This is a genomic window from Aliicoccus persicus (genome assembly GCF_900110815.1).
GTDB lineage: Bacteria > Bacillota > Bacilli > Staphylococcales > Salinicoccaceae > Aliicoccus > Aliicoccus persicus.
On sequence record NZ_FOIT01000002.1, the window covers coordinates 99,496 to 157,166 of the forward strand.

General features: G+C 37.4%; 60 protein-coding genes, 2 pseudogenes and 1 riboswitch (2 of these 63 only partly in view). Of the genes and pseudogenes, 43 read left to right on the forward strand and 19 right to left on the reverse strand.

The window, feature by feature from the left end; translation table 11 throughout:
* From BMW30_RS04115 to BMW30_RS04145, 7 genes are all read left to right on the forward strand, one after another.
* On the forward strand, positions 1 to 1,350 hold the 3' portion of the coding sequence (locus BMW30_RS04115; RefSeq protein WP_180366207.1) for a sensor histidine kinase. Its footprint begins 12 nt before the window's first position; only the last 1,350 of its 1,362 coding nucleotides appear in the window; the start codon falls outside the window, past its left edge; the stop codon is at positions 1,348 to 1,350.
* A 279-nt stretch (positions 1,351 to 1,629) separates the two neighbouring features.
* Positions 1,630 to 2,013, forward strand: coding sequence for a hypothetical protein (locus tag BMW30_RS04120; protein WP_091474184.1), 384 nt, complete (start codon positions 1,630 to 1,632; stop codon positions 2,011 to 2,013).
* 13 nt (positions 2,014 to 2,026) lie between these two features.
* A complete protein-coding gene (locus BMW30_RS04125) occupies positions 2,027 to 3,055 on the forward strand; it encodes an ABC transporter permease (RefSeq protein ID WP_091474185.1) in 1,029 nt (342 codons plus the stop codon).
* Entirely contained in the window at positions 3,056 to 3,730 is a 675-nt protein-coding gene (locus tag BMW30_RS04130; RefSeq protein WP_091474187.1) for an ABC transporter ATP-binding protein, read from the forward strand.
* A gap of 86 nt (positions 3,731 to 3,816) precedes the next feature.
* Positions 3,817 to 5,043 carry a 3-phosphoshikimate 1-carboxyvinyltransferase gene (gene aroA / locus BMW30_RS04135; RefSeq protein ID WP_219314694.1) on the forward strand — a complete coding sequence of 409 codons (1,227 nt, stop codon included), beginning with the start codon at positions 3,817 to 3,819 and terminating at the stop codon, positions 5,041 to 5,043.
* A 254-nt stretch (positions 5,044 to 5,297) separates the two neighbouring features.
* Positions 5,298 to 5,777: a 23S rRNA (pseudouridine(1915)-N(3))-methyltransferase RlmH gene (gene rlmH / locus BMW30_RS04140; protein WP_091474190.1), complete on the forward strand. Its 480-nt coding sequence runs from the start codon at positions 5,298 to 5,300 to the stop codon at positions 5,775 to 5,777.
* A gap of 178 nt (positions 5,778 to 5,955) precedes the next feature.
* A complete protein-coding gene (locus BMW30_RS04145; protein WP_091474192.1) occupies positions 5,956 to 6,483 on the forward strand; it encodes a nucleoside deaminase in 528 nt (175 codons plus the stop codon).
* 45 nt (positions 6,484 to 6,528) lie between these two features.
* Here BMW30_RS04145 and BMW30_RS04150 read toward each other — a convergent pair whose 3' ends face one another.
* Positions 6,529 to 7,776, reverse strand: coding sequence for a helix-turn-helix domain-containing protein (locus tag BMW30_RS04150; protein WP_180366208.1), 1,248 nt, complete (start codon positions 7,774 to 7,776; stop codon positions 6,529 to 6,531).
* Between the two features lie 113 nt (positions 7,777 to 7,889).
* Between BMW30_RS04150 and BMW30_RS04155 the strand changes: the two genes are divergently transcribed.
* From BMW30_RS04155 to BMW30_RS10720, 7 genes are all read left to right on the forward strand, one after another.
* Positions 7,890 to 9,461: an ATP-binding cassette domain-containing protein gene (locus BMW30_RS04155; protein WP_091474204.1), complete on the forward strand. Its 1,572-nt coding sequence runs from the start codon at positions 7,890 to 7,892 to the stop codon at positions 9,459 to 9,461.
* Positions 9,462 to 9,592: 131 nt separating this feature from the next.
* Positions 9,593 to 10,813, forward strand: coding sequence for a S41 family peptidase (locus BMW30_RS04160; protein ID WP_180366209.1), 1,221 nt, complete (start codon positions 9,593 to 9,595; stop codon positions 10,811 to 10,813).
* 97 nt (positions 10,814 to 10,910) lie between these two features.
* Positions 10,911 to 11,135, forward strand: coding sequence for a hypothetical protein (locus tag BMW30_RS04165; protein WP_091474206.1), 225 nt, complete (start codon positions 10,911 to 10,913; stop codon positions 11,133 to 11,135).
* A gap of 5 nt (positions 11,136 to 11,140) precedes the next feature.
* Positions 11,141 to 11,380 carry an ATP-binding cassette domain-containing protein gene (locus BMW30_RS10785; RefSeq protein ID WP_091474207.1) on the forward strand — a complete coding sequence of 80 codons (240 nt, stop codon included), beginning with the start codon at positions 11,141 to 11,143 and terminating at the stop codon, positions 11,378 to 11,380.
* 82 nt (positions 11,381 to 11,462) lie between these two features.
* Positions 11,463 to 11,849: a VOC family protein gene (locus BMW30_RS04175; protein ID WP_091474209.1), complete on the forward strand. Its 387-nt coding sequence runs from the start codon at positions 11,463 to 11,465 to the stop codon at positions 11,847 to 11,849.
* 27 nt (positions 11,850 to 11,876) lie between these two features.
* Positions 11,877 to 12,260, forward strand: coding sequence for a hypothetical protein (locus BMW30_RS10715; protein ID WP_245705627.1), 384 nt, complete (start codon positions 11,877 to 11,879; stop codon positions 12,258 to 12,260).
* 96 nt (positions 12,261 to 12,356) lie between these two features.
* Positions 12,357 to 12,731 (forward strand): GIY-YIG nuclease family protein, encoded by a 375-nt coding sequence (locus tag BMW30_RS10720; protein WP_245705628.1) that lies wholly within the window; start codon positions 12,357 to 12,359, stop codon positions 12,729 to 12,731.
* 121 nt (positions 12,732 to 12,852) lie between these two features.
* Here the strand turns inward: BMW30_RS10720 and BMW30_RS10840 are convergent, their stop codons facing one another.
* The 4 genes from BMW30_RS10840 to BMW30_RS04200 form a co-directional block, all read right to left on the reverse strand.
* A complete protein-coding gene (locus BMW30_RS10840) occupies positions 12,853 to 13,011 on the reverse strand; it encodes an ASCH domain-containing protein (protein WP_091474210.1) in 159 nt (52 codons plus the stop codon).
* 383 nt (positions 13,012 to 13,394) lie between these two features.
* Positions 13,395 to 15,200, reverse strand: a complete 1,806-nt coding sequence (locus BMW30_RS04190) for a M3 family oligoendopeptidase (RefSeq protein WP_091474212.1) — start codon at positions 15,198 to 15,200, stop codon at positions 13,395 to 13,397.
* A gap of 923 nt (positions 15,201 to 16,123) precedes the next feature.
* On the reverse strand, positions 16,124 to 17,431 hold the full coding sequence (locus BMW30_RS04195; RefSeq protein ID WP_091474214.1) for an NtaA/DmoA family FMN-dependent monooxygenase: 1,308 nt from the start codon (positions 17,429 to 17,431) through the stop codon (positions 16,124 to 16,126).
* A 12-nt stretch (positions 17,432 to 17,443) separates the two neighbouring features.
* Positions 17,444 to 18,193, reverse strand: a complete 750-nt coding sequence (locus tag BMW30_RS04200) for a 3-oxoacyl-ACP reductase (RefSeq protein ID WP_091474215.1) — start codon at positions 18,191 to 18,193, stop codon at positions 17,444 to 17,446.
* 105 nt (positions 18,194 to 18,298) lie between these two features.
* Positions 18,299 to 18,401: riboswitch (TPP riboswitch) on the reverse strand.
* A 347-nt stretch (positions 18,402 to 18,748) separates the two neighbouring features.
* On the opposite strand from BMW30_RS04200, the gene BMW30_RS04205 reads away from it, so the two are divergent.
* On the forward strand, positions 18,749 to 19,891 hold the full coding sequence (locus BMW30_RS04205; protein WP_180366211.1) for an MrcB family domain-containing protein: 1,143 nt from the start codon (positions 18,749 to 18,751) through the stop codon (positions 19,889 to 19,891).
* A gap of 84 nt (positions 19,892 to 19,975) precedes the next feature.
* Here BMW30_RS04205 and BMW30_RS04210 read toward each other — a convergent pair whose 3' ends face one another.
* Entirely contained in the window at positions 19,976 to 20,455 is a 480-nt protein-coding gene (locus tag BMW30_RS04210) for an immunoglobulin-like domain-containing protein (protein ID WP_091474218.1), read from the reverse strand.
* 116 nt (positions 20,456 to 20,571) lie between these two features.
* Positions 20,572 to 22,350: a cation:proton antiporter gene (locus tag BMW30_RS04215; RefSeq protein WP_091474220.1), complete on the reverse strand. Its 1,779-nt coding sequence runs from the start codon at positions 22,348 to 22,350 to the stop codon at positions 20,572 to 20,574.
* 147 nt (positions 22,351 to 22,497) lie between these two features.
* Between BMW30_RS04215 and BMW30_RS10845 the strand changes: the two are divergent.
* A pseudogene (locus tag BMW30_RS10845) lies at positions 22,498 to 22,581 on the forward strand (TetR/AcrR family transcriptional regulator); the annotation flags it as partial.
* Positions 22,582 to 22,628: 47 nt separating this feature from the next.
* Here BMW30_RS10845 and BMW30_RS10730 read toward each other — a convergent pair.
* The 3 genes and pseudogenes from BMW30_RS10730 to BMW30_RS10850 all read right to left on the reverse strand — a co-directional run.
* A complete protein-coding gene (locus BMW30_RS10730; protein ID WP_245705629.1) occupies positions 22,629 to 22,940 on the reverse strand; it encodes a hypothetical protein in 312 nt (103 codons plus the stop codon).
* 31 nt (positions 22,941 to 22,971) lie between these two features.
* Positions 22,972 to 23,478, reverse strand: a complete 507-nt coding sequence (locus tag BMW30_RS04225; RefSeq protein ID WP_091474224.1) for a GNAT family N-acetyltransferase — start codon at positions 23,476 to 23,478, stop codon at positions 22,972 to 22,974.
* A gap of 29 nt (positions 23,479 to 23,507) precedes the next feature.
* A pseudogene (locus BMW30_RS10850) lies at positions 23,508 to 23,657 on the reverse strand (TetR-like C-terminal domain-containing protein); the annotation flags it as partial.
* A 167-nt stretch (positions 23,658 to 23,824) separates the two neighbouring features.
* On the opposite strand from BMW30_RS10850, the gene BMW30_RS04230 reads away from it, so the two are divergent.
* Complete coding sequence (locus BMW30_RS04230; RefSeq protein ID WP_091474226.1) at positions 23,825 to 24,166, forward strand: DUF6176 family protein; 342 nt, start codon at positions 23,825 to 23,827, stop codon at positions 24,164 to 24,166.
* 112 nt (positions 24,167 to 24,278) lie between these two features.
* Here BMW30_RS04230 and BMW30_RS04235 read toward each other — a convergent pair whose 3' ends face one another.
* Positions 24,279 to 24,959: a TVP38/TMEM64 family protein gene (locus BMW30_RS04235; RefSeq protein WP_091474228.1), complete on the reverse strand. Its 681-nt coding sequence runs from the start codon at positions 24,957 to 24,959 to the stop codon at positions 24,279 to 24,281.
* 178 nt (positions 24,960 to 25,137) lie between these two features.
* Here BMW30_RS04235 and BMW30_RS04240 point away from each other — a divergent pair, with 178 nt between their 5' ends.
* The gene (locus BMW30_RS04240; RefSeq protein ID WP_091474230.1) at positions 25,138 to 27,192 is read left to right on the forward strand and encodes a S9 family peptidase; all 2,055 of its coding nucleotides are present in this window, start codon (positions 25,138 to 25,140) and stop codon (positions 27,190 to 27,192) included.
* Positions 27,193 to 27,345: 153 nt separating this feature from the next.
* Entirely contained in the window at positions 27,346 to 28,329 is a 984-nt protein-coding gene (locus BMW30_RS04245; protein WP_091474232.1) for an NAD(P)/FAD-dependent oxidoreductase, read from the forward strand.
* Between the two features lie 603 nt (positions 28,330 to 28,932).
* On the opposite strand, the gene BMW30_RS04250 is transcribed toward BMW30_RS04245, so the two are convergent.
* The gene (locus BMW30_RS04250; RefSeq protein ID WP_091474234.1) at positions 28,933 to 29,724 is read right to left on the reverse strand and encodes a VLRF1 family aeRF1-type release factor; all 792 of its coding nucleotides are present in this window, start codon (positions 29,722 to 29,724) and stop codon (positions 28,933 to 28,935) included.
* Between the two features lie 247 nt (positions 29,725 to 29,971).
* On the opposite strand from BMW30_RS04250, the gene BMW30_RS04255 reads away from it, so the two are divergent.
* The 7 genes from BMW30_RS04255 to BMW30_RS04285 all read left to right on the forward strand — a co-directional run bounded on the left by BMW30_RS04255 (position 29,972) and on the right by BMW30_RS04285 (position 34,645).
* Positions 29,972 to 30,391: a hypothetical protein gene (locus BMW30_RS04255; protein ID WP_091474236.1), complete on the forward strand. Its 420-nt coding sequence runs from the start codon at positions 29,972 to 29,974 to the stop codon at positions 30,389 to 30,391.
* A 50-nt stretch (positions 30,392 to 30,441) separates the two neighbouring features.
* The gene (locus tag BMW30_RS04260; RefSeq protein ID WP_091474238.1) at positions 30,442 to 31,089 is read left to right on the forward strand and encodes an HD domain-containing protein; all 648 of its coding nucleotides are present in this window, start codon (positions 30,442 to 30,444) and stop codon (positions 31,087 to 31,089) included.
* Positions 31,090 to 31,145: 56 nt separating this feature from the next.
* Positions 31,146 to 32,042, forward strand: coding sequence for an RluA family pseudouridine synthase (locus tag BMW30_RS04265; RefSeq protein ID WP_091474240.1), 897 nt, complete (start codon positions 31,146 to 31,148; stop codon positions 32,040 to 32,042).
* Positions 32,043 to 32,143: 101 nt separating this feature from the next.
* Complete coding sequence (locus tag BMW30_RS04270; protein WP_091474242.1) at positions 32,144 to 33,019, forward strand: EamA family transporter; 876 nt, start codon at positions 32,144 to 32,146, stop codon at positions 33,017 to 33,019.
* A 96-nt stretch (positions 33,020 to 33,115) separates the two neighbouring features.
* A complete protein-coding gene (locus BMW30_RS04275; protein WP_091474243.1) occupies positions 33,116 to 33,823 on the forward strand; it encodes an AzlC family ABC transporter permease in 708 nt (235 codons plus the stop codon).
* Positions 33,823 to 34,152, forward strand: a complete 330-nt coding sequence (locus BMW30_RS04280; RefSeq protein ID WP_091474245.1) for a branched-chain amino acid transporter permease — start codon at positions 33,823 to 33,825, stop codon at positions 34,150 to 34,152. Before BMW30_RS04275 ends, BMW30_RS04280 begins: the two co-directional genes overlap by 1 nt.
* A 151-nt stretch (positions 34,153 to 34,303) precedes the next feature.
* Entirely contained in the window at positions 34,304 to 34,645 is a 342-nt protein-coding gene (locus tag BMW30_RS04285; RefSeq protein ID WP_091474247.1) for a DUF488 domain-containing protein, read from the forward strand.
* Here the strand turns inward: BMW30_RS04285 and ftcD are convergent.
* Positions 34,642 to 35,538, reverse strand: a complete 897-nt coding sequence (ftcD, locus tag BMW30_RS04290; protein ID WP_180366212.1) for a glutamate formimidoyltransferase — start codon at positions 35,536 to 35,538, stop codon at positions 34,642 to 34,644. The two genes, BMW30_RS04285 and ftcD, sit on opposite strands and share 4 nt — an antisense overlap.
* Positions 35,539 to 35,648: 110 nt before the next feature.
* Between ftcD and BMW30_RS04295 the strand changes: the two genes are divergently transcribed.
* The 11 genes from BMW30_RS04295 to BMW30_RS04350 all read left to right on the forward strand — a co-directional run bounded on the left by BMW30_RS04295 (position 35,649) and on the right by BMW30_RS04350 (position 43,822).
* Positions 35,649 to 36,104 carry a GNAT family N-acetyltransferase gene (locus BMW30_RS04295; protein ID WP_091474251.1) on the forward strand — a complete coding sequence of 152 codons (456 nt, stop codon included), beginning with the start codon at positions 35,649 to 35,651 and terminating at the stop codon, positions 36,102 to 36,104.
* 35 nt (positions 36,105 to 36,139) lie between these two features.
* A complete protein-coding gene (locus tag BMW30_RS04300; RefSeq protein ID WP_245705630.1) occupies positions 36,140 to 36,640 on the forward strand; it encodes a dihydrofolate reductase in 501 nt (166 codons plus the stop codon).
* Positions 36,641 to 37,307: 667 nt separating this feature from the next.
* Positions 37,308 to 38,018 carry a DsbA family oxidoreductase gene (locus BMW30_RS04305; protein ID WP_091474255.1) on the forward strand — a complete coding sequence of 237 codons (711 nt, stop codon included), beginning with the start codon at positions 37,308 to 37,310 and terminating at the stop codon, positions 38,016 to 38,018.
* An 85-nt stretch (positions 38,019 to 38,103) separates the two neighbouring features.
* Positions 38,104 to 38,913, forward strand: coding sequence for a hypothetical protein (locus BMW30_RS10735; protein WP_245705631.1), 810 nt, complete (start codon positions 38,104 to 38,106; stop codon positions 38,911 to 38,913).
* A 132-nt stretch (positions 38,914 to 39,045) separates the two neighbouring features.
* Positions 39,046 to 39,426, forward strand: a complete 381-nt coding sequence (locus BMW30_RS04320; protein WP_342707585.1) for a GntR family transcriptional regulator — start codon at positions 39,046 to 39,048, stop codon at positions 39,424 to 39,426.
* Entirely contained in the window at positions 39,407 to 40,273 is an 867-nt protein-coding gene (locus BMW30_RS04325) for an ATP-binding cassette domain-containing protein (protein WP_180366213.1), read from the forward strand. The genes BMW30_RS04320 and BMW30_RS04325 overlap by 20 nt, the downstream gene beginning before the upstream one ends.
* 13 nt (positions 40,274 to 40,286) lie before the next feature.
* Entirely contained in the window at positions 40,287 to 40,952 is a 666-nt protein-coding gene (locus BMW30_RS04330; protein WP_091474261.1) for a hypothetical protein, read from the forward strand.
* Positions 40,953 to 41,084: 132 nt separating this feature from the next.
* The gene (locus BMW30_RS04335) at positions 41,085 to 41,597 is read left to right on the forward strand and encodes a YfiT family bacillithiol transferase (RefSeq protein WP_091474263.1); all 513 of its coding nucleotides are present in this window, start codon (positions 41,085 to 41,087) and stop codon (positions 41,595 to 41,597) included.
* A 16-nt stretch (positions 41,598 to 41,613) separates the two neighbouring features.
* Positions 41,614 to 42,180, forward strand: a complete 567-nt coding sequence (locus BMW30_RS04340) for a hypothetical protein (RefSeq protein ID WP_091474265.1) — start codon at positions 41,614 to 41,616, stop codon at positions 42,178 to 42,180.
* A 125-nt stretch (positions 42,181 to 42,305) separates the two neighbouring features.
* A complete protein-coding gene (locus BMW30_RS04345) occupies positions 42,306 to 42,866 on the forward strand; it encodes an NADPH-dependent FMN reductase (protein WP_091474267.1) in 561 nt (186 codons plus the stop codon).
* 41 nt (positions 42,867 to 42,907) lie between these two features.
* Positions 42,908 to 43,822, forward strand: a complete 915-nt coding sequence (locus BMW30_RS04350; RefSeq protein ID WP_180366214.1) for a phosphotransferase family protein — start codon at positions 42,908 to 42,910, stop codon at positions 43,820 to 43,822.
* A 25-nt stretch (positions 43,823 to 43,847) separates the two neighbouring features.
* Here the strand turns inward: BMW30_RS04350 and BMW30_RS04355 are convergent, their stop codons facing one another.
* Both BMW30_RS04355 and BMW30_RS04360 read right to left on the reverse strand, forming a co-directional pair.
* Positions 43,848 to 44,747 carry an acetamidase/formamidase family protein gene (locus BMW30_RS04355; RefSeq protein ID WP_091474271.1) on the reverse strand — a complete coding sequence of 300 codons (900 nt, stop codon included), beginning with the start codon at positions 44,745 to 44,747 and terminating at the stop codon, positions 43,848 to 43,850.
* Positions 44,748 to 44,854: 107 nt separating this feature from the next.
* A complete protein-coding gene (locus BMW30_RS04360; RefSeq protein ID WP_091474274.1) occupies positions 44,855 to 45,832 on the reverse strand; it encodes a LolA-like protein in 978 nt (325 codons plus the stop codon).
* A 265-nt stretch (positions 45,833 to 46,097) separates the two neighbouring features.
* On the opposite strand from BMW30_RS04360, the gene BMW30_RS04365 reads away from it, so the two are divergent.
* Positions 46,098 to 47,525: a YfcC family protein gene (locus BMW30_RS04365; protein ID WP_091474276.1), complete on the forward strand. Its 1,428-nt coding sequence runs from the start codon at positions 46,098 to 46,100 to the stop codon at positions 47,523 to 47,525.
* Positions 47,526 to 47,579: 54 nt separating this feature from the next.
* Here BMW30_RS04365 and BMW30_RS04370 read toward each other — a convergent pair whose 3' ends face one another.
* On the reverse strand, positions 47,580 to 48,737 hold the full coding sequence (locus BMW30_RS04370; protein WP_091474282.1) for a M20 metallopeptidase family protein: 1,158 nt from the start codon (positions 48,735 to 48,737) through the stop codon (positions 47,580 to 47,582).
* A 77-nt stretch (positions 48,738 to 48,814) separates the two neighbouring features.
* Positions 48,815 to 50,059, reverse strand: a complete 1,245-nt coding sequence (locus tag BMW30_RS04375) for a helix-turn-helix domain-containing protein (RefSeq protein WP_091474284.1) — start codon at positions 50,057 to 50,059, stop codon at positions 48,815 to 48,817.
* A gap of 118 nt (positions 50,060 to 50,177) precedes the next feature.
* On the opposite strand from BMW30_RS04375, the gene BMW30_RS04380 reads away from it, so the two are divergent.
* Positions 50,178 to 51,494 carry an MFS transporter gene (locus BMW30_RS04380; protein ID WP_091474286.1) on the forward strand — a complete coding sequence of 439 codons (1,317 nt, stop codon included), beginning with the start codon at positions 50,178 to 50,180 and terminating at the stop codon, positions 51,492 to 51,494.
* 143 nt (positions 51,495 to 51,637) lie between these two features.
* Here the strand turns inward: BMW30_RS04380 and BMW30_RS10550 are convergent, their stop codons facing one another.
* Entirely contained in the window at positions 51,638 to 51,778 is a 141-nt protein-coding gene (locus BMW30_RS10550) for a hypothetical protein (RefSeq protein WP_180366215.1), read from the reverse strand.
* Between the two features lie 314 nt (positions 51,779 to 52,092).
* Between BMW30_RS10550 and abc-f (BMW30_RS04385) the strand changes: the two genes are divergently transcribed.
* From abc-f (BMW30_RS04385) to BMW30_RS04400, 4 genes are all read left to right on the forward strand, one after another.
* Positions 52,093 to 53,547 (forward strand): ribosomal protection-like ABC-F family protein, encoded by a 1,455-nt coding sequence (gene abc-f, locus BMW30_RS04385; protein WP_091474288.1) that lies wholly within the window; start codon positions 52,093 to 52,095, stop codon positions 53,545 to 53,547.
* Between the two features lie 24 nt (positions 53,548 to 53,571).
* The gene (locus tag BMW30_RS04390; RefSeq protein ID WP_180366216.1) at positions 53,572 to 54,432 is read left to right on the forward strand and encodes a GNAT family N-acetyltransferase; all 861 of its coding nucleotides are present in this window, start codon (positions 53,572 to 53,574) and stop codon (positions 54,430 to 54,432) included.
* 314 nt (positions 54,433 to 54,746) lie between these two features.
* Positions 54,747 to 56,237 (forward strand): ribosomal protection-like ABC-F family protein, encoded by a 1,491-nt coding sequence (gene abc-f, locus BMW30_RS04395; protein WP_091474292.1) that lies wholly within the window; start codon positions 54,747 to 54,749, stop codon positions 56,235 to 56,237.
* 77 nt (positions 56,238 to 56,314) lie between these two features.
* Entirely contained in the window at positions 56,315 to 57,277 is a 963-nt protein-coding gene (locus tag BMW30_RS04400) for a hypothetical protein (protein ID WP_091474294.1), read from the forward strand.
* 60 nt (positions 57,278 to 57,337) lie between these two features.
* Here BMW30_RS04400 and BMW30_RS04405 read toward each other — a convergent pair whose 3' ends face one another.
* On the reverse strand, positions 57,338 to 57,671 hold the final stretch of the coding sequence (locus BMW30_RS04405) for a 2-hydroxyacid dehydrogenase (RefSeq protein ID WP_091474296.1). Its footprint extends 614 nt past the window's final position; 334 of the gene's 948 nt are visible here — the last part of the coding sequence; the start codon falls outside the window, past its right edge; the stop codon is at positions 57,338 to 57,340.

A 57,671-nucleotide genomic window follows, 5' to 3' on the forward strand; every position in this document is an offset into this window, starting at 1 on the left:
TACAGCAAGTTTGCGATAACGACACTTGGCATAATGGCACTGAGTTTTTTGATTTCCTTTTTACTATCAAATGCTTACTATCAACACTTCTTAAAAGATGAAAACGATGCGAAGAATGTTGAAGTGAGTGAGAGTATTAAAGAATATATTGAGTCAGATCCGAACATTGATGTGTCGGCCTATTTAAAATCCGTTGCAGATGTCGGTTATCAGATAATCGTCGTGAATGAAGACTATGAAATGACCCACTATGGCAGCAACTTTAGAGAAGAGAACTTACCAATTGATGCAGTCGATCAAGTACTGGCTGGCGATACATTCCACGGCATTATGGAGTTTCCAAGTGAAACATTCGTTACCGGATTTTTTTCAAATGAATCGATCAATACGATTGGCGTACCCGTGGGTGACTATGCAATCTTTGTGCGACCGGATGTGTCCATGCTGTTCCATGAACTGCAGTTACTGTTCGCATGGTTACTCGGCATCATGGTTGTGTTGAGTGTAATCTTAGTATTAGTAGGAACGAAAATTTTAGTCCAACCGATTACACAACTGCAGTTGGCAACGCAGAGACTCGCATCTGGTGACTATGATACGTCCAATGTAAATACAGAACGACGCGATGAAATTGGACAACTCTCTCGAAACTTCGTTGCGATGACAAAGAAAATTGAAACCCAGCAATCGATGCAAAAGGCGTTTATCTCAAATATTTCGCATGATATACAGTCCCCGCTTGCGAACATTAAGGGTTATAGTGAGTTGCTTGCGATTGAGAATGCAAGCCCAGAGCACGTTGCTTATTTAAATGTGATCAATCAAGAAGTATTGCGAATCAGTACATTGACAGATCAACTGCTCGTCTTGACGAAGCTCGACTATGAGGAAGACTTTATGACAATCAGTGAAATCGATGTGAAGACACAGCTTGAGACCTTGATTGAAAGTTTTACATGGAGAATTGAAGAAAAAGGACTCATGATTACGTATGACTTGGAAGAAAGTGTTGTGCGTGGGGACTCCGCATTGTTGAATATGGTGTGGGATAATCTACTGTCTAATGCCATTAAATATAATGTAGATGGTGGAAGTATTGATGTGACACTGAAGAATACAGGAGAAGATGTATCGGTAACTGTGAAAGATACCGGCATCGGAATTCCGCAAGACCAACTGAATACGATATTCGCTCGCTTTTACCGCGCAGATGAATCGCGCAGCCCAGGTATAAAAGGTTCAGGACTTGGTCTAGCCATCGTCAAACAAATCGTCGACTTGCATGATGGCTCGGTTGAGGTGAGTAGCTCGGATTCGGGTGCGGAGTTTAGAGTGAGATTGAAAAAATAGAATATTATTTTAAATGGCTAACTTGTTTTGGATGAGTTAGCCGTTTTTTTGATTCCGTGCTCACTCAAGCCGAAAAAATGACCTGAGTGAGCACGGTTTTACTTTTCATGCTCACTCGAGCAGAAAAAACGACCTGAGTGAGCACAGTTTTAGTTTTCGTGCTCACTCGAGGCAAAAAAATATCGTGAGTGAGCACGAGATTAAAAAACTCCCTTGTTCATATCCAGTTCACATTCGGATTGTAATATGAACTTACACAAAACAACGGAGGGACAACAAATGAGAAATTATTCTAAAGTTTTATTAGTTACAGCGGCAATTTTTGGATTAGTGGGTACGGTAATAGGTGCACACATGGCGGGTGCGGGTTCTTATGCGTTCCGACCGATTCACGCTCATATTCTCGTATCTGGTTTCCTAGCACTTTCAGTATTCGCCCTATTCTACAAAGTTTTCACACCAAAAAATCAGTTACTATCAATAATCCATGTATGGACGGCAATAATCGGAAACGTCGGTCTAGTCGTTGGCATGTACTTACACTTCTTACTCGATTTACCAAATGCAGCAACTTTACCTGTATATATCGGTGGCGGTGTTATCTTACTTGTCAGCTATGCAGTATTCTTAATCCAAACGATCACACTCGATACTCGTAAATAGTAAGGAGTTCAATATGAAAATTGCAATTCAAGAAATTTTAAAAAATAAACTCCGTTACTCAATCTTAGGAATAATAATTCTTCTCATCGCGTTCCTGACATTAGCTATCTCTGGTCTTGCGCGTGGTTTATCGTATGATAATGCGTCACTCATTCTCGACATGCCTGAAGGTACGTTTTATATGGAAGAAGCGGCTGAGGATAAACACAATTTCTCCGCGATTTCGGACGTACAGATTAATAATCTAAATGACGCTCATGACAATATGACATTGATGTCGATTCAAATGGGTGAAGTTGAAGACAGTAGCGGGCAAGCGCACAGTCTCGTCTTTGTGACTTCAGAAGGTCATGAAATTTTCCCAAAAGCAGCACAAAACGAACTTTTACTAGACGGATCCCTACAAGATGAGGGCATTCAGTCCGGTGAAGAAGTTTCTACACGATTAATTTCGGACAATCTCACTGTGTCTGGTTTCACTGAGCAACAAACATATTCTCACTCACCTGCAGCATTTATTCATCCGAACGATTTCAGTGAACTTGTTCAGTCAGATGCGTCGCAAATCGTCTTTGTAGAAGATGAAGCGGCAGCAATCGATGGACTCACTGCCTATTCAAACGACGAATTCTTAAATACATTACCGAGCTTTTCATCTGAGCAGATGTCGCTCAACATGATTACGTATTTTCTCTATGCAATCAGTGGTCTATTGTTCGCAATCTTCTTCTATATGATTAACGTTCAAAAGCTCACGACATTCGGTATTTTAAAAGCAGTCGGTGTAAAAACCATCACATTATTTAAAATGATGTGGACACAGATGATACTCATCACAATTATTGCACTTGGCATTGCAGTCGGTATTAGTCAACTGCTAGTCATGGTGATGCCGGATGCTATCCCGTTCCAATTAACATGGGAAGTCACATTGTTCACTTCAGCAGTATTCATGATTATCGGATTCATCGGCGCGACATTATCAGGAATTCAAATTAGTAAAGTAGAACCGATGTATGCCATCAATCAGGGAGGTGCTTAAATGATTACAATCGAAAATTTGGAGAAGTCATTTCAGTTTGGCTCAGGTGAAGATAAAGTACTCGATCAAGTGAACTTATCACTTAACTCAGGTGAAATAACCGCACTGAATGGTGTGTCAGGTTCAGGGAAAAGTACGTTACTCACGATAATCGCTGGCTTACAAAATGCAACGAACGGTAAGATTGTGGTCGATGGTGTTGAACTTACAAACTTAAAAGAAAGTGAATTGAGACAGCGCCGAGCGTCTCAATTTGGTTTTATCTTTCAACAATCTCACCTCATCCCTTTCCTATCAGTCAAGGACCAGCTCGCATTTATGATTGAAACAGCAGGAAGAAAATGGAGCCGAAAGGAACGTGAGGAAAAAATTGATGCAATGTTAGAAGCTGTTGATATGATGAAACATAAAGACAGTAATCCGAACAACCTATCCGGTGGAGAAAAGCAACGCGTCGCTATTGCACGTGCACTCATTCATGAACCAGAAGTTTTATTTGCAGATGAAGTGACGGCAAGTCTTGATTCCAAACGTTCCACTCAAGTAATGGAAATTATTCGAAATATTGCACAAACACGAAAAATTACAGTACTTATGGTGACACATGACGAAGATATGCTTCAATATGCCGACCGTGTCGTCACGATGAAAGACAGAAAAATAATCGATGCTTAAGTATTAGAACCTTATTAAACTAAGGTTCTTTTTTTATTGGCTTCACGTATAATGAAAGAAATACGAACTGTGAATGGAGCATGAACATGAAACAAACTATTCATCCAACAAAACTATCAGGAACTGTTCAAGTTCCGTCATCAAAAAGTGTTAACCACCGTGCAATTATCAGTGCGAGTTTGGCAACGGGTACGAGTAAAATTGAAAATGTCTTTTTCTCAGAGGATATCCATGCAACGATCGGTGCGATGCGTGCGATCGGCGCAACAATTACAATAGATGAAACAACATTATTCATCGATGGTATCGATTTAACGAAACAATCCTTTGAAGATCCAGTCTCAATCGATTGTGGAGAATCAGGGTCAACGTTACGTTTTATCATACCGATTCTTGCCTCAATGCCTGGCCAATATACATTAACAGGACATGGGTTGCTTCTACAAAGACCGATGACCCCGTTTATTAATATGCTGGATGATTCTAATGTAAAACATGAGTTTACAACGACAAGAATAATGATTGATTCACGAGAAAATCAACTGAAACCAGGCGAATACAGACTGCCAGGTAACATTAGTTCACAGTTCATCACAGGATTGTTATTTACGTTGCCACTGCTCAGAGAAGATTCTAAGATCATCATCGAATCAACACTCGAATCAACGGGCTATATTGATCTGACTATCGACACGCTAAGAGATTTCAACGTCACAATAAACAGAAACACTTATGAAGATTACGATGTGCCCGGCAACCAATCGTATGAAAGCATGACGTATTCAATCGAAGGTGATTACTCACAAGCTGCATTTTTCCTTGTTGCCAATCAACTGGGTCACGACATTGAATTACAAGGTTTAAAAGAAGATAGTAAACAAAGCGATAAAGAACTAATCAACTTCTTAAATATTTTAAATACAACAACAGAGGCAGTGACGCTCGATGGTTCAAACTGCCCAGACGTTATTCCTGCACTTACACTCGCATGTGCACTAGCGAATCATCCGACAACAATTATCAATGTTGGACGTCTGCGCATAAAAGAGTGTGATCGCTTAAATGCGACCGTCACTGAATTGAATAAGCTTGGTGCTAATACGATCGAACATGAGGCGTCGATTGAAGTGCACCCGGTGAAATCGTTAAAGGGTAACGTCGAAGTAGAAAGTTATAACGACCACCGCATGGCAATGATGTTGGCGATCGCAGGTACGGTTTGTGACGGACCAATTATGATTAATGAAGCGGAGTCTGTGAACAAATCATTCCCGACATTTTGGGATGTTTTTCAAGAATTGAAGGAAAATTAAAAATAAGTTTCAACAATGGTATGTGAGTTGTTAACATGTGGATAACGTGGATAAATGTGTGCAAATCTATAGAAAACATGGTTTTATCGTCATGAAACTGTGAATAACTCTGTGGACAATGTTGATAAGTGTGTGGGTGATATTGAAAGTTTGTTGAGAATTTTATTGTGTTGAAAATTTCACAGAGTAAATATGTGTATAAAAGTTACAGTCATTATTAATAAAAAATGTTTGAATTGTTAGAGGTTAAAAATATGAAAATCACGTTGATCACCGTCGGAAAATTAAAGGAAAAATATTGGATAGCCGCTGTAAAAGAATATGAGAAGCGGTTGAGTGGCTATGCGAAAGTGAATTTGATTGAAGTAGCCGATGAGAAAGAGCCAAATAATGCGAATTCAGCTGATATAGAGATTGTTAAAAATAAAGAAGCAGAAAGAATTTTGAGTAAAATAAAAGATACCCAACACGTTGCGACGATGGAGATTGAAGGTACGTCGTATACAAGTGAGGGACTTGCTAAAGAATATGAACGCTGGATGAATCAAGGAAAAAGTGATGTTGTGTTTGTTATTGGTGGAAGTAACGGGATTGGAGATTCTGTGAAGCAAAGAAGTAACCAGCAGATCAGTTTCGGTAAGCTGACATTCCCCCATCAGATGATGAAAGTGTTTTTGCTGGAACAGTTATTCCGAGTGAATAAGATTATTAAAAATGAAGCGTATCATCGTTAGTGCGTGTTAAGACACAATACGCAATGTGGTAACTAGAAGCTTATCATCGTTAGTGCGTGTTTCCTAAAATTATTTATGATGATTTGAAGCTTATCACAAGGAGTGCGTGTTAAGACACAATACGCACATGTGGTAATCAGAGACATACCATCGTTGAATCAACAGAAAGGAAAACTAAATGAACGAACAACGTGTTTTACAAAATATTGAAGATTGGGTGAGAGCCGAACTTGAATATGAGAAATTTTTAAAAAGAGCCGTTGAACTTGCTGAAGATGGTCTAAATAGTGGTAATCAGCCGTTTGGCTCGTTGCTTGTTGATAGGGCTGGAAATATTTTATTTGAAGATCATAACCGTGACAACACAGAAAATCCGACAGCGCATCCTGAACTTGCAATCAGCAGGTGGGCAGCGCGTAATTTGAGTGAGGAAGAACGCCGTGAAGCGGTTGTGTATACATCCGGGGAACACTGTCCGATGTGTTCAACTTCCCATGCATTAGTTGGTCTTGGAAAAATTGTGTATGTAAGCTCATCGGCACAGTTGTCAGAGTGGCTGAGTGAGTTGGGTGTTGAACCCGCTTCCTACAGCGTAAAGTCTATTCAGGAAATGATACCCGGTGCCGATGTGGAAGGCCCCCACGAAAAATTTAGTCAACAGGTAAAAGCGTTACATGAGCGCTATCATACCAAAAATAAAGAATAACTAATAAGGGCGATGTGAACACACATCGCTCTTATTTATATGAATTTAAATGTCTGCAGCGTTATCTTCTTCTATCATCGATTTAATGCGACGATACTCTTCTGCATAGAGTGAGTTTCTTAAATCTCCTAAAGATTCTTCAACGCGTTTAATCTCCTGTTTTGCTTCATTGATGTTCCTGAGGCGATATAACGACAGTGCATAGACAAGAGAGCGTACTTCTCTCGTGATTCTGTCAATTGGGTGTGTTGCCTGCTTGAAGTCATAAATATCCAAGTCAAAATTATCTATGATATCTTGATATTGCCCTCGAACATATAACAATTCAAGCTCAGTTTGCTGCTTCGTTTTCCGCAGCCATTCGCTGTCTTCATCTAAAGTTTCAATGGTATTTATACGCTTCTGATAATTTGTTAGGCGCGTCTCAAGAATATCAGGTGAATCCAATAAGTAATACTTATAATAAAACTCGTCTTCATCCATGAACTCGACTTTACTGTTGTTGTTTGGTATAAACTTCAAATATTCTTTCAGCTTTTTGGCATACTCCATTTTTTTATCTGTTTCATCTTTAAACGTATAGTAAAGAATTAAAAATCGAATCGTATCATAATAATGTTGAAAATATAACTGTTCAAAAGATAATGCTTCAACCTTTAATGAGTAGTCGACAAATTGATCATGATCTTCTACGGCGCTGGACAGTATACTCGCAATAGAATAATACTGAACTTCAATCCTTCTGTCATACCGGGCAAAATTTAATATGCTGTCTTTGTGATGTTCCAATGTTTTTAGTGCATCATTGTACTCCAGTGCAAACATTTTGGAGATAGAATGGTTCAGCAGTTCACGAATAGATAAGTGTGTGAGTCCAAGTTCACTAAAACGTTTATAAATCATCTCATGCAGGGCATCCGCCTCATCATTTTTTTGGTGAAATCTGTAATAGTATCTCAGGATTTCCAACAGTTTTATACCGTCTTCGTTAGGAAAAATACGTTCTACATTGGGTTCAATCTTCTCTTTAATTTCTTCGAATGGAAAATCCTCTTTAAATCTACTAAAATAATCAGCCATTTCTTTCGTCCATGATTCATCTCCGTTTTGAGTTAAGTAAGACACAGATACACCCAGCTTACCCGCGATATGTTCAAGTGTCTCCATAGAAGGAGCTGACTTATCATTTTCAATTAAGCTGAGCATGCCCTTTGTTAAAAAGCCCTCTGTTATATCTGTTTGAGTAAGTTTGCGTTCTTTTCTCAACTGTTTAATCCGAGCTCCGATAGACAAATTAACCACCTCTTTGTTTAATTATATTAAACTTTTGGTTGACGTGCAATATTTTATCATGTAATAATGTATACATATAAAGTTTAATTAAATTAAACATTGGAGTTGAGTTCATGATAAAACTGATGGGAGAATTATCAAAAGGCAATACATTTTTAGTAATTCTCACACTGATATTCGTAACTATATTTGCTTTAGATGGTATTGTCTATCCTTACTTTGCAGGTGCGCTGGCCGATACCCTTGGGGAGGGGCGCTTTGATGAACTGCCAGTACTTTTATTATTTTGGTTGTTTATGTGGATACTGCTTGCTGTCGGTGGAATTGGACAGGATTATTTTTTTGGGAAGCTGCGCGCACGCATACTCACTAGACTAAAAGACACAGTATTTAAACGTGCTTACAAGCCAGCCTATAGAAAAATAGGTTCGGATAAGTTTTATGCACAGATTACAGCAGATACAAAGCAGGTAGAAACAGATTTTGTGAATCATATGGTGATGGTCGTATTTTGTATTGCACAATCTATCATTACACTAGTATTTTTAATGACATTAAATTGGCAGGTAGGATTAGTATTTGTATTACTCGGATTTATTCCAGCGATTATGCCGCGTTTCACATCGAAGTGGATACAAAATAGTGCAAGTGATTGGCAAGAGAACAATCATAAGTATTTGAACTACACGAATGAAGGACTGAATGGACGTGGTGTAATCACGCGCTTCAATGCGATTCGTTTTATCAAAGATGAAACTGTTAAGCTTTTAAATAAAGAGCAGGATAAATACTTTTGGATGCACTTTAAACAAAGTTTGTCATCGAATGGTGTGTTTATTGTATACAGTATTACGATGATTGGATCAATTGCTTATGGAGCGTTTCAAGTATACCAGGGGAATCTGACTGTCGGGATGCTCATTACGATTATGATGGCAGCTGATAGAGTTACGTCGCCACTCGTTTTTCTTGCGAGTATTTATAACAAGATGAATGCGATGGTACCAATATTAAATAAGTTACTCTATGGTGAAAATGCAGGAGAAGTTATTGCAGATCCAGTATTTAAAGATATGGGCGGTACATTGCTGCAACTTGATAATGGTGCAATCGGATATGATGAACCGTTAGTTGAAGATCTTAATCTATCAGTAGAACCGCGGGATAAGATTTTAATACAAGGTGGCTCAGGTACAGGGAAGTCCACATTATTAAAAACACTGATGAATGAACATGAGCCGCTTCACGGCGAAGTATCATATGGCGAACAACTCGATGATAATATTGTGATGAACTTTGCAGTCGTCGAGCAGCGGCCATTCTTATTTAACCAGTCTATTCGCTATAATCTGCAACTTGGAAATGATATAAGTGATGATGTTTTAATTGAGACATTGAAGAATGTCGGTCTCGATAAGTATGCACACGATAAAGGGCTCGACTTGATCATTGGAGATGATAATCATAGACTATCCGGCGGTGAGATGAAGCGCTTAGAAGTCGCACGTGCGCTAGTGTACGGAAAAGATATTCTTGTCGTGGACGAAGCATTGTCCGGTCTCGATGATACATCTGCGCGTAAATTAAACGATCTCATCATGCGCTTCCCGGGTGCAGTCATTAATATTGAACACCATATTCCAGAAGAATTGAAAGGGAACTATAACAAAGTGATTGCGTTGTAATAATCTTTTTACAAATCCTATTCAAATTATAGAATTTTTTTAAGAATGAGAAAATAATTGTAAGACTAAAGACTCGAAATAGTTGGTAGTAATTAAAAAATATTACCTAACAAATTAGGAGGAGAATGTATATGTACAAAAAAATTTTTGATGAAGTGGTTAGCATAATGCAAAACGACTATGCTGGCTTTATAGATAAGAATGGATGGGATAATCCAGAAAAATACAGAAAACTGGTTGAGGAGTTAGTAGAGAATAAAGAAAATGATCAAAAGTTTATGGATATAGTTCAAGATTATCTTTTGGCTTTTAAAGATCGGCATGTATTCTTCTTAAAAAGTGAGGAAAGTGAATTGAAGGAGTACGATGTTGGCTTTAAGGTAAGACGTTTTGAAGAACATTTGGTAGTGACTGAAGTGCTGGATGATAATCGACTTGAGGTGGGGCAGAAAATTGGATATTTGGATGACGTACCCATCCCAGAGCTAAGTACTCGTTATCAAAGACAGCTATATTTTGAAATAAATGAACGACAGAAGTGGAATGCTCTGCTCATGAACCATGATACATTTGAAATCGAGGGACAAACGTATCGGTTCAAGTATTTTGACAAGAATACCTATAAACCAGTACACAAGGGAGAATTACTGAATGATGACACTTTAATATTTACTTTTACTGATTTTATAAACAATGAGCCGGTAGACATAATAATAGATGAGTTCAAGAAGGAACTTGAAACAGTTGAGAACTTGATTATAGATATAAGAACCAATTTGGGCGGCAGCGACTTTGCCTATCATAATCTCTTGAAATATATACTTCCGGAAGGTGAAAATAGATTTTTCAATCACGAACATCGAATGAAATTCAACCTGACCGAAAGGAACTCGGAATGGCTGATTGAACTTTATGAAGGAATGATGACGAGTGGCTCTAAACACTTGGACGGAATGGTGAAGTTCATAAAAGCCAACAGAGGTAATGGGTTTGTTCCCTTATCCGATGACTCCGATTTTACAATAATGGGAACAAGTAAACCTTCGAATATCATTGTACTCACGGATACTTATTGCGCGAGTGCCGGTGATGTGTTTGCATTGACCGCACGATCATCGCCAAAAGTGACAATCGTTGGGCGTGACACTTTGGGGGTGTTGGACTATGCCAACTTGAACATTCGTAAATATGAAAACAAGTTCGATTTCTACTACCCTACATCCCGGTATTCAGACAAAAATGATGAAGTCGTTACCGGAAGGATTAAGCCTGATATTTATATACCATGGACACCAAAACAATTAAATGAAGACATTGATCTTATAAAAGCTTTTGAAATTATAAATAGCTAAAACCATTTTTTAAGAGATGAATTTAAACAATATATAAGTAAGAATTAATACTTTATCTCTTTAATTGAATGCACAGTCGGTTGATAACTCTTTCATTATGTCTATTGATTTCTTAGATGAATCAACTGAGCGTGATGTATCGCACGAAGAACAACTAAGTGATAATATCGTGATGAACTTCGCAGTCGTTGAGCAGCGACCATTCTTATTTAACCAATCCATTCGCTATAATCTGCAACTTGGAAATGATATCAGTGATGATGTTTTAATTGAGACATTGAAGAATGTCGGTCTCGATAAGTATGCAAGTGAAAAAGGTTAGACTTAGTGATTGGAGATAACCACCATAGACTATCTGGCGGTGAGATGAAGCGCTTAGAAGTCGCACGTGCCTTGTTGTATGGAAAAGATATTCTTGTCGTGGACGAAGCATTGTCCGGTCTCGATGATACATCTGCGCGTAAATTAAACGATCTCATCATGCATTTCCCGGGTGCAGTTATAAATATTGAACATCACATTCCTAATGAATTGAAAGAAAAGTATAATAAAGTGATTGCGTTATAAATAAAATTGTATAATAATACTGGTAATGGTTAACTGACCGTTAGAACAATTTGGAAAAACTATCTGAGGGGAGAAAGGTTTTATGAAGACTTCGCCAATTAAAAATGTCGGGCAGATTGGTATACCTGTAAAAGATATACACAGAGCAATGGATTTTTATCAAAATAAACTGGGACTTACTATTTTATTTAACACGGATAGCATGGCGTTTTTTGACTGCGACGGATTAAGACTCATGTTGACACTTCCAGAAAAAGAGGCGTTCGATCATCCAAGTTCGGTTATTTACTTCCAAGTAGATAATATTAACGATACTTATAAGGATTTGGAAAGTAAAAATGTTGTGTTTTTAGATAAACCGCATATGGTAACCAGGATGGGACAGACTGAAACATGGATGGTATTTTTTAAAGATACAGAAGATAATACCCACGCATTGATGAGCGAAGTACAGGTGAAAGATTTTTAAATATGCGTCGGCAAAAGGAAAATTAGTATGATAAAACTATCAGAATTTATTAAAACTCCCAATGATAAGCGTACCAAAATTAAATTTAACATGAATCCCGCGGATGTAAATTTAAGAGCATGGGACTTCTTACTCGAAGACGATTCTGAATGGCTAATCATGAATGCCTGGAAGACAAAGCAGCCAAATAACAATCTGAACCATGCAGACTATTTAATTGCTTTAGCTCAGTACTATCCTTACGGACCGGAATACTTTGTGTTTGGCGGACTTTATCGGGTAGAAAAAAAGATCCCGGAAGTCTTTAATGATGTAGGGTACAATTTAACCCTGATGAATGACTATCAAGAATATATAAAAAGATTAATTATAAAAATTGAGAAGCCCATAGGCAGAGACGTATACAACTGAAGGTACCATACAATTCAAACGCAACTAAATCCCGAAGTTTACGAGATTGCGCCGAATATTAAACTTGGCCATGTCCCTGGTTACCAGAATGTGCGAATGAGTCATAAAGAAATGCAGCAAGTCCTCACGAGAGAGGATCCGAGTTGGAAATCAGCACTTAGTTATGTTAAGGATATTTATGTCATCACAGATAAAAGCAATGGTAAACTCTATATCGGTTCTGCGTCCGGTAATACTGATGGGATATGGCAAAGATGGGCAGGATATGCGCATTTAGAAAACCTAACAGGTGGAAACAAAGAATTTAATAATATTGTATTAAAAAATGGTAGAGCGCATATTCAAGAATACTTCCAATACTCAATTCTTGAAATCTTTGATACGAGAACTAAAAGTGAAATCATTATCGAACGTGAAAATTATTGGAAAAGTGTGTTCGACACGAAAAAACATGGAATGAATCATAACTAGTTAAACTTAAATAAGATAACTATCTCTGCGGTCACCTTCCGCAGTGTAGTTATCTTTTATATTGAATTTATTTAATAAATATATTCCTTCCCTGTGTATAAAATACTTATGTTATGCCGCATCATTGAAAAACGACCTTAAATTCCTCACAAACAACTTTTGTATTTATATCAAAGGTAAGTCCTGCTTCTTCCAACCATTTTTTAAATAATTCTTCATGTATCTTTCGCCAATACTGAAGTGACCGTTGGCCCCATGGAGCGTAATTCTGAGGGTACAAGTTTTTGGCTTGCTATGGGTTTGGCTTTAAAAGATTTATACGGATTTAGAAACAGAACACTAAAGTCATTACTGATTAAATTGAAGAATAGTTACTAAATACAGTATGATATTAGAAATATGATGACAGTAGTATTATCTCCTGAATATCGCCATGGTATTCAGGAGATATTTTCATATCTATTTGAAATAATTCTAGAAGTGTTTGATTTAGATATTGATACAACCAAAACGTGATAAGTTAATTTAAAGAATAACTTATCTGAGAATAACCGCATCATAGAGCGATACGCTGAGAGTTATCATAAGTGATACGTGTTCTTAAAAATTTAAGACAGTGAAAAGAGACCTAATATCAATCCGATATTAGGTCTCTTTTAATAGTTAAACATACGATTCTGTAAGTTCTAAAAATTCTTCAATATCTTTATGCACAGAATCCAGTGCTTCTTGCCAGAAGTCTGGTTTTCTCAGGTCAACATTTAAGTGCTTTTCAGCAAGGTCTTCTGTAGTCATGCTCGCAGTATCGCGAAGAAGTGCAATATAGTCATCTTCAAGTAACGTATCGTCTTCTAAGAAACGGTTGTATATACCTAAGCTGAAAAAGTATCCAAATGTATAAGGGAAGTTATAGAATGGTACGCCTGTATTATGAAAATGTAACTTTGTTGCCCAGAACATTGGATGGTATGAACGAAGTGCATCTTGATATGCTTCTTTTTGTGCTTCTTCCATCAGTTCTTGCAGTCTGTTGCTGTCTACAGTTCCTTGTTGGCGTTCATCATATAAATTGCGTTCAAAGATATAGCGTGCATGGATATTCATCATAAAAGTCGCACTTCTAGCAATTTTTTCATCTAGTAAGTTGATTTTTTCTGCATTGGACGTTGCATTTTCAATCGTTGCATTTGAAACGACAAGTTCCGCAAATGTAGAAGCTGTTTCTGCAACGTTCATTGCGTAACGTTGGTTAAATAGTGGTAAATCACGCAGGACATAACTATGGAATGCGTGTCCGAGTTCATGTGCGAGTGTTGACACGTTGCTTGTGCTACCGGCAAACGTCATAAAAATACGTGACTGTTTAGATTCAGGAAGATTTGAACAGTATCCACCTGGACGTTTTCCTGGACGATCTTCCGCTTCAATCCACTGCTCTTCAAAAGCTCGATGTGCCATCTCTGCCATTTTTGGACTGAATGATTTAAAGTTATCGATAATAAACGTTGCTGCTTCATTGTAAGTATACTGCTTGTTCGTATAATCACCTACGTCAACACTTGCTGTAACATCGAGCCATCCTAATTGATCAACACCAATTAGTTGCGCCTTTCGTTCAAAGTATTTTTTGAAAGGTGTTTTATTTTTTGTAATAGTATCCCACATCGTATCGAGAGTTTCTTCTTCCATACGGTTGTAATCAAGCGGTGCTTTCATATAATCTTTATAGTCGTGAAGTTCATAGTTGTTTAAACGGAATCCTGATAAATGATTTAGCGTTGTAGAGAATAAATACGCTTTTTTCTCCCATGTCTCTTCCCAAGTTTTTAAAAGTTTTTCACGATGTTTTGGATTTTCTTCTGACTTCATCTTGTTTTCAAATTGACCCGCTGAATAATAAACGGTTTCATTATCTTCAGTGACTGGAATTTGAATAGAAGCGACGAGTTGATTGTACATATTCCCCCAGCCCTGGAACCCGTCTAGTGATAAATGATTGATGATTGTTTCTTCTTGAGTGGATAGTAAATCTTTTTCTTTTTGACGTATTTCTTCTAACGGGAAACGCATCGGCTTAAAGAATTCGTCCTCTATCAGCTTGCTAAATTGATCTTCAGTCAGCGCACTGATTTTTTTATTTAAAATAATATTCTGTGATGAGAAGTCTTTACGTAAGTTTGCAACAGCATTTGAATTCTGCAGTGCTTTTTGATCGGTAACATCCGCAGATACTAAACCATTCGCAAAGCTCCCCATTTCACCAAGTGCGTTTGAAATTTTTTCGTAGTGTCGTAAGATCCTCTTCAGTGACGCAAAATCATTTGAATGTTCGTCCAGCTCCCAATTATCGAGCTCTTGAGAAAAAGCTGTAATACTATCTTTTACTTCTGATAATCGTTTTTGAAAAGCTTCAGATGCACTTCCACCAGGAAACACACTCTCCATATCCCAATTTTCTTTGTAGTTCATCAATTTCCTTCCTCTCCAAGTTAAAACTGTATTTAATTTAATAATACAGGAAATGAATGTAGAGAAACACTAATCACATTAATATACATCAATAGTCCGAGCATGTACCTATGCTAAACGATAAAAAGAAGAGCAATATTTGTAGAATGTAAACTAATGAGAAAAAGCGATTTTAATTAACACAGCAAGAGTTAGGAGTGCAGATGAGATGACTCTTGTTGAAGTGCTTAAAAGAGGAAAATTAAAAGTTTTGCGATTGATGTCCATGAAGAGTCAAAGATGAATCCTAATTTAATTGGCATGGAGAATGTAGTCTTAACGCTATATATTGGAAAATGTTTACGTTTATAGTCAAATATAATATAGACAAACTTACTTTATATTAATTCAACCTGTAAAATTTTTTAATTCACTAGTTTGGAGGATAACTAGAAGTGTATCATAAGTGATCCAAGAACTAGATTTGATTATGACAAGAAAACTTGTTATAAACTCACCGCCCTAAATTGTTAGAACGGTAAGTTAAGTAACAAGATCCAATGAAATTTCTCGAGTTAGTAGTCTTTAAATTTCATCTTATCACTTTCTCTATTTTTATTTATCAAATCCTCTATATATAAATCCCATAAGTACTACAACTTGAAATAGGATTAAACTAGCACAAAAAGTGAGTGACACTAAATGGTATAGATAGAGCTGTAGAATCTATCAAAATAATGCTTGGTAAATCCATTTATTCATCTGTTTGTTTTTAACAATATAAACTTCTAAAAAGCCGAAAGCTATACCTATTAACAAATATACTATTATATAATTATTCACTTTCTGAACCCTAGTTATTATTTTTTCTGGAGATATTTATGTCCCAGCCTCAATATAAAAAACACAACGTAAAATTGAGGTGTACCTATGAATCATTCAGCTTAATACTTATCGAGTTCCAGCATTTCTCTAAACGTTTCACCGTTATAATCTCTTCTAAAAATGCCGCGTTTTTGCATTTCCGGAATGACTAAGTCGACAAAGTCTTCAAGACTTCCCGGGAGTGTTGGAGGCATCAAGTTAAATCCATCTGCGGCACCTTCATTCATCCATCTTTCTAATTCATCGACAATTTCTTCAGGTGTGCCAATGAGTGTTAAATGTCCACCTCCAGCATTGAGATAACCGAGTAGTTCTCTGACTGTGGGATTTCTGTCTTCTATAATTTCTAAAACAGTTTGATAACGTCCAACAGGTCCTTTGAATTCTTCGACTGGCGGCAATTTTGGTACTTTTTCGTCGAGTTTCCATGATTTTGTATCTTGCTGAATAAAGAATTCGAGCTGATTAAGTGCAGTATCAATTGGAAGTAGGTTGTCTAATTTTGCTTTCTTTTCTTGCGCTTCTTTTCTTGTTTTACCCACGTAAGTCACTAGCCCCGGAAATACTTTGATATAGTTGTCTGGACGACGGCTTTCTTTTATGGCTTGATTTAATTTTTCACGATAAATTTTTGCTTGTCTTAAGTTCCAAGAAACTGAATAAACAGCATCAGCATATTTCGCAGCAAGTGCAACACCTTCTTTTGAAGCCCCGGCTTGCATCGCCACTGGCTTACCCTCTTTTCTTAAAGGTAAAGTTAGCGGACCTTTAACTTGGAAGTTTTCACCATTGTGATTGAATGGCTGAATATTTTTGTTTTTAGTAATTGTGTTATTTTCTTTATCTGGCTTGTAGCTTTCAATTGACCACGATTCAAATAGTTTATTCATGACTTCAGCAAATTCATCCGCTTTCTTATAACGAACGGCTCTGTCAGGCAATTCAGGCATACTGTGGTTTTGTGCTTCGCGGTCGGTCATTGATGTCACTAGATTCCATCCCATGCGTCCTTTTGTTATGTGTTGCAGTGTGAGTAACTGTCTTGCTGTGGTAAATGGGTTGTTAAATGTACCTGAAATAGTTGCAACAAGTCCAACGTTATCTGTGACTTTACTCATAGCAGTTAATGCAACAATTGGATCAAAATAACTCGCTGGCAATTTTGATGGACTATCTGCGGGGAAGGCTTGTGAATCTGCGAAAAATACGGCATCAAATTTTCCGCGTTCTGCAATTTTTGCCAGATTTTCATAATATTCAATTGTCGTGAATTCATTGATACTCGAATCATCTTCTAACCATGCTGCCTGATGATGACCCACACCATACATTAAAATCCCTATATTTAACTGTTTAGAATTATTCATAATATATACCGCCTAGTTCATAGTAAGTCCGCCGTCTACCGTGATGTTTTGACCGGTAATCCCATCTGCTGCCTCAGAACAAAGATAAACAACCATATTAGCAACGTCTTGTGGTGTTGTTACTTTTCTCAATGGTGTGGACTGTGCGATTAAATCAAATACTTCTGGTGTTGTGACTGCACTTGCGTCTGTTGTTTTCAGTAAACCGCCAGAAACAACATTTGCACGGATACCATACTGTCCAAGTTCTGCTGCAACGTTTCTTGTGAACCCAATTAAAGCAGCTTTTGCAGTGGTGTACTCATGATATGGTACTACAGGATTTTGATATAGATTCGTTCCAATACTAATAATTGCACCGTCTTTACGTTCTAAAAACTGTGGTATTACACTTTGTGATACATTGAATGCAGCTTTTAGTGTCCCGTCTAACTGTTGCTCGTAATCTTTATAAGTTAAATCTTTAAATGCTTTTTGAGTGGTTGGATCAAATTTAAAATTAACGAGTGCATTGTTTACAACAACATCAATCTGGCCGAAATGTTCAGTCCCTTTTTTAACTAACTGTTCAACTGCTTCACGGTCTGTAATGTCGGCTTGAATCGCAATGGCTTGTGCTCCAATTTCGTTTTTTAACTTCTCTGATTCTTCTTTACTTTTGTTGTAGTTAATTATGACATTAAAACCTTTTTCACTTAGTGCTTTTACGATATAGCTGCCAAGTCCTCTTCCGCTTCCCGTTACTAAAACTGTCCTTGTCAAATAAATCACTCCTATAATTTTTTAGAATAAAAAAATACGCAGCCTTCATAGGAAAGTTACGTATCGAGAGTAAATTATATGCCCGCAAAGACATAGATATACAACTGTATCGATGTAACACTTTCCTACGCCAGTTTTAACTGGATCAGGTTCAAAGGGTCTGAGGTTACCCTCATCTCAGTTTATAAAAACGCCCCTAGTGCGAATCTATTCTATTTAACATCATTGTAGTACTTTACAAAGATACGTCAAGTAAATCACAAATTATGTGAATTGGAACAAACACAATTCAAATTCAACTCTGTAACTGTACTGCTATCTAGTTCTTATATGATTGAGTGAATGTTATAAGATAGTTATCAGTATAATTAAAATCTAATTTTATTTGCAATATTTAACATTTTAGAATAACTTGAGGTTATTCATTGGAAAATTAAATAGTTAAGACCACTACAGGCAATCTTACTCATTAACTTAAGAAGCACAGCTGAAGCAATAGATTATATGCATGTGTGAAGTGAAAATAGAAAAAATTTTAATACTGGAGGAATCAACTTGAGCAATGAACTAAGAAACAGTTTTAATCAAGTGTTGGAAACATACTTTCATGAGAGAAACTTAAACAGTAGTCAATCAGGACATCCGTTAAGTCAATTAAGTTTAATTCGAAATGAAATTATGCCTAAAATGAGTTCGCAGTTTAACGAAAAATATCATGTCAAAGGGTCAATCGGTACACCCAAAGAATGGGCTTGGATTCCGTGGCTTAAAATCGGATTGAGGAACAAAATTATTCATGTGAATGCTCATCATGGATTTCACATAATGTATATTTTCAGAGAAGATATGAGTGGATTTTATCTAAGTTTGATGCAGGGTTGGAATTACTTTAAAGAAGAATACAACGTTGAGACAGCACACATTAGAGTACGTGAACTCGCTGCAAAAATAAGACCTATGATTGTTTCAGAAGACGATGGTGAGTTTGCTGCAAACATGGACTTAAAGACAGACGGAAACTATGGCTCTGGTTATGAAAGTTCATATATCTTCGGTAAGTTTTATGAAGCAGGAAAAGTTCCATCAGATGAAATTCTATTTAATGACCTAGATAAGATGCTGCAACTCTATGATAGATTAGCTGGTCTGATAGGGAATAGAACTTTTCAAGAATTTAATAGAGAGCTACTATTGAATGATGATTTACTCTATGGCGAAGAAAATACCGAAGAACAAGATTATCAGACTAAAGCGAATGAAACTGTTTCGGAAGTACTAGTTGAAGAACATGTAACATCACCAAAAGTAAAGAAAGCAACGGTGAGATCATCAGATTTAAAAGAATATTATCCCCGTGATGCTAACCAAGCAGGGATTGCAATTGAGCTAGCCGGAAATAAATGTGAGTACGATGATTCTTTGCCTTCATTCAAAAGAAATACTACAGGAAAAACTTATGTTGAAGCGCACCACCTGATACCGGTCAGTAAGTATAGGGCATTTGATTATGATATTGATGTGCCAGAGAACATTGTTGCTTTGAATCCCATGATTCATCGTCAGATACATCTAGGTAAAGATGATGATAAGCAACAAATTATAGAGAAACTATTTGAAGTTCGCAAAGAAAAATTAAGAGAAGCAGGTATAGGAATTACTCTGGAACAGCTGTTGGAGATGTATGGTATAACACATTAATAGAATCAAAAAAGCTATGACCATCGGCATCCTCAATGGTCATAGCTTTTTTGTTATTCTTTGAACAAGTTAATTGATGTGACTTTACTCAACGGTAAACTCATCAGCCAACCAGAATCTCGAATCTTCTTCTTCGTAACGAAAGGCTTTTGATAGACGATATTCACCCGAATCAATCGTTAAGTTATATTTACCCGGGTCTATTGAATGAACCCTTTCCCCTTCCGGTTTAATGAAATGACCGAAATTGGTAAACGAGTAAAAGTCACTGAAGATTTTATCTTCAAAAGCAAGCATATACCACTCACCGTTCACTTTCTTCTCCAGATAAAAGAACTCACCATACTCAAGCAATGATTCACTCGAATTGTCTATCGTATATTTGATATTGTCGACGGATCTGTCATAAGACGCTTCTGTCACAGATAGTTTCAGATCATGACTCGCGCTATCTCGATTCTGATTTGGACTTGGATTTTCTAACAAGTCAGCTGAAATCGGTTGGATGCATCCGGACAACGTCAAAGACGTAATCATCAACAATAATAAGTACTTGAAATGCATATGGATTCCCCCTTGTAATCGTTGGAAACCTTATACCTTAAGGATACTACGAATAGGTGAAAACTCCATGTGATATGTTTCACAGAGGGCAATGATACGTTCTTTACTAATAATATTTAATCTATCGCATTTTTCATGACACCGAGCGTCCATTCATCTTCTACTTGTAGTTTTACAGTTTTATTTTTAAATGTGATGTGTTTATCCTCATCGATGTAATAGATGACTAAATCATTTTTAGTCAGTTCTTCAACCTGGCTCGCTGAGATTTCAATGAAATTCCCTTCTTTTGTGAGTTGATTCAGCTTTCTATAACCGAGGTCATCATGAAACAAAATGTGGCTGTGCATAGCACTTCCAAGCATGTTATTTCCTTCTCTATAATCTGGACTCAGTAACATGACATTTTTAACGCCAAATTCATCAGCCATTACTTCATGAGCGAGTAGATTAAGTACAGTAGATCGCGTCATAATGAGACTCTTTTCGAATCGTGTGAGGTCAGCATACATTCTGTCATCTTCACTTAACATGTTGCCATCAAATCGTTCGATACCGTCATCTTCTTCTGTTTCTCTGTAATCTCCCAATGCGTCTGAGATCATAACGGGTATGCCGTGCTGTTTAATGTTTTTTGCGACTTCAAGTGAGAACGGACTTTCACCAATCATGATGACGCCTGGTGGTTCGCTACTTGATAATCCAAGTGTTTGACTGAATGGTTTGAATCCAAAACCATAGATGACAACGGTTATGAATGACAAGCCGAACGTTACAGGAAGTATGAGTTCTGCCATTGGCACTTCAAGTGTATTAAACTGTTCCATGAAGAAACCAGCGACGGTTAGTGCAACCACACCTCGTGGTGCTACGACACTTAAGAAAGTTCGCTCTTTCATATTTAGTTCTGCACCGATTGTAGAACCGTAGATTGAAAGCGGTCTGACGATGATAATCATAGCAGCACAGAACAGAATGACTTCCCAACTGACGACGAAGCTGAGCATTTCTCGAGTGAGTGAAGAGGTGATTAGAATGAACACCGTTGAAACGGCAATCATTGTCAGTTGCTCAACAAAGTGATTTGACTCGTTGTAAATTAAGTCTCTCTTCTTATATCTTGCCATGCCAAGACCAAATATTGTCACAGACAGTAGTCCGGATTCATGTAATATGAAGTCACAGACACTAAAAATAAGTAGTACAAATACGAACTGCATCGGTGCGATTAGATGGGGACCGATCATGTCTTTCTTGACCATGACAGTAAAGAGTTTTGTCGCACCTAAACCGATGATGACTGCAATTAACAAGCCGAGTATATATTCAGCTAATATCGCTATGCTGAACCCTTCGATTGACATTCGAAATCCGTAAAACACAAATAATGCGATTAGTGGTCCAACCGGATCAAGAATGATACTCTCCCACCGTAGGATTGAGTCAACGGAGCGCTTCACCCTCGCCTGTTTTAACAGTGGTTGAATAACGGTTGGACCGGTAACGATGAACAATGCCGATAGTACAAGTGCAATTGCGAGTGGGAAATCAACAATATAATATAAAGCTACCGTACCTAAAATCCACCCGATTAATGCACCATATGTCATAATGCGTCTTAAAGTTTTAGAAATCCCGAGCAATTCGCGGGTATCCAAGTTACTACTACCTTCAAATAAGATAATTGCTACAGACAGTGACACAATCGTGCCATATATTTCTGGCCCCATCGTTTCTTGTGGATTAACGATTCCTATGATTGGACCGATAAGCAGTCCGATGATTGACATGACGACAATCGCCGGCCATTTTAAGAGATTGGCAAGCCACTGACTGAATATTCCAAGACCAATGAATAGTGAAACGAGCAACATGAGTGGGAGGTCTATATTCATTAAATTCACCTTCTGTATTTAGTATGTTATTCACTGTTGATTATAGACAAGATATCTTATAAAGTATAACGCTATTCAAATATAAATATCGGTAATACAATTAATATAAGTCGCGAAAGAGAAAAATAATTAGATGAAAAGAACTTAGATGAGCTTTCAGTTACAGAAATATGCAAAAACGCAAAGATCAATCGAGGTACTTTTTACTTGCATTACGGCAAAATTGAAGATGTATTTGAAGAATACTTTAAGGAAATCACTTTAGATTTAGCAGAATCTTATAATGAACCATACCGACGCGTAGAGAAGTTTGTGGTTGAAGAGTTAGATGCATCAACTTTTAAATTAAATGCCCAGACGAATGTGAAGACAATGCCAGGATGTGTTTCGTCTTTTGCACTATGCTCAAATATGCCCATACGTAAATTATGAGATAGTCTAAAAGTGTCTTCGTTCCAACCGATGTATGGCCATATCGCATCGAGCGTGACGTGATTATGCAACAAAGGTAAATTAAATGCTTGACCAACCTTTTCCCCGATTGTCATCTTCCCCACTGCTTGTGGGCCAAATAATAGTACAACTTTCATGTGACTCCCCCATTACGTTGTGAGCATTTTTTTATATTTTTATAATCTTCTTCCCCATTATGACGAGATCTCTTTTGACACCATCTAATTCTGCAACTTCGGGTAAGTGTGCCCATTTTTCAAAACCTAAACTCGAGACGAGCTTAAGGCTCGGTTCATTATGCGCAAAGATAAATCCAAGCAACGTATCAATTCCTAGTTTGGGTGCTTCATCGAGTACTTTGCTTAAGATCTCTTTACCAAGTCCTTTGCTGCGCGAGTTTTCATGTAGATATATGCTCAGTTCTACAGTACGGTCATACGCAGGTCTGCCATAGAACGTTTCAAAGCTGACCCAACCACAAATTTCTCCGTTGTTTTCAACCATCCACAACGGTCTTTTATCTGGTGTGTGATTTTTAAACCAATCTAATCTATCTTCAATAGTCACAGGCTCAGTATCAGCAGTTACCATTCGACTTGTGATTGTTGAATTATAGATTTCGACAATGATTTCCAAATCTTCAATGATGGCATCTCTAAAAGTAATGTTATTCATGCAGGGACCTTCTTTCTCATTTTCATTTTTTATCTTTTTAGTTCGTCCGGTGTTACTGATTGATATAATATAACTGTTCTTCTTGAGAACGTTTCAGCATCTTCGGGATTGTCACTATTTAACCACCACGCCAACAGACCCAGAACGCCATATGAGAAGAACTGTGATGCAACTTCCCTGTCTTTTTCATCTTTAACCTATCTAGTACAAGTTAAAACCCACTTAGGTAACAACTGTGTAGTAATACTCAAATTACAATACTTTGGTTATAGAGTATAAATGATTTGTACTTAATATTAGCTAATATACGAAAATATTTATTTAGAATGAGAGAAGGTAAACGAAAATGAAAGTGGAACTAACAAGGTTTAGAGTGAAACCAGGTAAAAGTAAACGTGTTGATGATTGGATGGAATATTTCCGGCTGAATATGGATGATATTCAGATAAATCTCGATGATGAGAACACATTTGTTGAGTCAATTTTTCGAGAAGAGTTTTACGGAGAAGAATATATTTATTGGTACAGTGTTAAAAGTAATAAAGAGAATGAAAGTGATAAGGAACCATATCTAGATCCAACGCATCTAAGGTTTATGGATGAGTGTATTGATAAGACATATCGCCCTGAGGATATGAACGCAGAAGTAAACATGATCAAAAGAGATATCAGTCAAGTAATGATTTAATACAGTGAATAGTATCTAAATAAAAATCCAATTATTCAATCATTGATTATTGAATAATTGGAATTTTTATTTTACCTATGTCAGTCAAAGTTTATTTGATGTTGTTAAAACACTAAATCACTCTCTTTTGTGACTTCTTCATGTATCTGTAAGAAGTCCATGTACCTACAAGTACGACAACCCAAGCAGAAACGAGTACTATACCATTAAACAGAGATTGGTTGGCAGCAAATGAACCAAGGGCAACCAATGATATTTGTCCTGGTAAAGTGGCGAGTAACGTTGCTGATACAAATGTGGATTGGGTGACACCGAGTGCACCAGCACCATAATTGACCGGCCAATACGGGAGTCCTGGCATGAGTCTTGCAGTACACATCGCAAGGAACCCAGCATTACTCAAATACTTTTTCACGGTTCTTCCATGACCACTAAGAATTTTGAATGTCCATTTTTGACCTGTAAAACGGGCAAGCCAATAACCAAGCCACGAACCTATGGCGACACCTGTGTAGGAGAATAAGGTACCTTCAATCACACCATAAAGAGACCCTGCGACGAGTGCGGGTATCGTTACGGGAATTGGTGTAATGGCGATCAATGCTGTAATGCCAATGAAGATTAGCCAGCCAGCCCAACCGTAACCTTGGACCATTTCTCTTAGTTCAGCCGGTCTTGGAACATCTACATTAAAACTCACCCATATCAATATGCCGATGACTAATACGAGACCGAATAGAGATAAGATTGAACGTAGAGAAAAAACACCTGTAGAATTCCTCTTAGACCTCATAATGCTTCCTCTTTCCTATGTTCGCTATTAAATAATTTTCAAAATGAGTTGAATTAACAACAGTTTAACAAAAATTCAATTTTATAGATATTACTAAAGTTACCATGAAGTTGGTTATTTCCTATAGTATAATGAACACAAAGAAATGAATATTTATTTCAAATGAAGGGAGATTATTATGCAACCACCTAAAGCAAAACAAATACCATATGAACACAGAATTCATGATGACGTACGTCAAGATCCATACGATTGGTTAAAAGATTCGGATAATCAAGAAGTCATTGACTATTTAGAAGAAGAGAACAAATATTTCAAACATAAACTTTCTTCGCTACAAGCACAATCAGATCAGATTTTTGAACAGATGGTTGAACGTATACCAGAATCAGAAGAAGTCGTACCGGTAAAACGTGGGCCTTATTTCTATTACTCTCGATTAGAAAAAGAACAGCAGTATGAGATTTATGCACGCAAGCGTGCGGGCAGACGTGAAGATTTAGATGATGCTAAAGAAGAGATTGTTCTTGATGTTAATACTTTGTCTGATCCAAACAATGAAGAAGAATACTTAAATGTTACTGAGCAGCGCATAAGTTCGGATCATAAATTACTTGCATACTTAGAGAATAGAGATGGCACCGATCGATATACGCTATTCATTAAGAATTTAGAAACAGGTGAATTGTTGGAAGATAAAATTCCGAATGTCTATCTGTTTAGTAGTATCGAATGGAGCAAGGATGGTAAGTACATTTTCTATATCACGCTTGATGATATGCAACGTCCAGATAAATTATGGCGTCATCAGTTAGGTACAAGTATTGATACGGACGAGCTTCTGTACGAAGAGAAAGATTCAACGTTTACTATATTTATGGAAATGACGCAGAGTGGGAAGTTTATCAGTGTGATTTCAGGATCAACGATGACGACCGAAGTCAGATTGATCGACACGGAACAACCACTTGAAGCACCCAAGTTAGTTGATGCGCGTAAGCGTGGTGTGATTTACTTTGTTGAGCATTGGGAGAATGATTTGATTATTGTTACAAATGAAGATGCAATAAACTTTAAATTATTAAGTGCATCTTTAGGTGATTTCAGTGAAAAACAAGTTCTTGTTGAACATGATGAGAAACGTTATATACAAGGTGTTTATCCGTTTAAAGGCGTACTGTTTGTTTACGGTCGTGAAAATGGTATGACTCAGATTTGGAGGCTTGAAGCGGGTCAGCTTGAACTTGTAAATTGGGATGAGGATATTTACACAGTCTATATTATTGGCGATCAAAGCTATGATGCTAGCGAAGTATTGATTGGATTTTATTCGTTGATTACTCCGAAAACGACGTATGCACTAGATATTGGTAGTGGTAAAAAAGAGGTACTGCAAGTTGCACCAGTGAGTGGAGACTACGATAAGTCGAACTATGTTCAGAAGCAACTCTGGGTTACTGCTGCAGATGGTGTAGAGGTGCCGATGATGATGCTCTATCATCAGGATGCTCTTAAGGGCGGACCTGCACCACTAATTCTTGAAGCGTATGGTTCATATGGTTCGAATAGTAATCCATTCTTTAGTCCATATATACTTCCAATTTTAGATCAGGGTGTCGTGTTTGTGACCGTTCAAATTAGAGGTGGATCTGAAATGGGACGTACTTGGTATGAAGATGGAAAAATGAACAAGAAAATGAACTCATTTACGGACTTTATTGCAGCCGCAGATTATTTAATTGACGAAGGTTATACGACTGCAAATCAGCTTGCTGCTCGTGGTGGTAGTGCGGGTGGATTACTCGTTGGTGCTGTTGCTAACATGGCCGGTAGTAAATTCAAAGTCATTGTACCAGAAGTGCCATTTGTTGACGTTGTAACGACGATGCTTGACGATACATTGCCGCTAACGACGCTAGAATGGGACGAATGGGGAAATCCTCAAAATGAAGAATCCTATCATTACATGAAGTCATATAGTCCGTACGATAACGTAGAGAGTAAAGATTATCCACATCTATACGTGACAGCAGGATTAAATGATCCTCGGGTCGGTTACTTTGAACCAGCAAAATGGGTTGCGAGATTACGTGAGATGAAAACAGATGATAATACGATTGTTTTAAAAACACATATGGGTGCCGGACACTTTGGTGCATCGGGTCGTATCAATCATTTGAAAGAAGAAGCGGAGTGCTATGCGTTCGTTTTGGATAAGATACTTACAAAATAAAGCGTATATTAAACACATCATCAGTAGATGGTGTGTTTTTGTTTGAAATTGGGACACAATCTCACAAATTGACTTTAGAAATTTTCGTATTCATACTTGTATGTAGCAATACCTTTTATAGGTGAAATTCATAAGGAGAGGTCTCAGTTAGTTATGACAAAGGTTTATGATATTACGATTATTGGTGCCGGTCCGACAGGATTATTTACAGCATTTTATGGTGGAATGCGCCAAGCAAGTGTAAAAATTATAGAAAGTTTACCCCATGTTGGTGGTCAGCTGACTTCACTGTATCCGGAAAAAGATATTTATGATGTTCCGGGATTCCCTAAAGTCAAGGCGCAAGATTTAGTCAATCAGCTCGAAGAACAGATAAAATTATTCGATCCCGAAATTGTTCTTTCACAGGCAATTGAAAATGTTGAACGTTTAGATGACGGCACGTTGAAGCTCACATCTAACACAGGCGAAGTACATTTGACGAAAACGATGATTCTCACTGCTGGTAACGGTGCATTTAAGCCACGTCTTTTAAATATTGACAACAGTGAAGAATTTGAAGGAAAGAACTTGCATTATCACATTAGAGATATGGAACAATTTAGAGATCAGCATGTCGTGTTACTCGGTGGTGGTGACTCTGCCGTTGACTGGGCACTGATGCTTGAAGAGGTTGCTAAAAAAGTAACGATTGTTCACCGACGCGATAAGTTCCGTGCACATGAGCACAGTGTCGAACGTCTTCATGCATCGAGTATTGAAGTATTGACACCATATAAAGCAGAAAGCATTACGACGTCAAACAAAATTGATTCGATTACTCTGCAAGAAGTTAAAGGCGATACAGTTCATGAGTTACGTCCGGACTCAATCATTTGTAACTATGGCTTTGTGTCCACATTAGGACCAATCAAAGATTGGGGACTAGAAATTGAGAAAAACAGTATCGTCGTCAATTCAAAAATGGAGACGAATATACCAGGAATTTATGCTGCTGGTGATATAAACACCTACCCAGGAAAAGTTAAATTGATTGTCACTGGGTTTGGTGATGGTCCTATTGCAGTAAATCATGCGAAACAATATATGGATCCAGATGCAAGACTTCAACCAAAACATTCAACGGATATGTTTTAAAATATAACCAACGGTGTTTGGACATAAGTTTTGATTAAGTAAATTTAAAATAAAAAGCGCACTCGCTTTTTCCTGGGGTATCGCGTGAGCCTGTAGTCTCACGCAGATGCTATTCCCCAAGGAGTCGAGTGCGCTTTTATTTTGAGACTGGACTTAAAGTGGAACCCTTAGCAAGGACACACAGATTATATCCGTTTGCGCGTCAGTGAGCCACTTTCATTGGCACGTAAATCCGTTTGCGCGTCAGTGAGCCACTCTCATTGGCACGTAAATCCATTTGCGCGCCAGTGAACCACTCTCATTGGCACGTAAATCCGCTTGCGCGTCAGTGAGCCACTCTCATTGGCACGTAAATCCATTTGCGCGCCAGTGAGCCACTTTCATTGGCACGTAAATCCATTTGCGCGCCAGTGAACCACTCTCATTGGCACGTAAATCCGCTTGCGCGTCAGTGAGCCACTCTCATTGGCACGTAAATCCATTTGCGCGCCAGTGAACCACTCTCATTGGCACGTAAATCCGCTTGCGCGTCAGTGAGCCACTCTCATTGGCACGCAGATCCGTTTAACGGCCTATAAGATTTTGCCTCTGCCCTTTTTCCTCTTAAATCAAATCTTCATATATTTCGTTAACGATCTCATGGCTTTTCTTCGTACCGATGTTTTTATATACGACACCGCTTAAATGTGCCTTATCCATGTTTTCTTCGAGTGCTTGAACGAGGTCACTACTGCCAATTAAATAAGCACCTTCAAGTCCTCTATCTTTAATCTTCTTACCAATCTTAGGTGCGATATTTTTGTACCAACGATGTTTGTTTTCATTGAATCGGCGTTCAAAATGATCTTGTCCAGAACCTCTTGAGCCTGGTGGTGAATCATTGTTGTAGTCCAACCAACTTTCACTTTCGAAATCCCAACTATAAGCAATCTCATCTTTTATATCACCGAGTTCAGTTTCAATAAATCGCACATCCGTTTTTTGTAGTGCAATGACTGCAACATTTGGATATTTTTGAATAATTGCTTCAAACTGTTTAGTTGCTGGCGTTTTCTCCCAGTGGAGCGTCGTTGTCACAGGCACTTGTAGATTTCTTTCTTCCCATAACTCCCCATCTGCTGATGCCGTGATGACTAATCCTTTGTGTAAGTCCATTTGAAGTTCACTCACGCGATCTTCAAATTGTTTCAGCAACTTTTTCAATGCTTTCTTCTCATCGTCATTCGCGTCTTTATCGGCATAGTTTTTCATTTCTTTGATTTCATTTTTTAAGTGAATTTTCCATTCACCATTATTTAATTCTGGACTGCTCGCATCGGTAGTCAAATAAAGTGTTAATACACCGATTTCGTCTTCTATTTTACTGATCCGTTCAAATTCTTTTCTAACAGACATCAAATCTTCCTCCTTTATTGTTGTAAAAACGTTGTATGGAAAAATAGTTGTCTTTCTTAAAGGATTGATATATTGAAATAGGAAATTTCAGTATCACAATGCCCCTGATGGTGGTGTCTCTACACTTTAACAAATATAATTCTTTCAATCTATTTAGAACTATTTCAAATGTTATGAATGTATCAAATAAATGAGGGGTAAATAAAAGTTAGAACAAATGAATGAATATGATTGGAGGACTGATTCAATGGAAACTTTTTTGTTGCTCATCTTAATCGGATTTATCGCAGGTGTGGTATTAGCCGGAGTTATGAAACTCGTTCGGTTTACGACTGGCAATAAAGCAGAAATACTTCTCTACAACATGGACTACATACCATTCTTAAAACAATGGGCCCACCTTCCCATTACGGGTCTCATTTTTCATTATGTGACATGCATTTCTAGTGCTGTTATTTTATATTATTTATTGATTCCGTTTAATTTAGAATTAGCCATATGGCCATATATTTATGTGTTTTCACTCGGCGGCGGTATTCTTTACTTCTTAAGTGCACTCACACGCACACCACCGAGCCATAACGATTGGATCTCTTGGTTTAACTGGACTGCGAGTCATTCAATATTCGGTTTTACTGTTGGCGTACTCCTTTTTTGGTTGATTTAAAATGGTATACAATAAGTTTGAGAACATGAACCTGAAGGAGTAATACTGTTATGAATGAAGTACATGTACTAAATAATATTGAAGACTGGGTGAAGGATAAACTTCACGACGAAAAAAGTGGACACGACTGGTACCATATCTACCGGGTGACATCGCTTGCAAAAGAGATTTTAAAAGAGGAAAAAGCGAATGAATTTATAGTAATTGCAGCTGCCCTATTGCATGATGTCCCAGACGATAAAGTAACGGATGATGTCGAAGGTGCGCTACAAGAAATTAGAGATATGCTTGAAAGTAACGGCGTTACAACCGTTGATATAGAAGCAATTGTTGAGATTATAACGACGATATCATTCAAGGGTGGAACAGGCAAACCGCTGACAAACATCGAAGCACAAATCGTGCAGGATGCGGATCGTTTAGATGCACTTGGTGCAATTGGAATTGCTCGCACATTCCAATACGGCGGCGCGAAATCTCAAGCGATGTATGACCCAAAAATCCCGGTACGAGATCAGATGAGTTTTGAAGAATATCGTGGTGGTCAGTCAACTTCAATCAATCATTTTTATGAAAAGCTTCTATTATTGAAAGATAAGATGAATACAAAAACTGCAGTCAAAATTGCTGACAAAAGAGAATCATATATGAAAGAATTCTTAAATCAGTTCTTCAGAGAATGGAATGGTGAGGCATAACAGGGTCAAACCGTGTATACTTAATAAACAATCGAAGTATTAGAAGGAAGTCATACATGAACAATAAAAAAGATTTAAATTTAATTAAAGATGAGTGGACAGTCGAAGAGCCGAATGAAGTACTGAAGTTTCTCTTTGAAAAAATGTCTGACCGTAGTAAAAAATCAGTAAAAGCAATGCTCTCTCGTGGCCAAGTGCTCGTTAACGGCCAATCGACGACGCAGTTTAATGATCCACTAAAACCTGGCGACCGCGTTGAGATTGAAAAAAGTACATCGAAGCACCATGCAGATATCAGAGGGATCGAAGTGCTGCATGAAGATGATGATATCATCGTTATTTCAAAAGAAGCTGGACTTTTATCGATTGCGACAGATAGTGAAGACCGCTTCACAGCATACCGACTGTTATCGAATTATTTACAGACCATCAATCCGAAAACACGTATCTTCATCGTCCATCGTTTGGACAAGGATACTTCAGGTGTGATGGTATTTGCTAAAAATCAAATGGTACAAAAGAAGTTGCAGGATAACTGGAGTGACAAAGCGAAAGAGCGTACTTATGTGGCTCTAGTTGAAGGATACGTAGGAAAATCTGGGACTGTGACATCTTATTTAAGTGAAGATCAATCATTTAAGGTCCATTCATCGAAAGATCCAAAAAAAGGTAAGAAAGCGATTACGCATTATGCACCACTGAACCACACGCGTGGATATACCCTACTTCGTGTAAATCTTGAAACAGGTCGTAAAAACCAAGTGCGTGTTCATATGAGTGACATCGGACATCCAGTGGTTGGCGACAAAAAATATGGTGCAAAGTCTCGCATCATAAAACGACTCGGACTTCATGCACATGCCATTGCGTTAAAACACCCATCGACAGGAAAAGTAATGCGTTTTGAAGCAAAAGTGCCGGAGTCTCTAACACGAATGTTTGGTAAACGTTAAAACAATATGAATGATGAGTAGCCGTCTAGACTTTTAATCGTCTGGACGGTTATTATTGTGGGTAATATGAAGATTTAATTGTTGAGTAAGGGGGCACTCTTGTGAAGAATATAGCACCATTATTGATATTATTAGCAGCAGTTCTATGGGGTACCACGGGCACAGCTCAAGCACTCGCACCGGATGATGCACATCCAATTGCAATCGGTGCAGCCAGGCTAGCAATCGGTGGGTCTTTTTTAATGCTTATTTTACTCGTGAGTAGCTCATTATCATTAAAAAATTGGCCAATAAAAGCGACACTGCTTGCTACATTATCGATGGCCGTGTATCAACCGCTCTTCTTCACTGGCGTTATGGTCACAGGTGTTGCAGTCGGAACAGTTGTAACAATTGGTAGTGCCCCGATATTATCTGGACTATTAGAATGGATATTTCTAAAGACACGTCCAACACGCGTCTGGTGGTACTCAACGAGCTTATCGATCATCGGGTGTATTCTTTTGTTTGCAAATAGTGAATCTGTGCAGGTGGACCCGATTGGGATCATGCTCGCACTCGGCGCAGGTCTTGTCTTTGCGACGTATACGCTCGTCAGCCGCAGCGTCGTACAAGTTCAACCATCATTATCAGCAACAGCCGTCATCTTCTCATTAAGCGGCCTGATGCTATCGCCGTTCTTATTCATCTTTGATATGTCTTGGATTATAGAAATAAATGGACTTGGTGCCAGCTTACACTTAGGTATCGTGGCAACAGCACTTGCGTATTTCTTATTTGCACAGGGACTTAGACACGTGAAGTCGTCTACCGCCGTTACACTGGCGTTAGCCGAACCGTTGACTGCTGCATTGCTCGGTGTATTTCTGCTTGGTGAGGCACTATCACTTACGTCTTGGATTGGCATAGTCTTTATCATTTTAGGTATTGTCGTATTGGTCAGTGCGTCACGACGTAAAGTTAGTACAGTAGAATAATAGAAAACTTTTTAGAGCAATATCCACTCAAACAGTCATGGATTGTGATACATTCATAATTAAATCATTTAGCAATTGCATATAGGGGGTTACTCAATGTCATTCGATGAACATGTTTCAACGTTTAAATATGCTTTTCCTAAAACGATACCGATATTAGCAGGATTCGCCTTTCTCGGCATGTCCTACGGTATTTACATGAACTCCCTAGGATTCGGACCACTCTACGCAATCTCCATGAGTATGTTTATCTTCGCCGGCTCGATGGAATTCGTTGCAGGCAGTTTACTACTTGGGCCATTTGCCCCACTCAGTGCTTTTTTACTGACACTGATGATAAACGCCCGTCACTTATTTTATGGCATTGCCATGCTCGACAAGTTCAAAGGTACCGGTAAGAAGAAAGCGTACTTAATATACGGCATGTGTGATGAATCATTTGTTATCAACAGTTCTACCCAAGTTCCACAATACATAAATCAAGGGTGGTTCATGTTCTATGTGACACTTTTGAATCAGATTTATTGGGTGGGCGGCACGACGATTGGCAGTTTGTTCAGTTCTGCAGTCACATTCAATACCGACGGACTCGAGTTCGTCATGGTCGCCCTATTTGTCATAATCTTTTTAGAAAACTGGATGAAAGAACATAATCACATCAGTTCGATCATTGGAATCGTTGCATCTGTTCTATCTTTGTTGATATTTGGAACAGACAACTTCATCATTCCAGCGATGATCTTGATACTGGTGTCATTAACATCCATTAAATCGACAGTTGAAAAACGCGAGGTGATTAAATGATGACGATCACAGAACATATAATCATTATTGGCGTTGTTGTTTTAGGTACACTGTTAACACGGTTTTTACCATTTTTAATTTTCTCAGGTGATAAAGAGACACCGCAATACATGAAATACCTTGGCTATGTACTGCCACCAGCAGTATTTGGATTACTCGTCGTCTATTCGTTGAGAAATGTGGATTTAACGAGCGTTTCAGGGTTCTTGCCAGAGTTGCTTGCAATTGGTCTGATTATCGTGTTGCATTACTGGAAACGAAATATGCTCCTCTCACTTGCTGGAGGTACAATATTTTATATGATACTTGTGCAGATGGTGTTTGCTTAAGATTATGATTAAATGATTTGATTATGAAATTCCCGGGTACGGTGATTAATATAGAGCACCATATTACAGAAGAACTAAAATCAAATTATAATAAGTTCATCGTTTTATAACATCACATGAGATGTGCTCTTAAGATGGAGGCATTGATTCTATGTTAAAGATTAAACGAGTGTACGATGATGTTTCAAATCAAGATGGCAAACGTATTTTGATTGACCGTGTTTGGCCAAGAGGTATAAATAAAGAAGAATTAAAACACGATGAATGGTACAAAGATATCGCGCCATCAACAGAACTAAGGAAATGGTTTGACCACGATGAGGAAAAGTGGACAGATTTTAAAAAGAAGTACAAAAAAGAGCTGGAATCGCATCAGGACACGCTCGAAGATATCCGTAAAGATGCGGATGGCCATAATGTAACGCTGTTGTACGCGGCTAAAGATGAAAAACATAATCATGCGATTGTGCTAAAAGAAGTGCTAGAGAACTAAATTAAATAGTTCTCTAGTATTTGTTTGTCAGAATTAAAATGATCAGCCTGTAAATAATGCGATGCTGTTTGAATCATCACATCGGCCGGTACAATACCGAATATTTCAGAATTGATGACTTCAATATCCCTGGACGCTGCCTCTTCTTTTACACGCTCAAACACGACATGCAACGGAAGTTCCTTATAGTTTTCGATTGTCGTCGAAATTTGTATACCTGCTTTAGAATCCAAATCCAGTGCAATGGCTTTTAATCCTTTCAAACCACTGTTTTTCTCTCGAATTGCAGATGCAGTCGCTTTTGCAGCCGTTATATCGGTGGTATTTATGTTGATATTAAGTGATATTAAATCACGGAGCACACCTATTGCAGTCACACCAGCTGTTGGATGAACTGTATTTGGACCATAGTCCGGCTGCCATTCTGGTTGTTTTATCTTTTGTGGGAATCCTTCAAATTCTCCTTTAATGATTTTTGAAAGATCTTTTCGTTCCTCATTTTTAGCAGCCTCACCATACAAATACACTGGTAACTTTAATGTCTCACCAATCACCTGCCCCAGTTGCTCGGCATATTCAACACATTCTTCCATTGTAATATTTTTTACAGGTATAACCGCTATCACATCACCTGCACCTATCCATGGATGAGGCCCCTCTTGCTTTGTCATATCAATGTGACTGATAGCATATTCAAGCATTTCAACAACTGTGTCTAATATCCCCGACTTTTCTCCGAGCAGATAAAACCCGCTTCGATTGTAGTCAGGTTCAGCAAGAGAACCAATCAACTTGTAGCCCTGACCATTTTGTGCAATTTGCTTTAAACCATTATAGATTTCTTTATTTCTACCTTCAGAAAAATTCGCAATCACTTGGATTGTTTCAGTCATAATTATCATCCTTTTTGAAAGTATGTTACTTTTAAATTATCAAAAATCGATGTAAACAGCTATAGTATCAACTTTTAAATGCTTACAATGATTAATTTTAGGAGAAATTTATGATTGAACTACGAGAAATTACAGAAGAAGATTTTCATGACGTATTGTCACTTGAACTTAGTGAAGACCAGCAAAAGGCGAAGTTAGTCGCACCAAACGTTAGATCTCTAGCAGAGGCATGGTTGTATCGAGCAAATGAAGATGTCTTTCCATATGCGGTTTATAACAATGAAGAACTTGTTGGATTTATTTTGATTGATGTAGATGAAGAAGAACGTGCATATATGATTTGGCGCATGATGATCGATAAAAACCATCAAGGAAAATGTTATGGAAAAAAACTTGTTGAGAAAGTGATTGAGATTGCGCGCCAACGGGAAGATATGGATGTACTACATTGCAACTACGTTGTTGGTAACGATGCAATGAAAAAGATTGTGGAAAGCTTCGGCTTTGTATCTAATGGGTTCGATGATGAACATAATGAGCAATTGATGAAGTTAGATGTAAAATGAGGCTTTTTATCGGTTAATACATTCAATAAAAGGAGATGAGTCGTGTGATTGCATATGTTTGGGCAGAAGATGAAAATCGTTTGATCGGAGATGGTGATGCATTGCCGTGGCGTTTGCCTGCAGATGTGAAATTTTTTAAGGAGATTACGATGCGTGGTGATATCGTAGCTGGAAGAAAAACGTACGATACGATACCACATCGACCATTGCCTAGACGACGCAACATTGTATTAACATCAGATGAGAGTTATGAAGCACCAGGTGCAATTGTGGTCCACTCAAAAGAAGAGATTCTTGAAATTGCAAAGTATGGTAACGAAGATTTATACATCATTGGCGGAAGCACATTATTTGAACTGTTCGAGTCAGAAGTCGATGAATTATATCGAACAGTAGTTCATGACACATTTGAAGGTGATGTCTACTTCCCGGAAGATTTTGATTACGAACCATTCGAACGCGTTGAACACTGGGCAGGTCCAGTGGATGAGAAAAATAAGCACCCGCACACGTACGAGATTTGGAAGAGGAAATAAGAGAGTAAAACGGCCTGGGTTTGGGCCGTTTTTTGTTTATTGTTGTGTTTCGTGTCAGTGAGTGGGTTTCATTGACGTGTAAATCTGTTTTCGTGCCAGTGAGCGGGTTTCATTGGCGTGTAAATCTGTTTGCGTGTCCGTGAGCTAGTTTCATTGGAACGCAAATCAATCTGCGTGTCCGTGAGCAAGCCTCATTGGAACGCAAATCAATCTGCGCGTCAGTGAGCGGGTTTCATTGGAACGCAAATCAATCTGCGTGTCTATGAGCGAGCTTCATTGGAACGCAAATCAATCTGCGTGTCAGTGAACAATCCACATTGGAACGTAAATCAATTTGCGCGTCAGTGAGCGAGTCTCATTGAAACGCAAATCAATCTGCGCGTCAGTGAGCGAGTCTCATTGAAACGCAAATCAATCTGCGTGTCCGTGAGCAATCCACATTGGAACGCAAATCAATCTGCGTGTCCGTGAGCAATCCACATTGGAACGCAAATCAATCTGCGTGTCAGTGAGCACATCTCATTGAACCGTAAATCCATTTTCCCACCAAGAAACAAGTCTCTTTTATACAGTTGATAAACTTCCTACTAAACAGATTGCTCGCCAACTCCACTCTTCCTACATATAATAACTATTAATAAGAAAACTATTTAGGAGTCGTTCAATTATGAAAATAGAATTCGTTCATGATGTCATTTGTAGCTTCTGCTTTCCAATGTCACCTCGCATGAGAAAAATCGATGAGAAGTATAATAATGTTGAAATCACACATCGATCTTTTGCGCTCGCATGGGACATATCTAACTTCAAGGCAATGTTTGGCTCTCATGAAGCTGTTAAGCCTGAAGTGTTAGGACACTGGGAACAAGCGAATCAAAACGATGATCTTTCTCGATTTAACATTGAAGGTATGCGTGAGCAAGAGTTTTTGTTCCCGACATCTAAACTACCACTCATTGCAGCAAAAGCAGCGGGTCGATTCGGTGGAGAGCATGCGTACTGGGAAGCTTTTGATGCTCTGCAACATGCACTATTTGTAGACAATAAAGATATCGCTGACCCAATCGTGATTGAAGCAGTTATCGGTAACACATCATTAGATTTTGAACAATGGAAACAATTATTCGAAGATCCACAGACGGAACAAGATGTTCAGAGTGATTTAGACTTTGTACGAAGTAAAGGTATCAATAGTGTACCGGCTTTAATTGTTGAAGATAAGTACTTGATTAATGGTGCACAACCGCAAAAAGTGATTGAAAAAACTTTAGAAGACATTGCTGAGAAAGAAAACTTACAATTGAATACAGGATTCCAAATGATCGGTGGCCAAGGTGAAGCGTGTCGTATGGAAGATGGTCAATGGAAATGTGATTAAGCAACCAGCTCGGTTGCTTTTTTTATTTCTAAACTTGTTATTTTAGTTTAAAATTAATGACACTATGATAACAGGTGGGAATATTATGAAGCGTGTGATCGTCATCGGTTGTCCAGGTAGTGGTAAGAGTACGTTTGCTAGAAAACTACAAAGTATTATCGACATCCCTCTACACTACCTCGATATGCTGAAATGGAATAGTGATAAGACAGTTGTTGAAAAAGAAGTCTTCATTGAACGATTGAACAGAGTACTAGTAACAGATTGTTGGATCATCGATGGAAATTATTTACGTACGATGCCCTTACGCATGAAAGAAGCAGATACGGTCTTTTTTTTAGATTATGATGTGGAAACGTGTTTGAGTGGAGTTGAAGCGCGTAAAGGACAGCCACGCTTAGACATGCCATGGATAGAAACAGAGACAGATCCGGCGTTTATCGAATTTATAAAATCATTTCATTCAGAATCTCGTCCAAAGATTTTGGAGTTATTAGAAGCAAATCAAGATAAAGAAATCGTAGTTTTTAAAAATCGTTCTGAAGCAGATCAATATTTATTGAAGTTAACAATGCTTAATTTAGAACAATATCACCTGGATAAAGAGAATCGTAATAGCGGAAAATACGTCGATGTTCTCCATCCAGAATTTAAAGAATTTGGACAATCTGGTGCTATATACCACCTATGTGACTTCAAAGGTATACCACTTAAAGATACGAGTGAGTACGAAATTTCAAATTTTTTTGTTAAAGAATTATCGGAAGATAATCGGCTTTGTACTTATACTTTACTCAACAAAAATTCAGGTATGAAAAGTAACCGGAGCTCTCTCTGGTTAAGGGATTACGACGATTGGAAACTATACTTTCACCAAGGTACAACAGTAAAATAATAACGATATTTTAATTCCCTAATTTCGATTAGGGAAATTTTTTTATTCAAAACCCTTTACAAGATAGATATATGCTGTTACTGTTATATACATAAGTATAACACTATATGAGGAGGTACAACTTTGAATGGAATGCTGAATGAGAGGAAGCCAATCTATGAACAGATTAAAGATTGGATTAGCGATCAAATTATTGATAAGTCACTCAGGCCACATGATCGAGTACCATCAACAAACGAAATGGTTACTTTCTTTAAAGTAAATCATTTAACGGTCTCTAAAGGTGTCAATCAACTCGTAGATCAAGGCGCAATTTATAAAAAGAGAGGTGTCGGCATGTTTGTTGCTGATGGAGCAAGAGAAACATTAATTGCAGAACGTAAAAAGAAGTTTAAAGAGGACTACGTAAAGCCAATGGTTAATGAAATGTATGTACTTGGATTAAAAGAAAAAGAACTCAACCAATTAATCGAACGTGTGAAGGAGGATGAATATGGTCAGCGTAGAGTTTAAAAATGTTAACTTTAACATTAAGAAGGAAAAAATTTTAAATAATATTAACCTTAATTTTGAGCCTGGTAAAATTTACGGATTGCTTGGACGTAATGGTGCAGGTAAGACAACGTTACTTTCACTGATTGCAACGTATCAAAAAGTAACAAGTGGTGAGTTAACAGTGGCTGGTGAGAATCCGTATGAGAATGAAAGAGTTTTGCCACTTGTGAACTTCTTTCACCAATCGAATTATAACGACGATACAGATTCAATAAAAGCATTTTTTGAGCTACGTCAACTGTATTATCCAGATTTCAATATGAGCTATGCAGAGGACTTGCTTGCTGAATACAAAATCAGTAGAGACAAAAAGATGAGTTCGCTTTCGCAAGGTCAAGCTTCTGTCATAGAGGCAATTATGGGACTTGCAACGATGGCGCCGGTCGTGCTGTTTGATGAAGTAACGAATGGTATGGACGCACCGTCGAGAGAAAAGTTTTATAAGCAAGTATTGAATGCAAAAGACCGTGAAAATCGTGTGATCGTATTATCGACACATATGGTATCTGAGATGGATTACTTGTTTGATGAAATTACGATCATTCATCACGGTGAAGTTCTAGTCAATGAAACGGTTGATACTTTCCTAGAAAGTGGTTATGAAGCGACAGGACACATTGAAGCAATCAAGCAATTCTCAGCAGATAAAAATGTCCTGCATTCACGCACACTTGGCACGACGAGAGCAGTTTCAATTTTAGGACAAATTACAGAAGAAGAAATGCAAAAAATGGATGAATTAGATATTAGATTTGCACCAATAAAATTACAAGATTTATTTATCAATATGACGGACGATAAATAGGAAGGAGAGCAGTATGAAGAATAATAGAGTAAGACTTGCAACGAACCATTTAAATTGGGCTGGATTTTTCGGGATGGCTTGGTATGTCGCGATTTTCACACTTATATATATTGCATTATTTCTAATTTTTGGCTCAGCAGAGCTAGATTCAATGTCATATACGTCAATTGGGCTTAATGCAAACCGAGTGTTTATGTTAGTCATGGGAATCATTGTCGGAGGTGGCTATATATCGTGGGCATTTAGCTTAGCGATTACAAGAAAACAATTCTACAAAGCCAATCTCCTTTCTGGATTAATCATATCGGCTATATTGGTAGCAGCAATACTATTGGTGGGATTATTAGTAAATCTACTACCATTCACGGGAACAGAGGGTATCATTGAATTACAAATGCATCCGGTCTTAAACATTATTACAGTGTTTATCCAGACGTATTTAGCGTATCTCGCTGGGACATTAATCGGTATGGGCTTCTATCGTAATAGTTGGGCAGGTACACTTGCGATTCTTATTACAGTGGTATTTAATATGTCGCCAGATACGCTGGACCCATATATCGTTGATATCCTAAATACAAGTAATGGTGTAGGTATGTTAATTGTAACCACAATATATGTGATCATCTTAGTAATTCTAAATTATGTTTATACACGAGACGTTGCCATTCGCGTTTAGTTAAGTAGCCAGAACACACATTTTGTTGTGAGGTTCTGGCTATTTTTATGCATGCTGATAAAGTACTCGGCTTTAATTGTGCGTATAGGTAAGAGATAATAGATATATAATATTTTAAAAAGGATGATTCTAATGGATGTAAAATTTCCGATTGGTCAGTTAGAACTACCTGAAGTAGTAACGGTGGAAAACTTAAAGTCTTGGTTAGTAGACATCGAAGGTTATGTCGTACGGCTAAATGAAATCGTCGATGGATTAAGTGAAGAAGAACTAGAGAAGCGCTATCGTGACGATGCATGGACAGTGCGGGAGCTCGTTCATCATATTGCAGACTCTCAGATTGGAATGTTTCATCGTTTAAAACTCGCTTTAACGGATGATCGTCCGAATGTACCGAGATTTAATCAGGATGAATTTATCAATCTTGCTGATAGTAACATGCCGATAAAACCATCCCTCCTCATCTTGGCAGGGCTCAATGCACGAATCGTTGAGATGGGTGAGAGAATCAGCGAGGAACAGCTGTTAAGAATACTCACACTGGAAAATGAGAAAGAAATCTCAGTGGCAACGAAGTTTGCTAAACTGGCATGGCATCCTAATCACCATTTAGCACATATTAAAATTGCACTGGACAAAAAATAAGATATCGAGGTAGTATATGAAAATCGTACTCATATTCGGCCCTCAAGCTGTGGGCAAGATGACAATTGGAGAAAAAGTCGGCCAAGCATTGAATATCCCACTCTTGCATAACCACGTGACATTGGACGTGATATGGCCATATATCGGATGGAATGAAGATACATTTAAATTGTCCCATGATTTAAGGATGGGCATATTTAAACATATCGCAAAAGATGAAACACATCGTGGTATCGTGTTTACGTTTGTTTGGGCATTTAATTTAGAAAGTGATTGGGATGCGGTAGGTGAAATGAAACAAATATTTAGCGCACAACATCATGAACTGTACTTTGTCGAATTGGCAGCTGATTTAGAGGAGAGAATTAAAAGAAATACGTCAGCTTATCGATTGGAGAAAAAACCATCGAAGCGTAACCTTGAGCATTCCCACAATGAATTAGTACGTTCTATGGATAAACATCGTATGAATTCATTGGATGGTGAAATTAAAGAGAAAAACTACATGAAGTTAGATGTCACACATATCGGTGCGACAGAAGCGAGTCAGCACATAACAGAATGGATCAATTCTCGTGAATAGTAACCAATTAAGTAATACCTAAGTCTAATTTTTCATAAAAGACAAACAACTCATTTGTCTAATAAAATGGACTCGTGTACCCTTAAAAAGGAATGTTACTATTATTAACTAAGGATTGATTATAGATGAAGGTCGTATTTTTGTCGGGATCGAATATCGGAACGAAGACATTAAAAGCTGTGGAGTATGTTGCTGAAGAATTTAAAACACAACATGAAACAGTAGAAACAGAAATATTAGATTTAGCAAACCTATCGATGCAGTTTTGCGATGGTAGAAACTACACGGACTACGAAGGTGACACGAAGCATATCATCGATACGATTATCGATGCGGATGCAGTCATTATCGGAACACCTGTTTTCCAAGCATCCATTCCAGCAGCACTAAAAAATGTATTTGATCTATTGCCACAACAAGCATTGTCAAACAAAGTGGTCGGTATACTCGTTACAGCGGGTTCTTCAAAGCATTATTTAGTTGCAGAACAACAATTAAAACCAATACTTTCATTCATGAAGGCACATGTTGTTAACGCGTATGTATTTATTGAAGAGAAAGATTTTTATCAGTATGAAATCATTAATGAGAATGTAAAGATTCGCATAAAGCGACTCGTACAAGAAACGCATGCTTTGTCACAAGCGATGCAGCAAGTACAAAGTATCACAGAAAAACTGCTCTAACCATCTTATAAAAGATGGTTATTTTTTTCATGGAGGTCAATATGGAGAGCATTATAGAGGCGTTACATCGACAGTTAGAAAAGTATGAACCGACTGCTATCTACACTTTTAATGAAGGTTGGTCAGATGATGATAAGTTTATTGTGGAGACAAAGTCAGGTGGTAAGTATTTGCTCAGACTTTCTAACATAGACAAAGCATCACGTGCACAGCGGCAAGTGAAAATTATAGAGCAAGCAATGCATGCAGGAATTCCGACTCAAACTCTGATCGATTACGGACCATGTTTGAATAATGAGCGGTACTTTATCCTACTCAAATGGATAGAAGTTGAACCATTACTCGATAAAATTTTAAGTTATTCTGAGGATGTACAATACAATTTAGGAAGAAAAGCTGGTCACTATTTACAAAAAGTTCACCAATTTTCTACTACTTATTCCACCGGACTCGATTGGGATGTGTTGTTTAATCGAAAGATAGATAAGAAGCTTGAGATGTATGAAAATTGCCCTTTGAAATACGATAGAGATCAGGAATTGATTGAAGCGGTTCAAACGTATCGTAAAAACCTATCAGCAACACCTCAAGTTGTGCATCATGGTGACTATCATTTAGGGAATATGTTAATTGATAAAGATCGTGTTATTTACATCATTGATTTTGATCGACATGATGTTGGTGATGCTTGGGAGGAGTTTAACCGTCTGCCATTTAGTTATGACGTCAGTCCTACATTTGCATCCGGTCTTGTAGATGCCTACTTTAATGATGTGATTCCACATGAATTTTGGGAGATGGTGTGTCTGTACACCTCAACCAACGCACTATCGGCTTTACCATGGGCGTTACGATTCGGTGATGATGAAATAACGACGATGAAACGACAGACAGAGTCACTATATAAGCAATACAATAATTTTAACGACGTTATACCGCAATGGTATCATCGATAGTAAAAAAGAGCCGATCGGCTCTTTTTTAGATTAAGTTCTTATTTTCTTGTTTGGGAATACCGACACGTAAACTGATTTGCATTGCTTCAAGGTCACATCCTTGGTTTACTTCTACATGACCATCGAGACTTAAGTACAAATCAATATCAGTGTTATCCCAACCGTATGGTTCACGCATCAGTCGTTGCATATCTTTCATCGATAACGACAATGCCTCTTCATATGTGTCACGTGCAGCTGTCGTATACCAACGATCTTCTGTTTCTAATACTGGGCGGTCTAGCTCAACGTTTTTAATAACGTCTACAGTAACAGTTGCTGACCCACTACACTCTAATCCTGCGCCATCTAACTCGCCGTCTCCCATCGCACCGTGCAGATCTCCGATTTGCAATAATCCACCAGATACATTTACTGGGAAATATAGAGTAGCACCTCTTCTAATCAAGCGGTTATCCATGTTACCACCGTGGTCACCAATGCGTCCACAACCGATTGGCTCTCCACTTGGCGCAACGCCAATGACTCCAATCATTTTACGTAATGGTATTTCAATGTCATTAAAGAACGCAACTTCTCGTTCATTATCAATTTCTATAATCTTCGTACGTATATCTGAGTTCTCTTTTAAAGGACCAACACCATATGTCACTGCAACCCCTTTGTCAGCAACACTTACATCATCGATATACACTTTTAAAACGTCACCAGGTTCTGCCCCTTCTACGAAGAGAGGTCCTGTTCCCGGGTTAACTTGATCAAAATCAATGTCTCCAATAAGATCATCACTGGATTGAATCTGTTCAGAGAAACAGTCTACCGTATTAAACTTCACTGTATCTCCAGGTACAACGCGTAAAGCTGGTTCGTGCGACTTGTCAAACGTGAATTGACGTGTTTCCTTATCAATTTCATAACTTGCCATAAAGAATCCCTCCAACTTTTTCCATGATACCGTTAGTATAGCACCTTCTACTCAAAGAAACTTAAAAAACCCTTGAGTCAAGGGACCCAAAGGGTAATGAGTATTAATTACTTTGCATCTTCTTCATCTGATTCATCATTCTCTTCAGAATCTTCTATTTCAGTACCTTCACCGTCAGTGGGTTCAAGTGATTCTACACCATCTTGAATTTCTACACCTTCCGGTAATTCTAATTCAAATAATGATTCTTCAAATTCTTCTTCATTCATTTCAAGTGTTACATATTCAGAACCGATAACTGAGTCTGAACCATCATCAATTTCTTGTTTTAAGATGATGTAATACTCTGTATCAATCCACATCGTTGTTGGTGAAGCGAATTCAGCACCTTCTGCATCTTCAATAGGTTCTAAGTTCACTTTGTATGCATCACGATCTCCAACTTGTTGAGTTCCTTCAACTGTTATATCATATGTTGTTGCAAGTGTTTCTAAATACTGAGATGCAGTGATTGCAGTGGACTCCATTTCTGTTTCAGGTGCATCAATACCACTTTCATCTTCAGTTTCAGTATCTTCTTCACCTTCAGCTGCATCGTCTTCTTCAGATACGCTTATTGGAATTCGGAATGCTTGTTCTTGTCCTTCAGTATACACTAGCATTTCCTCACCATTGTTCACCATTATTGTTAATGAACCATCAGGGTTTTCCATTTCCGTTCTAGAAAGGACAACATCTCCATCGTTCTGATACCATTCACGTGTTAAAGATTCATTATCAACATCTGCAACAGTTACTGAAATTGCTGTTTCAAGATAAAGATTCTCAATCTCATCTTGTGCTGCATAGCCATTTTCAATTAATGTTTCAAAATCAATTGCTTCATCTGTATTCACTTCACTCGATTCTTCTTGAGTTTCAGTATCGTCTTCTACATCTTGAGTTTCTGTTTCTTCCTCTACTTCTTCTGTGTCCGCATCACTATTGTCCTCATCGTCTTGTGCAAATGCTACGTTTTCTCCATTCACGTTAAGTGCGAGTACCGACATTAGTGATAAACCTATACCTGTTTTTAAAAGTTTCATAATAACTACTCCTCCATTTTCTTAAATGGTAGTTGGTATATTCCCAGTTCATATATCCAATAAACAAGCCATAAAATGTAAATAATCTAATTTTCAAGAACTATGCTTTAAAGGATAATAAACAACTGAAATTATTTTATATTATTTCAATATAACTATGAAATTTTCGAAACTTCATCAAAAAGGGTTTTATTTTTTACAAACCCCCGATATGATAGTCTTTTATAAGACAGATTAAAAATGGATTAAAAAGGAGTTGCGACTTATGGTAAAAGAACCAGTTTCATCAGAAGAGAACGTACAGAAGACAAAGAAGTTTGAACTTCCTCACATTTACGTCATACTCTTTACATTAACAGCACTTGCAGCGATTGCGACATATATCATTCCTGCAGGTCAATTTGAAAGGGAAACAGTTGATGACCGTGAGGTCATTATTCCTGGCACATTTGAGTATGTGACACAAAGTCCAGTTGGTATTCTTAACTTTATGACTGCGATTCCTCGTGGTGTACAAGAAACGGTAATCATCATCTTTGGTATCATGGCCATCGGTGCGATGTTCAAAATTCTTGAAAAAGCTGGTGTTATTAGTTACATCATTAGTTTTTTAATCAAGAACTTTGGTAACAAAGGGATGTTGATATTCCCTGTTGTTATCGTGCCACTCGCATTATTTGTATCACTGACGGGTAACATTGAGTCTTCATTAATATTTATACCTGCCCTACTGCCATTATTCTTAAGATTAGGATATGACAGAATGGCAGCGACGGGTGCGATTCTTATTGCCACAGTTGTCGGTTTTACCGTAGCATTGACTGCCCCAGCGAACTTAGGTACAGCACAAACGATTGCTGAACTTCCACTATTCTCAGGTATCGGTTATCGTGCAATCGTCCTTGCAGTCATGACAACGGTGGGTATTTTGTTCGTTATGTATTATGCGAGAAAAGTTAAGAACGATCCGAGTAAATCATTGATTTCTGACAATGTTGATAACAATGAGTTCATTGAACAAAGTATGGTCGAAGGCAATCCGATGAATACGCGTGCGATGATTGCAACAATAGTGTTTGTTCTGTTATTAGGATTTATGTTGTTCGGAATTTTCCAGTATAACTGGTATTTTATCGAACTTGCTGGATTCTATATCTTTACAGGTATTATCATCGGTTTTATAGCTGGTATGGGACCTTCAAAAATTGCAGAAGCAATGAATGAAGGTGTAAAAACGATACTGCTTGGTGCGTTGATCGTCGGTCTTGCACGTGCAATTTCTATCATGTTAGAAGACGGTTTGATCATGGATACTGTCGTCAACGGTTTAAGTATGCTCGTTACATTAATGCCGGAATGGCTAGTGCCGGTTGCGATGATGGTTGTTCAAGGTATTATTAACTTCTTCATCCCATCAGGAAGTGGTCAGGCTGCTGCGACGATGCCGATTATGATCGGTGTTGTTGACCTTGCAGATATGACACGTCAAACTTCAGTGCTCGCATTCTTATATGGTGATGGATTATCGAACATATTCTATCCAACTTCGGGTTACTTCATGGCAGCACTAGTAATCGCAAAAATTAAGTATACTGATTGGTTGAAATTTATTTGGCCTCTCTTATTATTATGGTACTTAATTGGTGCAGTGACGCTAGTTATCGCGTTCTTCATTGAGTATGGTCCATTCTAAAACAAATAAGCACAGGCTTTGATTTTCAAAGTCTGTGCTTATTATTTGGATTATTTAATTCAATTGTACTTTACTTCCGTTTCTTGCCACTTCTATAAACATTTTAAAACCTTTCTCAAATACATCCTCGAGCAACTTGAATTTAGGATGATGATGGTTATAGTCATAACCAGGCGCTTTTGCACCAATAAATGCATAGCATGACGGCACTCTATTGCTAAATGCACTAAAGTCTTCCCCACCCATCATCGGTCGTTCACTGACGAGTTCTCCCGGGAAATGTTCTTCTACAATAGACCGGACATAGTCAGTGACCTGTTCATTATTCATAACAGAGTCATAACCATCTGTGTATTTTAACGTATAGTCATAACCGAGTGATTTGAGTTGTTCTAAGTTTTTCTCGAGTAGTTCTTTAACTAACTGACGATCTTCTTGACGCAGTGTTCTGACAGAACCGCCGAGAAACACTTTGCTAGGTATTACATTTTCTGAACCGACATTACCTGCATTAAATACTGTGTTTGACACGACAACCGGATTAAAAGGATCAGCATGCCGAGAGACAATGGTCTGGATGTTATTGATAAACTGCGTACTTGCAACAATCGGATCAAGATTTAGTTGTGGTGTACTTGCGTGACCACCATGCCCTATGATCTCGATATGGTATAAGTCCGAGTTAGCGCTTGCGTGATCATATTTAACGTCAATATCACCGTAATTAGTTAATGTCCAATAGTGGTGACCATAGATAAAAGAAAAGTCATCAAAGTATCCCGTATCTACCATTTCACGTGCCCCACCTGGAATAAGCTCTTCAGCATGTTGGAATATGCCGACGATTTCATTATCAAATGCTTCGATATAATCGTTGATATACCATAATGCGCCGAGTAATGTTGCTGTATGTCCATCATGACCACATGCATGCATCGCACCTTTATTTAATGATTTATAGTCCACATCAGCCTCTTCTTCTATAGGTAATGCATCGATATCTGCACGCAGACCAATCTTCTTACCCTTTCCTTTATTGAAAATAGCAACGGCACTTGTATCTGTAATCGATTCAATCGTACAGTTCTCCATCTGTTCAAGAATGCCTTTAATATACTTAATCGTTTCAAATTCTTTGAAAGATACTTCAGGGTGCTGGTGTAAATATCGTCTGTATTTAATGACTCTCTCTTTATAATTCTTGTAACTCATAGTAAATTCCTACCTTTTTGAAAAGATTAAACATTACAACGTTATATTGCATACCATTATAATGCTGTCGTTTGTTCTTAGCTATATATCATCTCTTTTATTTTACGTATTTCAACGGCATAAATAGAATTCATCAGTGGACCCAAATCATTTTCTACAATCATAATTTCTTGTTTTGCTTCTTCTATTCGACCGACTTTATACAATGATAGTGCATAGACAAGTGTTCGTACTTTCAAATCAATACGGTCAATTGGATGTAACGCGATTTTGAAAGTATAGAGACTTCTATCGAAGTGTTCGAGGACAAATTCGTAATTACCTTGTAAGTACTCTATTTCCAAATCTAAACTCTTAAGGGTAAGTTTGAGATACTCTACTTTTCCAGTATCATTACTGACGAATGTATCAATTGTATCCATTGATCTTTCTTTGTATGCGAGTAGTTTTTCAACAATGTCATCCGGTTGTTCAATTAATGAATACTTTGAGTAAAGCGTATCTTCATATCGAAATTCTATTTCTCTCACAGGATCCGGCGAAAACTCTAGAAATTTCTTTACTTTACTGACATATTCTAGCTTTTTATCGTCCTCATCAACATAGGTATAGTACAGTGCCATGATACGGATTGCATCAAGATAATGTTGGAACTGTAACGTTTCAAAGGATAATGCTTCAATTCTCTCTGAACTTTCTACAAACAAAGCGTGATTTTCTACTGCAGACGCTAGAATTGATTCAATATACAGATATGAGAGTTCGATTTTTGAATCATGCTGTTTGAATGATAATATCTCTTCTTTGTGCTGTTGTAACGTGCGCAATGCGTCTTCATACTCCAATGAGTATAGTTTTGACGAGGCATGATCAATCAGCTCTCTCATCGCTAGATGTCTCAGTCCATTTTCTATTAGTCGTTTGTAAATGGTTTGGTGTAAGTTGTCTGCTTCTACATGCTGCTGATTAAGTCTATAGTAGTATCGCAACATTGATAATAAAAAAAGACCTTTGTCATTTGTGAAGATTCGATCTTTGTTTGGCAAGATTTTCTCTTCGATTTCATCATAAGGGAACTTTAAAAAATAGTCCTTGAAATGTTCAGCCATCTCTTCAGTCCATGCCTCATCCCCTTCCTGTGTTAAATAGAACACAGAAACTCCCAACTTGTTAGCGATCTTTTGCAATGTTTCTATTGACGGCAATGTTTTATCGTTTTCGATTAAACTTAATGTCCCTTTTGTGAGATAGCCATCAATCAATTCAGACTGAGTCATTTTTTTTTGTTTTCGTAATGATTTTATACGATTTCCGAGTGACATTATTTCAACTCCATCCTATTTAGTTTGATTATACCAAACTTTATCTTGACATCCAATTATACTTTTGACATACTTATAAGCATAAAGTTTGATTGTATCAAACAAACGAGGTGAAATTATGATTTTTGACAGAAATGTACCAGTTCAAGAGCGTGTTAACTTCCTATTCTACATATTGAGTCGCTTTATTTTAACTGCAGGAAATTATATTTACCTGTTCGCAGTTTCCTACTTTATTTTGTATGAAACAGGTTCTGCATTTTACTTCTCAATAAACTTAGCGATTTCCGTTGTTGTCTCTCTTATATTACTACCCTTTGCTGGTTTAATTAGTGATTTAGGAAATAAGAGAAAGACAATTATTACTGGTGAATGGCTGTTTGCTGGTGTAATTATCGGGCTTTTTGCCTATACACAAATCGTAGAAGTATCATTAATCGCCATTTATATAACGACGTTATTAACGAGCTTAATCAGTCCTTTTGTTTCTAATACATTCCAAGCAGCGATAACAGAAATGTTCCATAAAGCACGCATACAAAAGGTCATGGGATATACACAGAGTATTTTATCGGCAGTGCCTATCTTAGGGCCTGTGCTCGGTGGTGTATTATTCGGACTCTTAGGATTTCAAGGCATCGTTATCATCTTCATGATTGCGACGATATTCTCAGCTGCTATTAACTTACTGGTAAAATTCGATCTATATTACGATAAAGCAAATTATGAGACGGATGATGAATCAATTGATGGTGCAGTCAACAAGTTCAAACGAGATGTCAGCCAAGGATTTTCATTTTTATTTAAAAGTGATGTATTCAAATCAATACTGATAACAGTATCTCTAATTAATATATTTGTCGGTCCGATTTCAGTATTCCCAGAAATTATGATGATTGTAGAGCTTGGATTTGAGCCAGAAACTCTCGGTTTAGTAAATGCACTTGCTGGTATTGGTGTGCTTGTTGCTGGTGTAACAATCGCGAACATGAAAAGTTTCAAGAATCCCCTACTACAAGTCAAATTTGGCATTATTATTTTAGGTACCCTCTATTTCATCTATGCATTGCCAATTTATATTGATATGCAAGTATGGATGAGCTTTGTCTACATCGCATGTGTTGGTTTTACAATTATCGTGACTTTGCAGTTTATCAATGTACCTGCGGGGATATTTCTTCAAAAATGTATTCCACAACATATTAAGGGGCGAGCGCTAAGCGCATTTAATATGTTTGCAATGAGTTTAAGTCCAATTGGTACGATACTATATGGTGTGCTCTATGACACGGGCATGTATGCCACTGTAAATATAGTAAGTGGAGCCGCACTAATCTTAGTCGTTGTATTAACGCTGAGATCAACAGTGATTAAGCGTGCTAGAGACTTAAATGCACAAGTAGATGCTGAAATAGAAGCAGCTAAGGAAGTATAGATTATATAAAATTTCCTCTACAAGCTCTGTAGAGGAAATTTAAAGTTTGGAATATTTCTCCATATTTGCAACTAAACGTACAGCAATTTCGTGCCGTTCTAAACGCTCAAATTCATCAGGAATTTCATCGAAAGCAATTTCAGTTACAGAGGTTTTACACTACCATCTGTGAATAACTCATAGATTTCAGTGATATCTTGTGGGTTACCACCGTTACTACCGACTACAGTTACTTGTTTAGTAATCATAGAAGAAAAGTTTAAAGTTGTATCAAGTTTACCCATACCTACCAATATAACTTTACCTTGACCTTTCATGAATAAATCTTCCCAATAATAAAAGTTTCCATATTTAATTATCTCGGTAATATTATGGTATAGTACTAGTAACTAATATTGAGGAGGAATACTTATGTACTTTATGAGAATTTGGAACAGACGTAATGCCCAATAATTAAATAATTATTAATACGTCTAGAACTAAATTTTCTCAACGGGATAAGTATGTCCTTTTTTAATAACACACTTGAGAGATGGTCTAGGACTGTCTTTTTTTGTTGTGAAAATTTGTTCTAAGCATGTTTAAGGAGTGCTTTAGAATGAATCAATGTACTGTAAAGTTAAAGAATGTGAAAAAAGTCTATGAAGGAAGAACACTATTTAAGATCGATGAACTATCCGCATACATTGGAGATAAAATAGCAATAATAGGTAATAATGGTGCCGGTAAATCAACGTTACTCAAAATCATTAATAACGATATAACGCCCGATTCAGGAGACGTTATGATCGATGAATCGTTTAACTATTTACCACAGATCGCAGAGCCTAGTTTTATAGATGAGACGATTGATTTTGAGCTATTAAGTCGTTTTAATGTACCAAATAATAAGCAACTAAGTGGTGGAGAACAAACAAAATTAAGAATTATAGAAGCGATCAGCACATATAAAATGGGTTTGTTATTGGACGAACCGACAACTCATCTAGATAAAGACAGCATTGACCTTGTGATAGAACAACTAGAATATTATTACGGCACATTAATTTTTGTCAGTCATGATCGCCACTTTATAAATAAAATAGCGAATAAGATATGGGAAGTTAAAGAAGGCAAGCTTAATGTTTTTAACGGTAATTATGACGAATTTTTAGAAAAGAAAGAATTAGAGAAAAAGACTCTGGAAGCTAAATCAGAAACGATACAAAAAGAACGTGCACGGCTAACGAATGCAGCATCTAAGCAACAGGCATATGCGAATAAGATGAGTAACTACAATAAGAGTCAAGCAAAGTCACATAACGTCGGTCGCCTTGCTCAATCAAAGCAAAAGGACACTGTTCAAAAGAACGCACATAAGAAAGCAAAAGCAATAGAAAGTCGAATCGAACAACTTGAGGAAGTCGACTTACCAGAAGAGATGCGTACGATTAAGTTTCCGATAAAGCAATCTGAAGTGATTCATAATAAGTTTCCGATTATCGCTCAAGATCTGTCCATAGTACGAGGAGAAAAACTATTATTAGAGAACACATCTTTTCAATTCCCATTCGGAAAAACGATCGCAATAACTGGTCCAAATGGAGCTGGGAAATCATCACTACTTCACGAAATTATGAATAACGACGATATAGAAAAATCTCCAAAACTGAATATCATTACGTATAAACAGATGGATTATAAAATAGGTTCAACTGAATCTGTTTTATTCTATGTAATGGAAGCTTCGGGACAAGAAGAACCACTTGTGAGATCAGTACTGGATAGACTTAATTTTAATCAGACAGAGCTGAATAAGTCAGTTAGCGATATAAGTGGTGGAGAAGCGACACGACTGACGTTAGCTTTGTTATTCCTCAAGCATTCTAACGTTATAATATTAGATGAGCCAACGAATTTTATCGATATAACGACAATTAATGCACTAGAAGATTTTATTAAAGGTTATCAAGGTATGATAATATTAGTTTCTCATGATAGAGCATTTGTGGATAATGTTGCGGATGTTATCTATACAATAGAAGATAAGAAACTAAAATTAGTTAAAAATTAATTCAAATCTAGAGGTGGGATGACAATGAATTTTGTAAAGGGTTATCCAATAGACAAGTTAGTTGATTATATTGCTGAGTTAAGTAATGAAAATAAACATCGGATCGAATATATGGATAATCATCCAGATAGTATTCGATTTGAAATCGAGCACATCGCAATAGATAATCCTGAAATAGAAACGGTTTATGTTGCAGAAGAAGATGGTGAGATAGAATGTCTTTTTATATTTGATGCGAGTGGTGCACACACGGAGGTTATTGGTCCCTTTACAAAAGGTTATGATATTGCGATGATGCAAAAACTTTTTGCTTTTGCACTAGGTCATCTAATCGCTCACATGAAATATTTAGAGTTCGCTATCAATGGAGATAACGCCGTTGCATTGTTGTTCGTAGAAGAGATTGGTGCTGTATTATACGAAGAAAATTATGTCTTAGTCCTGCCAAGAGAATCTTACAAAATGAATGATGCTCCACAAGTGAGTGTGATGGAGGAACATGAGTTAGATTCTGTTGAACAACTATTTGGACGAGTTTTTCCAGATTATCGTTTTAATTATTATCCAGAGACTGATGTTGAAGAACATTTAGTACAAGTCACTCATAACGATGAAAATAACGTTATAGGATTTATACACACAGTTGTTAAAGAAGAATTCAATGATGGTTTGATTAGTTACTTAGGCGTCGATGAAAGAGCTAGAAATCAAGGATTAGGTAGTGAACTCATGAATGCGGGTTTAAAAATTATCTTTCAACATGACGATATAACGGAAGCATATTTACGCATCGATGTTAATGATATGATTACAGAAAAGTTTTATGAAAATTTTGGTTTTGAAACATCTATTCACACAAAAATATATCGATTAAAATTAATATAGTGTCGGTAGAAACGATATATAATACAACGTTATATAGATATGCATTAGCATGTTACAATGCATCATGATTCTTTACAATAAAATCTGTTGATGTTATATTAATTCCAACAAAACGAAAGTGGTGAACTGCAGGGATATGTACAATTAATTCTTATTCAACCAAAAGACAAATGAATGCACAAAAGTCGCTATATTTATTTAGTGTGCGAAAAATTTGTCAGAATAAGGATTAGTTTAAGTATTTCTATATTTAAATTCACTCGCTGAGTTTATTTTCTATACCCTTATTCTGACTATGAATAGGGGTATTTTTTATGCTAGTAATTAAAAATCAAGTATTTGAAATTCAAGGTGAACCATTATTTGAAATGCCACAAGTTCTAATCAATCAGCCAACGATTATTGGTCTTGTTGGTAAGAATGGAAGCGGTAAGACGACATTATTGAAACATATTGAAGATACTATAGATGATGCAAGACTGATTGAACAGATTAAACCAAAGACGGCTGATCGAAGTGGTGGAGAGGTAACGAAGGAATATTTGCTCGATGCGATGAACTCTCTTTCGAGTATTTTACTCTTGGATGAACCGACGACTCACTTAGATGAAAATAATAGAGATTGGTTAATCCAGAAAATAAAGCGATTACCGAGTATTGTAATTATAACATCACATGATCGATATTTTTTAGATGCAGTTGTTAAAAAGATATGGGCAATCGATGATGACAAGTTAGAAGCATATGATGGAAATTACACCCATTATAAAGAAGTGTTAGAGCATAGAAAAAAAAGACATGAAGAAGAATATCGTCAGTATATCAATGAGAAAAATGAAATAGAAAAGAAAATAGCGCGTAAGAGAGACCAAGCATCAAGATCTAATGTGGCACCAGGTTCTTATGATCATGGTGATGATGGTTCTAGTCCTTACTTCAATAAAGTACAGAAGAAATTGTTTAAATCTGCCAAGGCTTTTGAGTCAAGAATGGACCGACTAGAGGAAGTGGATCAACCAGATAAAGTGCGAGAGGTTCGTTTTTATAATCACGATGCAACACAGTTCGGAAAGAAATTTGTATTGCGTTATGAAGGCGATGTAACGGTGGGGGAACGTCTTTTAATACATGATGCGAAGCTATTTATACGAAATCACGAAAAGGTCGCTATAACGGGGCCAAATGGTTCTGGTAAAACGACATTGCTCAAAAAAGTGCTCAGTAAAAATGATCATATAAACGTCGGATACTTCCATCAACAACTCGAAAGTTTAGATACCGAGAAATCTATAATGGAGAATGTCCAAGAAGATAGCTTGTATGACGCAACTACGATTCGAACGATGTTATCACGATTAAATATAAAAGGAGACAAAGTGTTTGAGCAGGTGAAGTGGATATCTGGTGGTGAACGTATTAAAGTACAGCTCGTTAAAGTATTAGTAGGGGCATGCGATGTACTTGTACTGGATGAACCAACTAACTTTCTCGATATAGATGCTGTCGAAGCATTGGAGAGTATGCTTGAACACTATCCAAACACAGTTATTGTTATATCTCATGATAGACGCTTTATAGATAACATATGTACGCTTGAGTTTAAAATAGTAGATAAGGCACTTGTAGATCAGTCAATGGCGGTTAATGATAGTAGTGATGATGCAAATGAGCTATTAATAATAGAAAATAAAATATCACAGGTACTCAGCGACTTATCAGTTGAAGCCACTCCAGAACTAGAAGAAGAATTCCAAAAATTAGTGAAGTTAAAGCGGGAGATAAGCGATATTGGTAAAAATTACTAGTAATAAATCTTCACTTTATCCCTTTAATCATAAATTTATTGGGTATAGATTGAGTATCATAACCTTGGAGGGCTATAATGAAGAAATTATTTACGACAGTATTATCTATTACAGCAATTGGTGCTTTAGCGGTAAATGCAAATGCTCAAGAAACTGAGACGGAAACGGATTTATTCGAAGATAGGTCAGAAGACACAGTGATTGCAAATGATGTTATCAGCTTAGTTGCTGAAACAGAGTATGAAGCTTCAGATGTTACTTTATCTGAGATTTTAGGAGAAACTCAAGACTTTGAAACATATGTCGCTTTATTAGACTTAGGTGTAGCAATTAGAGACATGAACGCTGAGACACTCATTGAAGAAAATTATACATCAATGGATGCGATTATTGCAGAGTCGGGTGAGAATGTAGAGATTGAAACATTCTTATTGCAAGAAGATCAGCTGTTCCCGAATGTATATGGTAATTCAGAAACAGATGAATTGATCATGTATGAAGGTGGTGTTGCACAGGAGTCATCATTAACAGAGTCAATAGGTGATGTTAATGAAATCTTCTATTACAGATACGAAGATTTAGAAAGCCTGATTCTTGAACTTGAAGAGTATGCAACAATCTATGAAAATGATGAGCACTACATTGTTACAGTTGAAAGTGATGAAGATGAAGTAGAAGAGATTATTAACCAAAAAGATAGCTTTGCATTTGAGGGCATAGATGAAGAAACAAAAACATTTGGACTAATATCGTTAGTTAATAAAGAAAGCGGTCTACTAACACACACTGGTATGTTTGCAGATGCATTTAACGCAGATGAATCAGGTAGAATTACTGTTGAAGTTGGGGTTATCTTTGAAGCGTTTGATGAGTATGAAACTGTAGAAGAATTCAGAGAAGTTAATGAGATTTCATATGACGAAGCTGAACCAACAGAAGATATTGAGACAGATGGTGTAGAAACTGATGACCTTGAAGAAGACGTTGAAACAGAAGAAGATGCTGAAGAGGAAACAGAAGTTGAAGACTCTGAAGAATAATTTATAACGAATAAAGGGCTAGCGATAGCCCTTTTTTATATTGCCGTTATAGTGTTGTATTTACTTATTAACCTGGTGATCCAACGCGTCATTATTAAAGAATTTAATGACTTGCTGTATTGCCGTTTCAGCCATTGCATGACGCGCTTCTACAGTATCATTACCGATATGTGGTGATAGTATGACGTTATCTCTATTACGTAATCGTTGATTGATTTTCTGTTCATATTCATGCACATCGAGTGCTGCACCTTTGATTACCTTCTGATCTAACGCATCTGCGAGTGCTTCTTCATCTACAATGCCACCACGTGCATTATTAATGAGGTATGCAGACGAATTCATTAATTGCAATGTATCTTTGTTAATCATATGATGATTGTCATTTGTATAA

Coding starts and splice junctions, on each gene's coding strand:
- ftcD (WP_180366212.1), bottom strand. CDS start 35,538: ATGACTGAAACAATCCAAGTGATTGCGAATTTTTCTGAAGGTAGAAAT.
- BMW30_RS04350 (WP_180366214.1), top strand. CDS start 42,908: ATGGAGAGCATTATAGAGGCGTTACATCGACAGTTAGAAAAGTATGAA.
- BMW30_RS10735 (WP_245705631.1), top strand. CDS start 38,104: ATGAAGCGTGTGATCGTCATCGGTTGTCCAGGTAGTGGTAAGAGTACG.
- BMW30_RS04305 (WP_091474255.1), top strand. CDS start 37,308: ATGAAAATAGAATTCGTTCATGATGTCATTTGTAGCTTCTGCTTTCCA.
- BMW30_RS04240 (WP_091474230.1), top strand. CDS start 25,138: ATGCAACCACCTAAAGCAAAACAAATACCATATGAACACAGAATTCAT.
- BMW30_RS04340 (WP_091474265.1), top strand. CDS start 41,614: ATGAAAATCGTACTCATATTCGGCCCTCAAGCTGTGGGCAAGATGACA.
- BMW30_RS04195 (WP_091474214.1), bottom strand. CDS start 17,431: ATGAATAATTCTAAACAGTTAAATATAGGGATTTTAATGTATGGTGTG.
- BMW30_RS04280 (WP_091474245.1), top strand. CDS start 33,823: ATGACGATCACAGAACATATAATCATTATTGGCGTTGTTGTTTTAGGT.
- abc-f (WP_091474288.1), top strand. CDS start 52,093: ATGAATCAATGTACTGTAAAGTTAAAGAATGTGAAAAAAGTCTATGAA.
- abc-f (WP_091474292.1), top strand. CDS start 54,747: ATGCTAGTAATTAAAAATCAAGTATTTGAAATTCAAGGTGAACCATTA.
- BMW30_RS04225 (WP_091474224.1), bottom strand. CDS start 23,478: ATGAATAACATTACTTTTAGAGATGCCATCATTGAAGATTTGGAAATC.
- BMW30_RS04215 (WP_091474220.1), bottom strand. CDS start 22,350: ATGAATATAGACCTCCCACTCATGTTGCTCGTTTCACTATTCATTGGT.
- BMW30_RS04370 (WP_091474282.1), bottom strand. CDS start 48,737: ATGAGTTACAAGAATTATAAAGAGAGAGTCATTAAATACAGACGATAT.
- BMW30_RS04260 (WP_091474238.1), top strand. CDS start 30,442: ATGAATGAAGTACATGTACTAAATAATATTGAAGACTGGGTGAAGGAT.
- BMW30_RS04375 (WP_091474284.1), bottom strand. CDS start 50,059: ATGTCACTCGGAAATCGTATAAAATCATTACGAAAACAAAAAAAAATG.
- BMW30_RS04380 (WP_091474286.1), top strand. CDS start 50,178: ATGATTTTTGACAGAAATGTACCAGTTCAAGAGCGTGTTAACTTCCTA.
- BMW30_RS04400 (WP_091474294.1), top strand. CDS start 56,315: ATGAAGAAATTATTTACGACAGTATTATCTATTACAGCAATTGGTGCT.
- BMW30_RS04335 (WP_091474263.1), top strand. CDS start 41,085: ATGGATGTAAAATTTCCGATTGGTCAGTTAGAACTACCTGAAGTAGTA.
- BMW30_RS04155 (WP_091474204.1), top strand. CDS start 7,890: ATGATAAAACTGATGGGAGAATTATCAAAAGGCAATACATTTTTAGTA.
- BMW30_RS04250 (WP_091474234.1), bottom strand. CDS start 29,724: ATGTCTGTTAGAAAAGAATTTGAACGGATCAGTAAAATAGAAGACGAA.
- BMW30_RS10730 (WP_245705629.1), bottom strand. CDS start 22,940: ATGAAAGTTGTACTATTATTTGGCCCACAAGCAGTGGGGAAGATGACA.
- BMW30_RS04145 (WP_091474192.1), top strand. CDS start 5,956: ATGAACGAACAACGTGTTTTACAAAATATTGAAGATTGGGTGAGAGCC.
- BMW30_RS04330 (WP_091474261.1), top strand. CDS start 40,287: ATGAAGAATAATAGAGTAAGACTTGCAACGAACCATTTAAATTGGGCT.
- BMW30_RS04190 (WP_091474212.1), bottom strand. CDS start 15,200: ATGAACTACAAAGAAAATTGGGATATGGAGAGTGTGTTTCCTGGTGGA.
- BMW30_RS04130 (WP_091474187.1), top strand. CDS start 3,056: ATGATTACAATCGAAAATTTGGAGAAGTCATTTCAGTTTGGCTCAGGT.
- BMW30_RS04355 (WP_091474271.1), bottom strand. CDS start 44,747: ATGGCAAGTTATGAAATTGATAAGGAAACACGTCAATTCACGTTTGAC.
- BMW30_RS10720 (WP_245705628.1), top strand. CDS start 12,357: ATGAGTCATAAAGAAATGCAGCAAGTCCTCACGAGAGAGGATCCGAGT.
- BMW30_RS04235 (WP_091474228.1), bottom strand. CDS start 24,959: ATGAGGTCTAAGAGGAATTCTACAGGTGTTTTTTCTCTACGTTCAATC.
- aroA (WP_219314694.1), top strand. CDS start 3,817: ATGAAACAAACTATTCATCCAACAAAACTATCAGGAACTGTTCAAGTT.
- BMW30_RS04325 (WP_180366213.1), top strand. CDS start 39,407: ATGGTCAGCGTAGAGTTTAAAAATGTTAACTTTAACATTAAGAAGGAA.
- BMW30_RS04365 (WP_091474276.1), top strand. CDS start 46,098: ATGGTAAAAGAACCAGTTTCATCAGAAGAGAACGTACAGAAGACAAAG.
- BMW30_RS04320 (WP_342707585.1), top strand. CDS start 39,046: ATGCTGAATGAGAGGAAGCCAATCTATGAACAGATTAAAGATTGGATT.
- BMW30_RS04360 (WP_091474274.1), bottom strand. CDS start 45,832: ATGAAACTTTTAAAAACAGGTATAGGTTTATCACTAATGTCGGTACTC.
- BMW30_RS10715 (WP_245705627.1), top strand. CDS start 11,877: ATGATAAAACTATCAGAATTTATTAAAACTCCCAATGATAAGCGTACC.
- BMW30_RS04120 (WP_091474184.1), top strand. CDS start 1,630: ATGAGAAATTATTCTAAAGTTTTATTAGTTACAGCGGCAATTTTTGGA.
- BMW30_RS04230 (WP_091474226.1), top strand. CDS start 23,825: ATGAAAGTGGAACTAACAAGGTTTAGAGTGAAACCAGGTAAAAGTAAA.
- BMW30_RS04275 (WP_091474243.1), top strand. CDS start 33,116: ATGTCATTCGATGAACATGTTTCAACGTTTAAATATGCTTTTCCTAAA.
- BMW30_RS04255 (WP_091474236.1), top strand. CDS start 29,972: ATGGAAACTTTTTTGTTGCTCATCTTAATCGGATTTATCGCAGGTGTG.
- BMW30_RS04390 (WP_180366216.1), top strand. CDS start 53,572: ATGAATTTTGTAAAGGGTTATCCAATAGACAAGTTAGTTGATTATATT.
- BMW30_RS04265 (WP_091474240.1), top strand. CDS start 31,146: ATGAACAATAAAAAAGATTTAAATTTAATTAAAGATGAGTGGACAGTC.
- BMW30_RS04175 (WP_091474209.1), top strand. CDS start 11,463: ATGAAGACTTCGCCAATTAAAAATGTCGGGCAGATTGGTATACCTGTA.
- BMW30_RS04300 (WP_245705630.1), top strand. CDS start 36,140: ATGAGTCGTGTGATTGCATATGTTTGGGCAGAAGATGAAAATCGTTTG.
- BMW30_RS10550 (WP_180366215.1), bottom strand. CDS start 51,778: ATGGGTAAACTTGATACAACTTTAAACTTTTCTTCTATGATTACTAAA.
- BMW30_RS04165 (WP_091474206.1), top strand. CDS start 10,911: ATGTCTATTGATTTCTTAGATGAATCAACTGAGCGTGATGTATCGCAC.
- BMW30_RS04160 (WP_180366209.1), top strand. CDS start 9,593: ATGTACAAAAAAATTTTTGATGAAGTGGTTAGCATAATGCAAAACGAC.
- BMW30_RS04245 (WP_091474232.1), top strand. CDS start 27,346: ATGACAAAGGTTTATGATATTACGATTATTGGTGCCGGTCCGACAGGA.
- BMW30_RS04295 (WP_091474251.1), top strand. CDS start 35,649: ATGATTGAACTACGAGAAATTACAGAAGAAGATTTTCATGACGTATTG.
- BMW30_RS04285 (WP_091474247.1), top strand. CDS start 34,304: ATGTTAAAGATTAAACGAGTGTACGATGATGTTTCAAATCAAGATGGC.
- BMW30_RS04210 (WP_091474218.1), bottom strand. CDS start 20,455: ATGCATTTCAAGTACTTATTATTGTTGATGATTACGTCTTTGACGTTG.
- BMW30_RS04345 (WP_091474267.1), top strand. CDS start 42,306: ATGAAGGTCGTATTTTTGTCGGGATCGAATATCGGAACGAAGACATTA.
- BMW30_RS04125 (WP_091474185.1), top strand. CDS start 2,027: ATGAAAATTGCAATTCAAGAAATTTTAAAAAATAAACTCCGTTACTCA.
- rlmH (WP_091474190.1), top strand. CDS start 5,298: ATGAAAATCACGTTGATCACCGTCGGAAAATTAAAGGAAAAATATTGG.